Annotated in this window: 40 protein-coding genes, 3 tRNA genes and 1 other RNA gene; 23 read left to right on the plus strand and 21 right to left on the minus strand. The window is 50.1% G+C overall.

Annotated elements, in window-relative coordinates; genetic code table 11:
- Positions 1-19: 19 nt before the first annotated feature.
- The 3 genes from L4C36_RS17335 to L4C36_RS17345 all read right to left on the minus strand — a co-directional run bounded on the left by L4C36_RS17335 (position 20) and on the right by L4C36_RS17345 (position 457).
- Positions 20-104 (minus strand) — tRNA-Tyr (locus L4C36_RS17335).
- 53 nt (positions 105-157) lie between these two features.
- Positions 158-242, minus strand: a tRNA-Tyr gene (locus tag L4C36_RS17340).
- A gap of 130 nt (positions 243-372) precedes the next feature.
- Positions 373-457 (minus strand) — tRNA-Tyr (locus L4C36_RS17345).
- A gap of 236 nt (positions 458-693) precedes the next feature.
- Between L4C36_RS17345 and L4C36_RS17350 the strand changes: the two genes are divergently transcribed.
- The 4 genes from L4C36_RS17350 to aroC all read left to right on the plus strand — a co-directional run bounded on the left by L4C36_RS17350 (position 694) and on the right by aroC (position 7,814).
- On the plus strand, positions 694-1,788 hold the full coding sequence (locus L4C36_RS17350; RefSeq protein WP_428479060.1) for an efflux RND transporter periplasmic adaptor subunit: 1,095 nt from the start codon (positions 694-696) through the stop codon (positions 1,786-1,788).
- Complete coding sequence (locus L4C36_RS17355) at positions 1,788-4,916, plus strand: multidrug efflux RND transporter permease subunit (RefSeq protein ID WP_428479061.1); 3,129 nt, start codon at positions 1,788-1,790, stop codon at positions 4,914-4,916. Before L4C36_RS17350 ends, L4C36_RS17355 begins: the two co-directional genes overlap by 1 nt.
- Before the next feature lie 317 nt (positions 4,917-5,233).
- On the plus strand, positions 5,234-6,463 hold the full coding sequence (gene rluF / locus L4C36_RS17360; RefSeq protein ID WP_428479062.1) for a 23S rRNA pseudouridine(2604) synthase RluF: 1,230 nt from the start codon (positions 5,234-5,236) through the stop codon (positions 6,461-6,463).
- Between the two features lie 265 nt (positions 6,464-6,728).
- The gene (aroC, locus tag L4C36_RS17365) at positions 6,729-7,814 is read left to right on the plus strand and encodes a chorismate synthase (RefSeq protein ID WP_428479063.1); all 1,086 of its coding nucleotides are present in this window, start codon (positions 6,729-6,731) and stop codon (positions 7,812-7,814) included.
- 191 nt (positions 7,815-8,005) lie between these two features.
- Here the strand turns inward: aroC and L4C36_RS17370 are convergent, their stop codons facing one another.
- From L4C36_RS17370 to L4C36_RS17390, 5 genes are all read right to left on the minus strand, one after another.
- Positions 8,006-8,650: a trimeric intracellular cation channel family protein gene (locus tag L4C36_RS17370; protein WP_428479064.1), complete on the minus strand. Its 645-nt coding sequence runs from the start codon at positions 8,648-8,650 to the stop codon at positions 8,006-8,008.
- 314 nt (positions 8,651-8,964) lie between these two features.
- The gene (locus L4C36_RS17375) at positions 8,965-10,266 is read right to left on the minus strand and encodes an outer membrane protein transport protein (RefSeq protein ID WP_428479065.1); all 1,302 of its coding nucleotides are present in this window, start codon (positions 10,264-10,266) and stop codon (positions 8,965-8,967) included.
- A gap of 388 nt (positions 10,267-10,654) precedes the next feature.
- Complete coding sequence (locus L4C36_RS17380; RefSeq protein ID WP_428479066.1) at positions 10,655-11,911, minus strand: outer membrane protein transport protein; 1,257 nt, start codon at positions 11,909-11,911, stop codon at positions 10,655-10,657.
- A 282-nt stretch (positions 11,912-12,193) separates the two neighbouring features.
- Positions 12,194-12,910: a DUF3379 domain-containing protein gene (locus L4C36_RS17385; protein ID WP_428479067.1), complete on the minus strand. Its 717-nt coding sequence runs from the start codon at positions 12,908-12,910 to the stop codon at positions 12,194-12,196.
- A complete protein-coding gene (locus L4C36_RS17390) occupies positions 12,903-13,469 on the minus strand; it encodes a sigma-70 family RNA polymerase sigma factor (protein ID WP_428479068.1) in 567 nt (188 codons plus the stop codon). The genes L4C36_RS17385 and L4C36_RS17390 overlap by 8 nt, the downstream gene beginning before the upstream one ends.
- Positions 13,470-13,984: 515 nt before the next feature.
- On the opposite strand from L4C36_RS17390, the gene fadI reads away from it, so the two are divergent.
- Entirely contained in the window at positions 13,985-15,295 is a 1,311-nt protein-coding gene (gene fadI / locus L4C36_RS17395; protein WP_428479069.1) for an acetyl-CoA C-acyltransferase FadI, read from the plus strand.
- Positions 15,296-15,354: 59 nt separating this feature from the next.
- Complete coding sequence (gene fadJ / locus L4C36_RS17400; RefSeq protein WP_428479098.1) at positions 15,355-17,490, plus strand: fatty acid oxidation complex subunit alpha FadJ; 2,136 nt, start codon at positions 15,355-15,357, stop codon at positions 17,488-17,490.
- Positions 17,491-17,539: 49 nt separating this feature from the next.
- Here the strand turns inward: fadJ and L4C36_RS17405 are convergent, their stop codons facing one another.
- Together L4C36_RS17405 and L4C36_RS17410 are read right to left on the minus strand one after the other, a co-directional pair.
- Complete coding sequence (locus L4C36_RS17405) at positions 17,540-17,836, minus strand: hypothetical protein (protein ID WP_428479070.1); 297 nt, start codon at positions 17,834-17,836, stop codon at positions 17,540-17,542.
- A gap of 396 nt (positions 17,837-18,232) precedes the next feature.
- Positions 18,233-20,998: an insulinase family protein gene (locus L4C36_RS17410; RefSeq protein ID WP_428479071.1), complete on the minus strand. Its 2,766-nt coding sequence runs from the start codon at positions 20,996-20,998 to the stop codon at positions 18,233-18,235.
- 361 nt (positions 20,999-21,359) lie between these two features.
- Here L4C36_RS17410 and sixA point away from each other — a divergent pair, with 361 nt between their 5' ends.
- Together sixA and L4C36_RS17420 are read left to right on the plus strand one after the other, a co-directional pair.
- Positions 21,360-21,833 (plus strand): phosphohistidine phosphatase SixA, encoded by a 474-nt coding sequence (sixA, locus tag L4C36_RS17415; protein ID WP_428479072.1) that lies wholly within the window; start codon positions 21,360-21,362, stop codon positions 21,831-21,833.
- A 118-nt stretch (positions 21,834-21,951) separates the two neighbouring features.
- Positions 21,952-22,311, plus strand: coding sequence for a hypothetical protein (locus L4C36_RS17420; RefSeq protein ID WP_428479073.1), 360 nt, complete (start codon positions 21,952-21,954; stop codon positions 22,309-22,311).
- A 125-nt stretch (positions 22,312-22,436) separates the two neighbouring features.
- Here L4C36_RS17420 and smrB read toward each other — a convergent pair whose 3' ends face one another.
- Positions 22,437-22,967 (minus strand): endonuclease SmrB, encoded by a 531-nt coding sequence (gene smrB / locus L4C36_RS17425; protein WP_428479074.1) that lies wholly within the window; start codon positions 22,965-22,967, stop codon positions 22,437-22,439.
- A gap of 55 nt (positions 22,968-23,022) precedes the next feature.
- Between smrB and prmB the strand changes: the two genes are divergently transcribed.
- Complete coding sequence (gene prmB, locus L4C36_RS17430) at positions 23,023-23,955, plus strand: 50S ribosomal protein L3 N(5)-glutamine methyltransferase (protein ID WP_428479075.1); 933 nt, start codon at positions 23,023-23,025, stop codon at positions 23,953-23,955.
- A 122-nt stretch (positions 23,956-24,077) separates the two neighbouring features.
- Here prmB and dcuC read toward each other — a convergent pair whose 3' ends face one another.
- The 4 genes from dcuC to L4C36_RS17450 all read right to left on the minus strand — a co-directional run bounded on the left by dcuC (position 24,078) and on the right by L4C36_RS17450 (position 28,932).
- Positions 24,078-25,436, minus strand: a complete 1,359-nt coding sequence (gene dcuC / locus L4C36_RS17435; RefSeq protein WP_428479076.1) for a C4-dicarboxylate transporter DcuC — start codon at positions 25,434-25,436, stop codon at positions 24,078-24,080.
- Positions 25,433-26,686, minus strand: a complete 1,254-nt coding sequence (gene pepT, locus L4C36_RS17440; RefSeq protein ID WP_428479077.1) for a peptidase T — start codon at positions 26,684-26,686, stop codon at positions 25,433-25,435. Before pepT ends, dcuC begins: the two co-directional genes overlap by 4 nt.
- A 262-nt stretch (positions 26,687-26,948) precedes the next feature.
- Positions 26,949-27,647 carry a 7-cyano-7-deazaguanine synthase QueC gene (gene queC, locus L4C36_RS17445; RefSeq protein WP_428479078.1) on the minus strand — a complete coding sequence of 233 codons (699 nt, stop codon included), beginning with the start codon at positions 27,645-27,647 and terminating at the stop codon, positions 26,949-26,951.
- 214 nt (positions 27,648-27,861) lie between these two features.
- Positions 27,862-28,932 carry a PLP-dependent cysteine synthase family protein gene (locus L4C36_RS17450; protein WP_428479079.1) on the minus strand — a complete coding sequence of 357 codons (1,071 nt, stop codon included), beginning with the start codon at positions 28,930-28,932 and terminating at the stop codon, positions 27,862-27,864.
- 196 nt (positions 28,933-29,128) lie between these two features.
- Between L4C36_RS17450 and L4C36_RS17455 the strand changes: the two genes are divergently transcribed.
- The 4 genes from L4C36_RS17455 (at position 29,129) to L4C36_RS17470 (ending at position 33,800) form a co-directional block, all read left to right on the plus strand.
- On the plus strand, positions 29,129-29,590 hold the full coding sequence (locus L4C36_RS17455; RefSeq protein ID WP_428479080.1) for an Lrp/AsnC family transcriptional regulator: 462 nt from the start codon (positions 29,129-29,131) through the stop codon (positions 29,588-29,590).
- Positions 29,591-29,762: 172 nt separating this feature from the next.
- Entirely contained in the window at positions 29,763-29,990 is a 228-nt protein-coding gene (locus L4C36_RS17460) for a hypothetical protein (RefSeq protein WP_428479081.1), read from the plus strand.
- A 193-nt stretch (positions 29,991-30,183) separates the two neighbouring features.
- The gene (locus L4C36_RS17465; protein WP_428479082.1) at positions 30,184-31,923 is read left to right on the plus strand and encodes an ABC transporter transmembrane domain-containing protein; all 1,740 of its coding nucleotides are present in this window, start codon (positions 30,184-30,186) and stop codon (positions 31,921-31,923) included.
- On the plus strand, positions 31,923-33,800 hold the full coding sequence (locus tag L4C36_RS17470) for a SmdB family multidrug efflux ABC transporter permease/ATP-binding protein (protein WP_428479083.1): 1,878 nt from the start codon (positions 31,923-31,925) through the stop codon (positions 33,798-33,800). The genes L4C36_RS17465 and L4C36_RS17470 overlap by 1 nt, the downstream gene beginning before the upstream one ends.
- Positions 33,801-33,922: 122 nt before the next feature.
- Here L4C36_RS17470 and tesB read toward each other — a convergent pair whose 3' ends face one another.
- Positions 33,923-34,807: an acyl-CoA thioesterase II gene (gene tesB / locus L4C36_RS17475; RefSeq protein ID WP_428479084.1), complete on the minus strand. Its 885-nt coding sequence runs from the start codon at positions 34,805-34,807 to the stop codon at positions 33,923-33,925.
- A gap of 213 nt (positions 34,808-35,020) precedes the next feature.
- On the opposite strand from tesB, the gene L4C36_RS17480 reads away from it, so the two are divergent.
- Complete coding sequence (locus tag L4C36_RS17480) at positions 35,021-35,440, plus strand: YbaY family lipoprotein (protein ID WP_428479085.1); 420 nt, start codon at positions 35,021-35,023, stop codon at positions 35,438-35,440.
- A 24-nt stretch (positions 35,441-35,464) separates the two neighbouring features.
- On the opposite strand, the gene L4C36_RS17485 is transcribed toward L4C36_RS17480, so the two are convergent.
- The gene (locus tag L4C36_RS17485; protein WP_428479086.1) at positions 35,465-35,770 is read right to left on the minus strand and encodes an MGMT family protein; all 306 of its coding nucleotides are present in this window, start codon (positions 35,768-35,770) and stop codon (positions 35,465-35,467) included.
- Between the two features lie 104 nt (positions 35,771-35,874).
- On the opposite strand from L4C36_RS17485, the gene L4C36_RS17490 reads away from it, so the two are divergent.
- Both L4C36_RS17490 and ffs read left to right on the plus strand, forming a co-directional pair.
- Entirely contained in the window at positions 35,875-36,609 is a 735-nt protein-coding gene (locus L4C36_RS17490) for a VP0952 family biofilm-associated protein (protein WP_428479087.1), read from the plus strand.
- Between the two features lie 206 nt (positions 36,610-36,815).
- Positions 36,816-36,912, plus strand: an RNA gene (gene ffs, locus L4C36_RS17495) — signal recognition particle sRNA small type.
- 509 nt (positions 36,913-37,421) lie between these two features.
- On the opposite strand, the gene L4C36_RS17500 is transcribed toward ffs, so the two are convergent.
- The 3 genes from L4C36_RS17500 to L4C36_RS17510 all read right to left on the minus strand — a co-directional run bounded on the left by L4C36_RS17500 (position 37,422) and on the right by L4C36_RS17510 (position 39,326).
- The gene (locus tag L4C36_RS17500; protein ID WP_428479088.1) at positions 37,422-37,889 is read right to left on the minus strand and encodes a hypothetical protein; all 468 of its coding nucleotides are present in this window, start codon (positions 37,887-37,889) and stop codon (positions 37,422-37,424) included.
- Entirely contained in the window at positions 37,889-38,656 is a 768-nt protein-coding gene (locus L4C36_RS17505; RefSeq protein WP_428479089.1) for a M15 family metallopeptidase, read from the minus strand. Before L4C36_RS17505 ends, L4C36_RS17500 begins: the two co-directional genes overlap by 1 nt.
- Positions 38,657-39,065: 409 nt before the next feature.
- Positions 39,066-39,326 carry a hypothetical protein gene (locus L4C36_RS17510; RefSeq protein ID WP_428479090.1) on the minus strand — a complete coding sequence of 87 codons (261 nt, stop codon included), beginning with the start codon at positions 39,324-39,326 and terminating at the stop codon, positions 39,066-39,068.
- Positions 39,327-39,555: 229 nt separating this feature from the next.
- Between L4C36_RS17510 and L4C36_RS17515 the strand changes: the two genes are divergently transcribed.
- The 7 genes from L4C36_RS17515 (at position 39,556) to L4C36_RS17545 (ending at position 47,779) form a co-directional block, all read left to right on the plus strand.
- Positions 39,556-40,179, plus strand: a complete 624-nt coding sequence (locus tag L4C36_RS17515; protein ID WP_428479091.1) for a hypothetical protein — start codon at positions 39,556-39,558, stop codon at positions 40,177-40,179.
- Positions 40,154-40,897, plus strand: coding sequence for a hypothetical protein (locus L4C36_RS17520; protein WP_428479092.1), 744 nt, complete (start codon positions 40,154-40,156; stop codon positions 40,895-40,897). Before L4C36_RS17515 ends, L4C36_RS17520 begins: the two co-directional genes overlap by 26 nt.
- Positions 40,898-41,278: 381 nt before the next feature.
- Positions 41,279-42,343: an HlyD family secretion protein gene (locus tag L4C36_RS17525; RefSeq protein ID WP_428479093.1), complete on the plus strand. Its 1,065-nt coding sequence runs from the start codon at positions 41,279-41,281 to the stop codon at positions 42,341-42,343.
- A gap of 1 nt (position 42,344) precedes the next feature.
- The gene (locus L4C36_RS17530; RefSeq protein WP_428479094.1) at positions 42,345-43,886 is read left to right on the plus strand and encodes a DHA2 family efflux MFS transporter permease subunit; all 1,542 of its coding nucleotides are present in this window, start codon (positions 42,345-42,347) and stop codon (positions 43,884-43,886) included.
- A 537-nt stretch (positions 43,887-44,423) separates the two neighbouring features.
- Positions 44,424-45,359, plus strand: a complete 936-nt coding sequence (locus L4C36_RS17535; RefSeq protein WP_428479095.1) for a patatin-like phospholipase family protein — start codon at positions 44,424-44,426, stop codon at positions 45,357-45,359.
- Positions 45,353-46,708 (plus strand): hypothetical protein, encoded by a 1,356-nt coding sequence (locus L4C36_RS17540; protein WP_428479096.1) that lies wholly within the window; start codon positions 45,353-45,355, stop codon positions 46,706-46,708. Before L4C36_RS17535 ends, L4C36_RS17540 begins: the two co-directional genes overlap by 7 nt.
- A gap of 81 nt (positions 46,709-46,789) precedes the next feature.
- Positions 46,790-47,779 (plus strand): alpha-amylase family glycosyl hydrolase, encoded by a 990-nt coding sequence (locus L4C36_RS17545; RefSeq protein WP_428479097.1) that lies wholly within the window; start codon positions 46,790-46,792, stop codon positions 47,777-47,779.
- A 204-nt stretch (positions 47,780-47,983) separates the two neighbouring features.
- Here the strand turns inward: L4C36_RS17545 and L4C36_RS17550 are convergent.
- The coding region (locus tag L4C36_RS17550) for a transposase domain-containing protein (protein WP_428479099.1) at positions 47,984-48,128 on the minus strand (145 nt) is incomplete at its 5' end.

A 48,128-nucleotide genomic window follows, 5' to 3' on the forward strand; every position in this document is an offset into this window, starting at 1 on the left:
GCGCATTTCTTTAAAATGATGGTGGAGGGAGAAGGATTCGAACCTTCGAAGGCAGAGCCGTCAGATTTACAGTCTGATCCCTTTGGCCACTCGGGAACCCCTCCACGGGGTGTTACATTGTTACAGCCAGAAACGCCGGAGCATTTCTTTAAAATAATGGTGGAGGGAGAAGGATTCGAACCTTCGAAGGCAGAGCCGTCAGATTTACAGTCTGATCCCTTTGGCCACTCGGGAACCCCTCCACGGGGTAATGCGTTTTTGGGCAATTCATTATTGGATAAAACCAATAAGAGATAAATCAATCGGGCTAGTGACTGATTGTTGCCGGAAAGGCGTACCATACACTAAGTAAGGAACAGCTTTCAAGAATAATGGTGGAGGGAGAAGGATTCGAACCTTCGAAGGCAGAGCCGTCAGATTTACAGTCTGATCCCTTTGGCCACTCGGGAACCCCTCCACGGAGTGCGGGGCGAATATTAGCAAACCATTGGCAACTGTAAACCTTTTTCATCATAATTTTGTGTTGTTTGCTGCTATTTTCATCATGTTGTCGATTGCGGGGGCGTTATGGCGGAGTGAACCGTCGTTTAGCGCAAGGTGTAAACGTATTATTGCTTTTCTTTACACTTCTTTACCGCGCGAAAGCCGCGCTTCCGTTATTATTCGCGCAGAATATTTTTGATGGGTTTGAGCATGAAAAAAGTCCTTGTTGCGGCATTAGTGACAGCGGCATTGTCCGGTGGCAGTTATTTCTACTTTCACGGTACCTCGATTGCGGCAGAGCAACCTGCCGGTCCGGGCGCAGGACGTGCGATCCCGGTGACCACGGGGCAGGTTGCTTCTCATCCGGTGGCACAGTCATTATCGTTGGTCGGCAAACTGGCCGCGCAGCGTTCAGTCAATGTGGCGACACAGGTTGCTGCCCGCATCGATGATATCGTGGTGGGCGTGAATACCACCGTGAAAAAGGGCGAACTGCTCATCCAACTGGATGATGCGCGCGTGCAAGCGGCATACGCCGAAGCGCAAGCGTATTTAGCGGATGAAAAGCGCAAATTGGGTGAGTTCAAGCGTCTGTCGAATCGTGGCGCGATCACCCAAACAGAAATTGATGCACAACAAGCCAGTGTCAGCATTGCTCAAGCCCGTTTAAAAGCGGCTAAAGCTGATTTGGATGATCATGCCATTTTGGCGCCGTTTGATGGCACCGTTGGCTTGATTGATTTCAGTGAAGGTCACATGCTCAGTGCCGGTAGCGAGCTGTTCTCTCTCGATGATCTCTCTTTAATGCGCTTGGATATTCAGGTGCCAGAGCAATACCTCTCTTTCTTAGCCAAAGGCATGCGTGTTGACGCGACCAGTCAGGCTTGGCCAGATCACGCGTTTAGCGGCACGATTCAAGCGGTGGACTCTCGTGTTCAGGCGGATTCGTTGAATATTCGCATCCGCGTGGTGTTCGACAATGCCAATGGCAAACTCAAACCTGGCATGCTGATGGCGGCCAATATTGCCTTTACCCCGCAAGATGAGGCGGTGATCCCCGTGCAAGCGCTGGAATATTCCGGCACCAAACGTTTTGTGTATCTGGTGGATGAAGCCGGTAAAGCCCATCGCACGGAAGTAACGCTGGGTGCCCGCGTGGAAGATGAAGTTGTGATTGAGTCGGGTATTAAGATTGGCGATCGCATTGTGGTGCAAGGGTTAGTGAATATGCGCGACGGTGTGAAAGTGAACGACTTGATGGCGACAACGCCGGGAAAGCAGAAAAAGCAGGGAGATAAAGCCTGATGTGGTTGTCAGATGTCTCGGTAAAGCGTCCGGTTGTCGCCATTGTGTTGAGCTTGCTGCTGTGTGTGTTCGGTGCGGTGTCGTTCTCGAAGCTGTCTGTGCGAGAAATGCCCGATGTCGAAAACCCAGTGGTCAGCGTCTCGACCAGTTATAAAGGGGCATCCGCCTCGATCATGGAAAGCCGGATCACCACGGTGCTGGAAGATCAGTTGTCGGGGATCAGCGGAATCGAAAATATCACCTCAACCACCCGTAATGGTTCATCGCGAATCCAAATTGAATTTGAGATGGGCTGGGATCTGACCGAAGGGGTCAGTGATGTGCGTGATGCAGTGTCCCGTGCGCAGCGTCGTCTGCCGGACGAAGCCGATGATCCGGTGGTGTCGAAAGACAACGGTTCGGGGGAGCCGGCGGTGTACGTTAACCTGACCTCAAGTACCATGGATCGCTCTCAGCTGACCGATTATGCCGAACGTGTGCTGATGGATCGCTTTAACCTGATCAATGGCGTTAGTTCCGTGGATCTCAGCGGTGCTTTGTACCGCGTGATGTACGTGAAATTGCAGCCTGCGCAAATGGCCGGCCGTGGTGTCACCAGCAACGACATTGTCAATGCGTTGAATGACGAAAACGTTGAACTGCCTGGCGGTGAAGTGCGTAACGACACCACGACCATGTCTGTGCGTACCGCGCGTCTTTACCGTACCGCGCAAGATTTTGAATACTTGGTGGTACGTACCGCTGAAGATGGCTCGCCTATCTATTTAAAAGATGTGGCCAAAGTGGCCATCGGCGCGCAGAACGAAAATGCTACCTTCAAAAATAACGGTGTTGCGAACTTAAGCTTGGGTATCGTCACCATGACCGATGCCAATCCGCTGAACGTGGCGGATGATGTGTACGCAGAAGTGGATCGTATGCAGCGCTTTTTGCCTGCGGGGACCGAGTTGTACGTAGACTATGACTCCACCGTGTTTATCGACCGTTCGATTCAGGAAGTCTACAGCACCTTATTTGTCACCGGCTTGCTGGTGGTTCTGGTGTTATACATCTTCATCGGTCAGGCACGCGCGACCTTGATCCCGGCCGTGACGGTGCCGGTATCTCTGATCTCTGCCTTTATGGTGGCGTACTTTTTAGGTTTTTCCATCAACTTACTGACCTTGATGGCCTTGATTCTGGCGATCGGTTTGGTGGTGGATGATGCTATCGTGGTGGTGGAAAACATCTATCACCATATCGAGAAAGGCGAACCGCCTCTACTTGCAGCGTATAAAGGTACCCGTGAGGTGGGCTTTGCCGTGGTGGCGACCACCGTCGTGTTGGTGATGGTGTTCCTGCCTATCTCCTTTATGGATGGCATGGTCGGGCCGCTGTTTACCGAGTTCTCGGTACTGTTAGCCGTTGCGGTGATTTTCTCTTCTATTGTGGCGTTGACGTTAAGTCCGGTACTGGGCAGTAAACTGCTCAAAGCGAACGTGAAACCGAGTGCGTTCAATGTGTTCATTGATCGTATGTTCGGCAAGTTAGAGTGTGGCTACCGTAAAGTGGTAACGGCTTCTGTACGCTACCGTTACGTGGCCCCGGTGATCATTCTCGGCTTTATCGGCTTGAGCGTGGTGATGATGAAAATGGTGCCCGCGCAGTTAGCCCCGCAAGAAGACCGTGGCGTGATCTTCGCGTTTGTAAAAGGCGCAGAAGGCACCAGTTACAACCGCATGGTGGGCAATATTGAAGAGGTAGAAAGCCGCTTATTGCCGATGGTCGGTCAAGGTGTACTGAAATCTGTGTCTATTCAGACGCCAGCGTTTGGTGGTCGAGCAGGGGATCAGACGGGCTTTGTGATCATGCAGTTGGAAAACTGGGAAGATCGCGACATGAGTGCGACCGATGCCCTCGGCATGGTGCGCAAAGCCCTGCAAGGGATCCCGGATATTCGCGTATGGCCCTTCATGCCGGGCTTCCGTGGCGGTTCGTCTGAACCTGTGCAGTTCCTGCTAAACGGTGCGGATTATGAAGAACTGTTCAAGTGGGCGACGGAACTGAAAGTGCTGGCAGAAGACAGCGGCATGATGGAAGGGGTTGACTTGGACTATGCCGAAACCACGCCAGAATTGGTGGTATCAGTGAATCGCCCGCGTGCGGCAGAGCTGGGGATTCCGGTGTCTGATATTGCAGAAACGCTGGAAATCATGTTGGGTGGCCGCAGTGAAACCACGTTTGTCGATCGCGGAGAAGAGTACGATGTGTATCTACGTGGTGATGAAAACAGCTTCAACAATGCCACCGATCTGAGCCAGATTTATGTGCGTACCAAAACCGGTCAGTTGATCACCTTAGAGTCGGTCGCGACGGTCGAAGAAGTGGCGTCAGCGCAGCGTCTGAGTCACAACCAAAAGCAGAAATCGATCACACTGAAAGCGAACCTGACAGCCGGTTACACTTTGGGTGAAGCTCTGGATTTCTTGGATAATGAAGCCATTGAACGCCTGCCAAGTGATATCGTGATTGATTACGGCGGTGAATCGAAGGATTTCCGTGAAAACCAGAGCAGTATTCTGATGGTGTTCGGGTTGGCATTATTGGTGGCGTACTTGGTACTGGCCGCGCAGTTTGAAAGCTTCATTAACCCGATGGTGGTGATGCTGACGGTGCCTATGGGGATCTTCGGCGGCTTGGCGGGCTTGTTAGTGATGGGACAAAGCCTCAACATCTTCAGTCAAATCGGCATGATCATGTTGATCGGTATGGTGACCAAAAACGGCATCCTGATTGTCGAGTTTGCCAACCAGCTGCGTGACAAAGGGGTTGCGTTTGAACAAGCGATCATTGATGCCTCTGAGCGTCGTCTGCGCCCGATTTTGATGACCGCGTTCACCACCTTGTTTGGGGCGGTGCCGTTGATTTTCTCAACGGGTGCGGGTTCAGAAAGCCGCATTGCCGTGGGCACCGTGGTGTTCTTCGGCATGGCCTTCGCGACGTTAGTGACACTGATTGTGATCCCTGCGATGTACCGTTTGATGTCAGGTAACACGCAATCGCCAGGCTATGTGGCCGAGCAGTTGGAGCAAGCGTTGTTGGAGCATAACCCCGCTCACGAGGAGCAGGGTCAAGCGACACCGCGCTAATGCGGTGCGGGTAAGCGTGATAGATACGGTGAGTTCCCTTCACTCTTGATAATCGCCCGTTTTTGATAACAGCCTGCTTTGCCTTATGGGTGAAGCAGGTTTTTTTATGGTAAGCACCGAGAGCTTAGAATCTCGTAGCGAGTTTTCGAGTTTTCGAGTTTTCGAGTTTTCGAGTGTCTAGGGAAGGGGGAAGTGCAAGAAAAGCGGTTTTCTTTCCTTATGGGATCAGCTCTTGTTAGAATGGCGGCCACATAGCCAAGCTATAATACTTATCTAACCTTGATCGCGTTGCGAAACGCTTAGTGTAGAAGAACATCATGTCTCAGAATCAGCCTCAAGATACAGTCGGCCAAGCCGTGCGTTTGAACAAATTTATCAGTGATACAGGCTATTGCTCACGCCGTGAGGCGGACAAGCTTATTGATCAAGGAAGGGTGACCATCAATGGCGAAGTGCCAGAGATGGGGTTGAAAGTCATGCCGGGTGATGACGTACTGGTTGACGATAAGCCGCTGCGTACAAAGGAAGCGCCGATTTATATCGCGTTGAATAAGCCAACCGGGATCACCTGTACCACGGAACGCCATATTCAAGACAATATCATTGACTTTATTGGCCACCGTAAGCGTATTTTCCCGATCGGTCGTTTGGATAAACCGTCTGACGGTTTGATCTTCCTGACCAACGACGGCGACATCGTGAATAAGATCCTGCGCGCGGGTAACTCACACGAGAAAGAATACGTGGTGCGTGTGGATAAGCCGATCACGGACGAGTTCATCGCAAAGATGGCCTCTGGTGTAGAAATTCTTGATACCGTTACACTGCCGTGCCAAGTTACGAAAGAAACGAATTACTCGTTCCGCATCACCCTGACGCAAGGTCTGAACCGTCAGATCCGCCGTATGTGTGAAGCGTTGGGTTACGACGTTTTCAAACTGCGCCGCGTGCGTATCATGAACATCAGTATTGATGGTTTGCCAAACGGCAAATGGCGTTACCTGACGGATGCCGAAATTGCTGAAATTCACAGCATGATTTCTGATTCCAGTAAGACAGAAGAAGCGTCACGTACGGATGCCCACGGGCAGGATATCCAAAAAGCGACGGATGCGAAGCTGTACGATAGCCGTCAGCAAGCCTGTCGTGATGAAGACAAAATCAAATACAAAACGTACGGTGGGAAAAGCGAGTTTAACCGTAAGCCTCAGCACAATGACCGTGACGGTAACCGCTTTGATAACCGCCGTTCAGAGCCGCGTCGTAGCGACAATCGTTACTCAGACAATCGCACGTCTGACAGCCGTTCTTCAGACTACCGTTCTGCGGATAATCGCAGTTCAGAGAGCCGTTCAGCGTCGCGTAATGAAGGGCGTCAAGATCAGCGATCAAACACACGCCAAGACAATGGTCGTGGCCAGGCAGTGCGTCCGGGCCGTGGTGTGCAGCCTGGTCATCAGCGCTCATCTCGTGATGACGAAGCGGGCAGCCAGCGCAATGGCGGCTCAAGCAGCATCAAGAAATGGAAATCAAAGAAAGACGCTTAATATCGGCCTTTCATCCAGTTAAAACAGCGGGTACCTTCGGGTGCCCGTTTTTTTATCCGGTGTTTGGGGGATCACGAAGCAGGATGCCATTTTGCGAATAGAGGGCATAGAACGTTGAAGTTGCCGCGAGAGTGAATCCCGGCTTGCAATCGGTGCGTTGAATTAGCACTATGTACTCATTGATGAAAACAACAGCACACCGAAGGGTGATTGGTCGTTAACACGATGCGTCAAACGCGGTGAGCGATAAAAGACAGAGGAAGTAATGGCAGGCAATACAATAGGACAACTGTTTCGCGTGACCACGTTTGGCGAAAGCCACGGGCTCGCTCTGGGCTGTATCATTGATGGGTGCCCGCCAGGCCTTGCCTTGACGGAAGCCGACATGCAGCACGATCTCGATCGTCGCCGTCCGGGTACCTCAAAATACACGACACAACGCCGCGAACCGGATGAAGTGAAAATTCTGTCGGGGGTGTTTGAAGGACAAACCACCGGTACTTCCATCGGTCTGTTGATTGAAAATACCGACCAACGCTCAAAAGATTACTCCAACATCAAAGACGTGTTCCGTCCGGGGCATGCCGATTACACCTACCACCAAAAGTACGGCGTACGTGATTACCGTGGCGGTGGCCGTTCTTCAGCCCGTGAAACCGCCATGCGTGTAGCCGCTGGCGCAGTGGCCAAGAAGTACCTGAAACAAGTACATGGCATTGAAGTGCGTGCCTACTTGTCGCAGATGGGCGATGTGACGATCGATACGGTAGATTGGGATCAAATTGAGCAAAACGCCTTTTTCTGTCCCGATGCCGACAAGGTTGAGGCACTGGATGCCTTGATCCGCCAGCTAAAGAAAGACGGTGATTCTATTGGCGCGAAGTTGACGGTGGTGGCGCAAAATGTCCCTGTCGGCTTAGGTGAGCCGGTGTTTGATCGCTTAGATGCGGATATCGCCCATTCTTTGATGAGCATTAATGCCGTGAAAGGGGTCGAAATTGGTGATGGCTTTGATGTGATTGCGCAGCGTGGCAGTGAGCACCGTGATGCCATGACGCCAGACGGTTTCAAAACCAACCATGCGGGTGGCATCTTAGGGGGGATTTCCTCTGGCCAAGACATTGTGGCACACATTGCCTTGAAACCGACCTCTAGCATTACCGTACCGGGTGAAACGATTACTCGCCAAGGTGACACCACGGAAGTGATCACCAAAGGGCGTCATGATCCGTGTGTTGGGATCCGTGCCGTGCCGATTGCCGAAGCGATGTTGGCGATCACCTTGATGGATCATCTGCTGCGTCACCGTGGGCAAAATGCGGATGTGGTGACGGAAACGCCGAAGATCTAGAGTCTCGAAGATAAAGAGCGTCGAGATGCCAGAAAAATAGGCTGAGAGACAAAAAGAGCAGGCAATGTGCCTGCTCTTTTTTTTGCGCGCAATGTGCTGCGAAATAAAGACGGTCAACACAAGGGGGAGGTGTGTTGACCGTCGTTTATGGCTTTACCCGTAGACTTTGCCTGAAGATTTAGCTCTGAAACTTAACCCTGAGATTTCGCACTGTCTTGCTTGGCTTCCACGTCATCAAAGTGGAACACCGGCAGACTCCAACTAAATTGTACTGCGGCGACACGGAGACTGAAGCCGACAACCAATGTTGCAATAGTCACGATAGTTTCATCAATGCCCAAGTAAAGCAGGCCGTAATACATCCCGCCGGCAATGAACGCCACAGAAGCGTAGAGCTCTTTATGCAGCACCATCGGTGGACGACGGGTGATTAAATCACGCAGCAAACCACCAAACACGCCCGTCACCACAGCGGCAACAATACAGATCAACGGTGACAGCCCCATGTCCATTGCGACACGGCAACCGATAATGCTAAAGACAATCAAGCCGAGCGAGTCGAGCAAGACAAAGAGTTTGTGAAAACGCACAACCCAAGGGGCGACAAGGGTGGTAAACAGACCTGCAACGCAGGTGATCACCAAGTATTGTGGGTTAGCGACCCAACCTAATGGGTAGTGGCCGAGCAGGATATCTCGCACCGTCCCGCCGCCAATGGCCGTGGCGCTGGCGACCAGCATGACACCAAACCAGTCCATGTGACGCTTACCGGCGGCAAGTGCACCTGTCATGGCTTCCGCCGTGATACCTATGATGTAAAGTGTGGTTAATAGCATGAATAAAATCGATGTTTAAAAGCGTATGCAAAGGATAAACGTATTCTAAGTCTCAGTTTTATCAGCGTCTAATGAATAGATTATGTGTATAGATGAAATAGATTCATGCATTTAAAGGCGGGAAAAACGGCCCTGAGGCCCTATGGAACGTTGACGCTGTCGTGATGTGTGATGTTGTAGAAAGTGAGAGGGTGCGGGAATGGGAGTAAGCGATAAAGAAAAGGGGCAACCAACGTTGCCCCTTTGCAGGATATTATACAGTTTGATGGTATATCGCCCTTAGGGCCACCGTACCATAGAGCCGCTTTTCACATTTAGAAACGGTAGTTCGCCTGAACACCCACTAGCCATACGCTACCGGTGGTTTCACCGGTGATGTTAGCCATGGTGTTGCCGCCCACTTCCAGATCTTCTGTCATTGGTGCATCTTTGGCGATGATGTAGGTAAAGCCTGCATCGAAGTTCAAGTTTTCAGAGTACTGGTAACCAGCACCCACACTTAGCCAGATGCGATCGGTTTCAGGGATCGTCTGGGTACGGTGCTCATCACTGACTGCTGACATGTCGTATGCTACACCAGTACGCAAGGCTAGCTTGTTGGTGTACTGGTACGTCGTACCCACTGCGAAGCGGTAGTTATCTTCCCAGTTTTCTTCTTTGATAAGATCAGTACCTGTACCGTAGCCAGGGATCTTCGCTTCCAGTTTGTCGAAGGTGCTCCAGTCGGTCCAGTTAACGCTTGCGTGCATTGCTAACTTGTCAGTTAGCTGGTGGAAAGAGGCCAATTCAGCGGTGGCAGGTAGGGTCAATGCCATGCTGCCTGGGCGAGTTTGACCGTAGATCACGCCAGACGCTTCGCCTTCTAAGTTCAGATCAACCGCTGAACGGTAGTTGAAGCCGATGCGGTTAGCGTCGTTGATCTGCCATGCGGCACCTAACTGCCAGCCCCATGCGGTGTCTTCACCTTCCATGTATTTCAGGTCTTTGCCTTCCATGGAATTGATCACGCCATCAAGGAACGTGTTGCCAGTGATTGTAGATGGCAGGTTACCCGGTACAGACGCACCAATGTGGCCTTCACCCATCACAAAACGAACACCGGCACCGATGCTGAATTGATCGTTGATCTTGTAAGCGACGTTCGGGTTGATTTCGACAGAGAAAACGTTGGCTTGGTTGCCGAACATGGTACCGATGAAATCACCACCCAGTTCTGTTTCCATGCCGTAGTTAGTGGCAAACGCCAGGCCTAGCGCCCACTGTTCATTCAGACGGTGTGAAAGATAGAAATTAGGAATGACAGCAGCATGCGCGATATCGCCGGCTTTTGTTGATGCTAGCGGTTTACCCATCACGCTCACATCACCTTCTACATCGATATTAGGATCAACATAGATAGCACCCACCGAAATCTGCGTACCTTCAAGGTACGTCAGCATGGCAGGGTTGCGGAATTGTGCGCTGGCGTTATCAGCCATGGCCGCTTCACCGGCAAATGCACGGCCAAGGCCGGTTGCAGAGTATTCTGCCAGCTGGAAACCCGCTGCCATTGTGTTGGCGCTAAAGCCTAGTGCTAAGGCTGCTGCTACAGAAAGCGTAATTTTATTCTTATTCATCAGTCTACAGTGTTCGCTGAAATTCAATAGCGCGGATCATACGCCTTAGAGTAATTGCTTTAAGTTGTTCTTTATAAAATCACTAAATTAAGTATTAAATGCTGGGTTATTTTGTTTTTGTGGTTTTATTAGTGGTAAAAAATAAACAATGAAATCTGGTCGGATGAGATTTCAGCGTACACGTGTGCAAGAGTTCATGCATTTCAGCGACGCCATGTTCACTGAATGGTGTAAAAACTGAATGCGATAGCTGACACAATGGAGAGAGGTTGGGGGGAAATGGGGTGAAAAAGGGCGGAGATGCGGTGAAATCAGCGCTTTTTAAGCAGAAAGTAAAAAGGGAGCTGAGGGCTCCCTTTTATAACACGAAACGATAGTGTTCGCTGAATTAGAATGAACGGCTGTACTGAATACCGTATAGCCATGCATTGGCGCGGGTAGTGGCAGACACATTAGACAGTGGAATCTGAGTACCTGGAACCATTGTAGTCTCAGTTACATCCACATCTTTACCCACAAGGTACGTCACACCAAAGTCGATGTTAGACTTGCTGTCTAGGTGGTACGTGAAGCCGCCTGAGAACCACTGACGATCAGAGTCAGGTACTGAAATAGAGGTTTTCTGGTCTTGGGCGCTGGTGTCGTACATGTAACCGGCACGTAGGGTCCAGTCGTTGTTTAGGTAGTAGGTACCGCCCAGTGCGTAGTGCCAACCGTCTTTCCAGTTGTAGGAGTTTAGCTCAGTGCCACCACTTGTTTCTAGCTTGTCAAAGGCACTCCAACCGATCCACTGTACGCTATAGTGTACGGCGAACTGTTGGTTCAGACGGTGGTAGCCAGAGAACTCGGCCATGTCAGGCAATGGCATTAGGAGTTTTTCGTTGCCCAGATCTTGGCCTTTATAAGACATGTCGCCTTCCGCTTCCAACTCAGGGCTGTAGCGGTAAGACAAACCAAAGCGGTTATCTTCATTCAGTTCAAATACAGTGCCCACGTTCCAACCCAATGCAACGCCATCAGCATCCACATTCAGTAGGTCTTGATTTAATTTAAGAAGGCCTTCAATTTTTTTGTTTGAACGCTGCAATTTACCGGCGCCGTAGATCACGTCTAGACCACCACCCACGCTCCATTGTTCATTAATGCGGTAGGCGGTGCTTAGTGCAATGTTCACACTTTTCACGTCAGTGAGGCCACCGTATTCGTTGGCTGCGTAATTGCTGTCAAATTCAGTCTTGGTACCGAAGTTGGAGTATACGCCTGCACCGACAGTCCATTTTTCATTGATTGGGTGGATGTAGTAAATGTTTGGAACGAGAGAGGTACCACCAATCGATGCATCATCCAGTGACGCAGGGCTAAAGCCGTTAATTAAGCCGCCATGCTCAACATTTTTTACGCTGATATCGGTGCTAACCGCATTCAGACCCAGAGACAGGGCTGGCTTGTCAAACAAGGCCATTGCGGCGGCGTTACGTGACATCACTGATGCGTTATCTGCGATAACTGCATCACCGGCAAACGCACGGCCAAGGCCGGTTGCAGATTGTGCATTCAATTGGAAACCGGCTGCCAGTGCTTGCTGTGACGCCAGGGTGATGGCTGCTGCTACCATCGATTGTGTAAACAGACGCTTCTTGTTCATTTTATAGTTATTCCTAATATTTTTTTTGTTTTGTTCTACGATCGAGCGCAGATTGGGGCAGATTGTATGGGGGCGTAACAACGCATCAAATCTGACCAGTTAGTCAGTTTGTTCAATTTTAACGGTAATCTATTGAATTAAAGGGTTATTTTAAATTTGAGAGACTTGTCAGTGGATTAATAAATCAGCAGGTTCGGCGTTTTTGAGGTCAAAAAGCAGAATTAAGCGGTGTTTTATGAATAAGAGAGTTAAAAGGATACCTTAAAGGTATCCTTTTGAGGGTTAGATCTCCCAATTGAGATCTGACTTCAAGCGTTCTGCGACCGGGGTAACATCTTGCCCTTTTTCCCCGACAACAATGAGATCCGCTTGCTGAATAGGCAGGACAATACCTTGCATGCGATCATCGTTGAATGTGGTGGGCGTGGATCCTGTCGGATTCGGTACAACAAAGACGGTCACCTTTCCTTGCGCAGTGCCTAACACCATGTGCAGTGCATTTTGTTTGCCGAAACCACAATGGTTTACATAATAAATATGGCCGGGCAATTGGTCGAACTGCGAACCAAACGGACTCATTTTGGCATTCACTTGACGCAATGAGACGGCTTCATCAATGTGATCGACAAACGGTGATTCTTGATAGACGTGATCCAGTGCGATTTGCGCCAGTGCGGGTGTCGCGTGCAGTGATGGAGCTGTGGTATTGAATTGGCCCAAGAAGAGTCCAGCAAGGAAAGCGACCGAGGCGGCAAGTCCGATAAACGCAGGTATACGATAGCGTTTCGTGGAAGGCTGACCGGTTTGGTGGAACAAAATGCGATCGGCAAGATCATCGGGCACATCCACTTTCATGGCCTGTTCGAGCTTATTGTCGAGTGCCAGTAACTCGTCAGAGAGTTTACGATTCGCCAATGAGGCGTTACGTGTATCAATCATCTCTGCGCTGTTATCGTTAGGATCTGCCAATAGACGTCGGCGAAATTCTAAATCATCCATTTTGTTGGCCCCTCCGCTCGGATTGTTGTTCTAATTGCTCTTTTAATTGGTTTCTGGCACGAAATAGTCGCGTCATGACGGTGTTACGGTTTAAGCCCAGAATATCGGCAATTTCCTCGCCACTGAACCCCGCCATAATTTGCAGGACTAACGGCTCCCGGTATTCCGGTGCTAACTTCATGATTTGTTGACGAAGCATCTGTTGTTCCAGTTCCGCTTCATTGCCTTGATGCTGGGTATCGGCAATGGCGTAATCATCAATATCCACCAAATCGAGCTGCTTACGCTCGAAACGACGGGCATTTTCACGGCGAAGTATGGTGATCAGCCACGATTTCGCGGCATTATCATCCTGAAGGCTATCTAATGACCGCCATGCGCGTAAACAGGTTTCCTGCACCAAATCTTCAGCAATGTGCTGATCATGGCACAGCCAGTAGGCATAACGGTATAAATCCCGATGCCAAGCCCTCACAAGGGCTTCATATCGTCTTTGTTTATTCATGTCTACAGAGACCGAGGCATCTGGTTTTTTCTTACGAAAAAATTGCTTAATCATAAATTTGCCCATCAACAGGTCGAATCACATCGGTATTTTGTTTGTTTTCGACGTGATCCAGACGATTCATCCAATAATCCGCATTAAAATTGATCTGGTTCAAATTGTGTTTGGCTGAGAAAGCTATAGTAGTCCCTGTCATCTGGTCGTCAGTTGAGGCGTTTGTACCGAGGATTAGGTATACACATCGCGGCTGAGGATCTGTTGAGCAAGATGACAACTTCCTTTTGAAGGCTGACTTTACTTTCTCCTATCAGGCTTGCCTGATTTACAATTGGCTTTAGGTTAATTGACTTATTCTATACATGGATTGCTTTCCGTGTAGATTCTGACCATACCCTTTCGGTATGGTTTTTTTTTATCTTAGCATTGTGTTGTTCACTTTTTATCCTTCTTTTTCTTTACCCCTTTCTCATTTCTTACACTCTTTTTTTGATTGCATTAACAATAGCGTTACACTTATTTGTGGTCTGACCTCTATCGGGAATGCATCATACAATCAATAAGGAGTTGCGATGACACGTCTCCAGAATCTTACTACCTCACACGGTGAACGCATTGCCATTGTCAGTGGATTGCGTACCCCTTTTGCCCGTCAAGCGACCGCGTTTGCAGAGGTGTCGGCATTAGACATGGGGAAAATGGTGGTTAATGGCTTACTGCAACAAACGGATATCGATCCCAAGCTGATTGATCAAGTGGTGTTTGGTCAGGTGATCCAAATGCCGGAAGCGCCGAATATCGCCCGTGAAATCGTACTCGGCACCGGTATGGATGTGGGCACGGATGCGTACAGTGTCACCCGTGCTTGCGCCACCAGCTTTCAGGCCACAGTGAACGTGGCAGAAAGCATTTTGGCCGGCACCATTGATATCGGCATCGCGGGCGGGGCCGATTCCTCTTCGGTGTTGCCGATTGGCGTGTCAAAACGCATGGCCGCCACGCTACTGGCCTTGAGCAAAACCAAAACCTTACGCCAGAGATTGGCGCTACTGCGTACCCTCAGTATGAAAGATCTGATGCCCGTTCCTCCCGCGGTGGCCGAATATTCAACCGGACTCAGTATGGGGCAAACTGCTGAGCAGATGGCCAAAACCCACGGCATCACCCGAGAAGCACAAGATGCTTTCGCTCATCGGTCACACACGCTCGCTGCTCAAGCTTGGCAATCTGGCGTGCTGCAAGACGAAGTCATGACAGCCTTTCCCGCGCCTTATCGGCAGTGGATAGATAAAGACAATAATATTCGTGAAGACAGCACGTTGGCGGCCTATTCCGCGCTGCGTCCGGCATTTGATCGCCAACACGGCAGTGTCACGGCTGCCAATGCGACGCCGCTCACCGACGGTGCCGCCGCCATTTTATTGATGCGGGAAGGACGCGCCAAAGATCTTGGGCTCACGCCGTTAGGTTATCTTCGCTCTTATGCGTTTTCTGCCATTGGCGTCGAGCAGGACATGCTGATGGGGCCCTCCTATGCGACGCCGTTGGCGCTGGATCGGGCGGGGGTGACCTTGTCGGATCTTACCTTGATTGATATGCATGAAGCGTTCGCCGCACAAACTTTGGCGAATGTGAAGATGTTTGCCTCTCGCCAGTTTGCGCAAGCAAACCTTGGCCGTAGTGAGGCCATCGGCGAGATAGACATGGATAAGTTCAATGTACTGGGCGGCTCGATTGCTTACGGCCATCCGTTTGCGGCAACGGGCGCGCGGATGATCACTCAAACGTTACGTGAACTGCAACGACGGGGCGGAGGGTTAGCGCTCAATACCGCGTGTGCGGCAGGGGGCTTAGGGGCGGCAATGATTTTGGAGGCAGAATAATGGCAGAGTTAACTTCTTCAGACGCTTCAAGCTCTTCACGTGCATCAGACGTTTCGCACATGTCACCGCACATCTCAAATAGTGCCTTTTCATTGTCTTACACCGACGACGGCCTGGCGTGGCTGTGCATGGATGTGCCCAATGAGACTATGAATACCCTGCAGTCGGCCTTTGCCGAGCAGGTGAGCGCGGTATTGGCTGAACTGGAAGCACGCAGTGATATTCAGGGCATGGTGGTTTACTCCGGTAAGCCGGATAACTTCATTGCCGGGGCGGATATCCACATGTTAGCGGCCTGCGAAACCGCCGAGGAGGCGCAGGCATTGGCGCAAAAAGGCCAGCAGTTGTTCGCCGCGCTCGAACAGTTACCGTTTCATACGGTGGCGGCGATCCATGGGCCTTGTTTGGGCGGCGGATTAGAGCTGGCGTTGGCGTGCCATAGCCGAGTGTGTACGGATGACCCGATCACCCGCTTAGGTTTACCCGAAGTGCAATTGGGTTTATTACCTGGCTCGGGCGGTACCCAGCGGTTACCGCGCCTGATTGGCGTGGCGGCGGCACTGGATATGATCCTGACAGGTAAAGCATTGCGCGGCAAGAAAGCCAAAAAGTTGGGCGTGGTGGATGATGTTGTGCCACACAGTATTTTGTTAGCGGTAGCGGCTCAGCGGGCGCTGACCCCCAAACCTAAGCGTCATCTGTCGCTCACGGCGCGTGCCATGGGCGGTAATGCGTTAGGGCGCTCACTGGTGTTTGAACAAGCGGCGAAAAAAACGCAGGAAAAAACACGCGGCAATTACCCTGCCACGGTGGCCATTCTGGACGTGGTGAAATTTGGCTTAGAACACGGTGTTGAAAAAGGGCTAGTACGCGAAGCAACATGTTTTGGTGAGTTGGTGATGAGTCCTGAATCTGCCGCCTTACGCAGCATATTTTTTGCCACTACGGCGATGAAAAAAGAGAGCGGCGCAGAGGCTGACCCTCTGCCGATGACACGCATTGGTGTACTGGGCGGGGGCTTAATGGGCGGCGGGATCAGCCATGTCACGGCGGCCAAAGCCGGTTATCCGGTACAGATTAAAGATATTAGCAATGACGGCATTCTCAATGCCATGGCGTATCACTATGGCTTGTTAGACAAGCAACGCAAACGCAAGCTAATACGCAAAACCCACGTGCAGCAGCAGATGCTCAGTGTGTCAGGTGGGATCACCTACCGGGGCTTTGAGCGACTGGATGTGGTGATTGAAGCGGTGTTTGAAGACTTAGCCCTGAAACGCCAAATGGTGCAAGACGTGGAAGCGCAGGCCAAGCCAGAGACCATTTTTGCTACCAACACGTCTTCGTTGCCGATTAATCAGATTGCAGCGGGTGCCGCTCGGCCGGAAAATGTCATCGGTTTGCACTATTTCAGTCCGGTAGAAAAAATGCCGCTGGTGGAAGTGATCCCGCATTCAGGCACCTCAGTACAAACCATTGCGACAATGGTGAAATTGGCCAAGCAACAGGGCAAAACGCCGATCGTTGTCGGAGACAGTGCGGGGTTTTATGTGAACCGTATTCTGGCGCCGTATATGAATGAGGCGGCGCAGATCCTGCTGGCCGGTGAACCTATTGAGCATCTGGATAATGCGCTATTGGATTTTGGTTTTCCGGTAGGGCCGATCACCTTGCTTGATGAAGTGGGGATTGATATCGGTGCCAAGATCACGCCGATTTTAGTGCGTGAATTGGGGGATCGTTTTCAGGGGCCGGATGTGTTTGAAGCCTTGCTCAATGACGGGCGTAAAGGGCGCAAGAGCGGCAAAGGGTTTTATCGCTATAGCAAGCGTGATCAGAGCAAGAAGAAAACGGTCGATAGCAGTGTGTATCAACTGTTAGGGATCCGTCCTGAGCGCAAGACAGAAGGCGCGGTGTTGGCCCTGCGTTGTACTTTGATGATGCTCAATGAAGCGGCCCGCTGTCTTGATGAAGGGGTGATCCGCTCGGTGCGTGATGGGGATATCGGGGCGATTTTTGGTATCGGTTTTCCGCCGTTCTTAGGCGGACCGTTCCGCTATATGGATCAGTTGGGGATCGCCACCGTTGTCGAGCTACTTCATCAACATGCGGATCACTACGGCGAACGCTTCCTGCCTTGTGCACGATTGATCGCCATGGCTCAAGCCGGACAGACGTTTTATTCTGAACAGTGAATAGATTATTGCCTAGGGCGTGACGGTTTAGGAGTATGACTGCCTAGGATCATGACTGCCTCGAATAGAGATCAACCAGCTTTAAGCGAAAGCGAGGCTCAAACACACGGGGGCGGAGCAGGTGATACGCCAGCATCGTCCCTAGCAGCGCGATGAAGATATTGATGCCCGTCAGCAGTACCAACGGTGCCGTGATCAGAGTAATGAACACGACCGCATAGAGCAGGATATCCAGTTCATGATGGGCGATGGCGCTGTGGCAGTGTGTGCACACAAAGAACTCATCATAGGCATTGAGTGCAGGCACGGTGATCGTTTGTTGGCAATGTGGACATACAGCTGGCATGGCTGACAACGCTCCTCTAACAGGTAAACAAAACAAACGTGGCCGGATATCGGCGTTGTAGGTGTCCATACCTCAGAGGCGCCAGATCTGCTGTCAGAAATGGGTGCCATGCGCAACCAAGTGATATCACACGCAGTGCAATATCTTATTGTGTTGCACAAAATAGTGATAAGCATCATCCGGTATTTATGTGTAAATTACTAGGGCAAACTGTGAATACACGATGTGACATTGTGTCTGCTTAGCGATAGGTTATGCTATTTTATGTGATGTAAGTCACTGTTTTACGGTGGGATGGCGGATCACAGCTTGTTGAAGGCGAAGCGTCAATAGATTGTTTTTTGCCGCTAATAAAAACCCAGCGCGAGCTGGGTTTTATGTTTTACGTTCGAATCATTAACGGGCGTTACGCTGAAAATCATCAATCGAGGTAATGGTTTCACCGATATCCAGCGGGGTAGCTTGGGTGTGCGCTTGGCCTTGGCAATGCATCACAATGCGGTTCGATGTACGCGGTTTTATCACTTCCACCACGAATTTCACCATATCAACGCGGCGCAAGGCGGTCAGCGCTTCAATCACTTTTTGTCGCTGGCTGAAGGTCTCATCTTTGTTACCGATGCTGACCCAGAAACGCTGCGCACGTGCGCGCAAATTGGTATCAGGCTCGGCAATCTGGGCAATTAACCCTTCTTTACTGGCTTGCCATTGTGCTTCATTTAGCTCCAGTAACACCAAAGCAAAGGCATTGGTGAAGTCATCCATCGCATCCAAGAGTTGTGTCGGCGCAGCGACGGGCGACTGAATATAAAGGATCAAGCCCGGATGGCGATTGAGTGGTAAGTTCGCTGTGCCGACCATGTATCCCAACTGCTGACGCGTGCGCAGCTCGTGGAAAAAGGTGGTCGACATCAGGTGATTGGCCAGCGTGTAAATCGCAATCTTACGCGGGGTGATCTCCCGTGATTGGTAATACATCAGCAGGGCCGAGTCGGCATGATCACAATGGATTTCATGGCTCAAGGTGCCGGATTGCTCCAAATGCACCAAGGGGCGTTGCGCTTCCCCATAGGTTTGATTGGTGGCGCGGAAGGCATCTTTGAGCATTTCCGCTAACGCAATGGCATCGGCTTCCAGCCAGTTACCGTACACAAAGGTGTCAATGTGCAGCTCAGCAAACATCGCTTCCACGAACGCCGGCAGTTCATCCACCTCAATGGATTCTAACGCTTCAATCAATACCGGATAAGGCGGGTTATTCGGTTGCAATAACCCCGTTAGCTCATTAAACAGCTGTGAAATCGGTTTATCTTGCGCGGCATTACGCCAGCTGCGCAGCATTTGCGCCTTGATGTTATTAAAGCGATCAAGGTTAAATTCACGGTTGGCGAAGCGTTCCAACAGCAGCTTTAATAGCAGTGGTTGCTTTTCACTGAAGCCGGACAGTTGTAGCGTTACGCCCCCCTGATGGGCATACAGGTTGTAAGACATGCCCGCAATTTCAGCCGGGTAGGCCGACTCATTGGTGGCTTCCAACAACATCTCGACGCACAGGCGGGTCTTCACGATATTGCGTGGTGAGCTGACCGCATGCGGGCTGTCGATGGCGACATACACAATGCCTTTCGGGACGCGAAATTCATGTTCTTGTTTGTGCCATAAGCGGAAGCCCGGCAAGTCTTGAATCAATCTTGGCGGCTGATCGGCATCGGCAGCCAGCGGAAGGGGATCCGGGTTGTCGCACAGATACGGGTTATGTTCCGGCAGGGTAAATGCCGCTTCGGTGCCGGGGTGTTGCCATTGTGCCAACTGCTCGGCGGTAAAGGGCGTGACGCCATACGGGGTGTGATACCACTGCGCGACACGATCACACGGTTGATCGTGAGCGACCAGCACCAAGCGCATGTTATCCGGACGAAGACGATTGAGCAGATCCGTGATCAGCGGCTCGTCGTAGTCGGTCATCATGTAGTCACCGTAGATAATGTCTTCCGGTGCGTAGTGCAATAAGTTCATCACCAAGTAGCTGACCGTATCGAGCGGGCGGCTTTTTTCTTGATAGCGAAACGCCATATCGAGTACCGTGCGTTTTTCGTCAAAACGCCATTGTTCCAGCCCGTGTTCACGGATCAGTTCAATGTACTGGAACACATGGGTCACGATGTCGTCGATATGCTCAACCCCTTTGGGTGTCAAGCTCAGGCTCACGGTAAACTCGCGGAAGTTGCTGCCGCTGACACCGCCGCCTGCCGCCAACGAGTTAATGAACCCACGGTGTTTCAGGTGCGACATTAAGCTGCCTTGCCCTTCGTTACCCAACAAATGGGCAATGTAAGACAGCGGTTTTTGGCGGTAATACGGGTCCATGGCTGGCAAGGTGAACGATAAGGTCAGCTTGCGCACTTCTTTGATCGGATCAATGGTAATGAACTGGCCGTTTTCTTTTTCAGTGACCAAGGGCACCGCGATCGGGGCGGGCGCTTTTTCGCTGTTAGGAATGTCACGGAAAAAAGTGAAGGCATACGCTTCCAGCTCATCGAGCGATTGCGGACCCAGTAACACCAGACCCATTAAATTGGCCGAGTAATGCTGCTGATAAAAGGCGATCAACTCATCACGCACCGAGTGATCGTCACGATCTTCCAAGGTGGTGAGATCCCCCACCGAGAACTTGGCAAACGGGTGGGCTTGATTGATGGTTTCTTTGTGCACCTGATATAGACGGCGGACGTCATCTTTCAGTTTCAGCTTGTATTCTGAATCGACCGCATTGCGTTCTTTGTCTACCGCTTCTTCATTAAACAATGGCGCGGTAAAAAATTGGCCGAAGCGATCCAACCCTTCGCTGAACGCGTGGGGACTCACCTCAAAAAAATAGGTGGTGTTCTCTGTGCCTGTCCATGCATTGTTGCTGCCCCCGCTTTGGTTGATGAAGGTTTGAAATTCACCGACTTTCGGGTACTTCTCTGTGCCGAGGAACAGCATGTGTTCCAGAAAGTGTGCCATGCCTTGGCGATCTTGGGGATCGTGGAAATGGCCGACATTAACGGAAAGCGCCGCGGCTGAGCGCGGGGCGTCAGCATCGTGGACCAAGAGCACTTTTAGCGCATTGGCGAGCGTCACATAGCGGTACTGCTTGAGGTCGTTAGGGCTTGTCTGCACAGGAAGGGCCTATTTTCAGCGGGAGAGTAACGTAATTATGACGTTCATTAACATAGCTGGCAAATGAAAGCGGGGGGAATATTCCATGAAACAAGCGGTTAGCGTGCAGCTTTCTACACAGATCCCACTGCGGTCACGGAAAAGTAACAGAGTGCGACGAAGCACTGTTTTCAGACAGGGGAACTTGCTAGCATAGCTTGTCCCCCCTCACTGCGTGATGTGCTGTTGTCACATCATTACAGCGCGATTGTGCTGCTGTTGTTGAGGGGTGTTTAGTTTAAGTTTGATCGAACCGGTCGTGCCGCGAGTATGCATTAATAAGGCGGACTATCAGAGTCGCAAACGTGATATTGGAAGAATTATGCGAATCTATATTATGCGCCATGGCGAAGCCCAGAACTTTGCAGCGAGTGATGCCGAGCGGCCGCTGACAGAACGGGGACAAGCTGAGTCACAGCGCATGGCCATCCAGTTGGCGCATCAGCTACCCGATGGTCTCGACAGTGTTTGGGTTAGCCCGTATTTACGCGCCCAGCAAACGTGGGATGCCATGGCGGAACACCTACCGACACCCCAGCAGCACAAAACGGTGGATGAGATCACCCCATACGGTGATGCCGATGATGTGGCCACGTACCTTAAAGCCGTGATCGCGATAGATCGCCCAGACAGCGTGCTGCTGGTGTCCCACTTGCCGTTGGTCGGATATTTAACCGCAGAGCTTGTGCCGGGCTTGCAACCTCCGATGTTTATCACCTCGTCGATTGCCGCGATTGACTACCAGCCTGATACCGGCGAGTCAGCCCTGTTGTGGCATGCCAATCCGGAAGGTTAATCCCCCGGCTTCCCCATGCTTCGCGTTTCAGCGAGGCATGAGAAATCGCTAAGGTTTTACCGCAAGAGGTCGATAAGGCAATTATCGACCTCTTGTTTTAAGATGCAAAGACACTGCGATGAAAGCCAAGTTATCCCTTATTGTGGGCGCCGCGTTACTCGCGGGTTGTGCCCAACTGCCCCCAGCGCCGAGCATTAATGGCAACGGTGCCATCAAATGGGCCAATGGTATCAGCGAAGAAATGCACATTTCTGCCTCAGGCAGTACGCTGACCTTTGCCGCCCCACAGAGTTTATTCAATCCCGGTGGGATCACGATTTTCTCACGCATCGACAGCGCCCGAAACGGCAATTGCGAACACTACTACAGTGAGCAAGCGGTCAAAACGCGCATGCAGATCTGCGATAACGGGGAAGTGACCTTGATCGTAGAAGGGCAGGTGATCAACGTCGGCGCATTGGCGCGGTATATTTACTAAGAGCGGTTTTGGGAAAGTGCGGTGCTGAGGCCCTATGGGGGAGGAGCAAAAGCGAAGTCATTTGCTTTTGCCGCCGTCCTGCTATTTCGTTTTTAGGACCATAGGACCATAGGACCATAGGACCATTATCGCTCTGGGATCTCGATCAGTACCAGCAACGCACCGGCGCCGCCAAATTCGAGCGGGGCTTGGTGAAAGGCCATCACATCCGGGTGCTGGGCCAGCCACAATGGCGCTTTCTGTTTCAGAATGTGCTTACCAATGCCGTGCATCACACAGCAACAGGCCACACTTTCCTTGATGCACGCCGCGATCATCGCCGCCAGTTCACGCTTGGCTTCTTGTTGTGTCATGCCGTGCATGTCCAAATACATGTCAGGCACATACACCCCACGGCGCAGCTTTTTCACCTCGTATTTCGACACACCCGTACGCGCGTATTGTGTCGGGCCGTTTTCGTTCAGGTGTGGCTCAAACTCATCCGAGAAGTAAAACTCATGATTATCGGCTACTTTTGCCGAGAGTTTCGCCTTATCCTGCTTTGGCCCCTGTCGGCGAGGCGTGATTATGGTATCATGCGAGATCTTTTTTACGCCCTTAACCGCGTCCTGGAACATTGACCATTCGTCATCCAGGGTAAAATCTTTTTTGCTCATAGTGAAAAATTCCAACAACTTTATAGCGGTATTGTAGCGCCATCCGGAGGCTATTTTGGATAAGATTTTTGTCGACGAAGCTGTCAACGAACTTCATACATTGCAGGACATGCTACGTTGGACGGTTAGCCGTTTCAATGCTGCAGGTCTATTTTACGGTCACGGCACGGATAATGCATGGGACGAAGCGGTGCAATTGGTATTGCCAACCCTTTATCTTCCGTTAGATGTCCCGTCTGATGTACGTGGCTCTCGCCTGACAAGCAGCGAGCGTCTGCGCATTGTTGAGCGCGTGATCCGTCGTATCAATGAACGCACGCCAGTGGCTTACCTGACCAACAAAGCGTGGTTCTGCGGTATGGAATTCTTCGTGGATGAGCGTGTACTTGTACCACGTTCACCGATCGGCGAATTGATTGATAACGACTTTGAACCGTTCCTGAAAGAGCGTCCAACGCGTATTATGGATCTGTGTACCGGTTCTGGCTGTATCGGTATTGCCTGTGCGCACGCGTTCCCAGAAGCGGAAGTGGATCTGGTTGATATTTCTGTTGATGCATTGGCTGTTGCCGAGCAGAACATTCAAGATCACGGTCTTGAGCAGCAAGTGATCCCACTGCGTTCTGATTTGCTACGTGATGTACCAAAAGACAAATACGACCTGATCGTGACAAACCCACCGTACGTTGACCAAGAAGACATGGACAGCCTGCCTGACGAATTCCGTCACGAGCCAGAGCTGGGCCTTGCTGCAGGCTTTGATGGCCTGGACTTGGTACGCCGTATTTTGGCGAACGCACCGGACTACTTGAAAGAAGACGGTGTGTTGATCTGTGAAGTGGGTAACTCGATGATCCACATGGAAGATCAGTACCCGCACATTCCATTCACGTGGATTGAGTTTGAAAACGGTGGCCACGGTGTGTTCATGATGACGCGTGAGCAACTGGTTGAGTGCCAAGACGAATTCGCGGCATTCCGCGATTAAGTCGACGCCGTTCCTTTTCGCCCGCGCGATACCGTAATCACGGCGCGATGACGGAAAGAGAGTGAATAAAAACCGAAGCCTAGGCTTCGGTTTTTTTATGCTTGTTGATAGTGATTCAGGCCTTACAGGAAGATGCCTATCACGATGGTGTGGAACACAAAGCCCACCAATAGCGGTACGGCGGTGCGTTTCACCACCGCAAACGGCGACAGTTTGGCCCCACTGGATACGGCAATGACCACCCCAGAGACCGGCGACATGGCACGACCCATGTGAGAAGCTTGCTGCATTGGCAAGATCATCGCTGTGGCATTGGCCCCCATGCTGGCCGCGATTTGCGGGATCAGTTCCACGAAGGCCAAGAACGGCGCGTTACCGGAGCCCATAATGATCGCGGCGGCCAACGTGACAATGGCAAACACAACCGCCATGGCAAACGGCGGTAAACCCACATGTTCAGCAAACATGATCAACTGATCAATGGCCCCAATGGTTTTGATGCCGTGGGCAAACACGCCCGCCGCTACCAACAGACCGACGACCGTGGTAAAGGCGACACCCATCCCTTGTAAGAAATGGTTAAAGCCTTCACAGACCTGTTTGAAGTCTTTTTTACGCATGAACTCCACGATCAAACACAGTGCGATACTGAACAGCACAATGGTCACGATGTTCAGTTTAACGCCAGAGACAAACAGGTTCGAGCTGGCTACCGCCAAGATAATTGGCAGCATGGGTAGCAGTGCATAGTATGCTGGAACAGCGGTGCCATTCTTTTCTTGCGTCATCGTGTTTGCCGTCGGTAAGGTGCCGTCTTGCTTGTCACAATGGCGCTGCCAAATGATATGGGCAAAGCCGATCACAATCACCGTGGCAATCGCGGCTGGGCCTTGGTAATACAGCACGTATTCGACCACATCCATATTCACCGCTTGTGAGCCACGAATGGCATCAATCGCGGTCGGGGTATAGGCCACCCCGAGCGAGGTGGCAATCACACCCGCCGCCGACGCCGCCGACAGTCCCAGACCCAGCATGATAGGGAACATGGTGCCCATCAATAAGACGGCCAAGCCCGTGGCCGATGGGATGGCGAGCTGAATGGCGCTGGCGAGCAAATAAGAGAAAAACAGCAGTATGTAGGGTGAACGTAAGCGGCGCAGAGGTTTTGTCACTACCTGCACCACGGCACCGCTCGCGCCAATGTGATCCATGTATTGCGCAAAGCCCATCAGCGCCATGATCATCAACCCCAGGCTTGCCGCACGGCTGCTGAGCAAATCACGCATCACCTCGAAGCTGTCGAGCGCCGCAATGCCTGTGCCTGACAGGTTCTTCGGCAGAATGCTGCCGCCCATCAGTTGCGTGGCGGCCATCAGCACAAAACCGGCCACCAATAACACTAACTCGGCACGGTAGCCTTTCAGGATCAGTCTGGCCACCATGATGATAACCAGTAATGACAGTAAAATAGGGATCATGCGTTGTTCTCCGGCATAAACTGGGTACGTGTTTGTTCAATCACAGCCAGCACCACATCGCTGGCGGCTTGCAGGGATTTCACCGGCAGGTATTCATAGATAGAGTGGAAGTTATGCGCGCCGGTAAACAGGTTCGGACAAGGCAGGCCGTTTTGTGACAATACGGCACCGTCATAGCCCCCACGCATCGGCAGGATATGGGGTTCAATCCCACATTGACGATACGCATTGATCGCAATCTCTACCGGGAAACGGGCGTCACCCAACAGGCTGTTTTCGACGTTGGCGTAGCTATCGGTCAGGGTGATAGACACACTGCCCGCACCCCACAGCACATCGCAGTGATCGCTGAGTGTTTGCAGGAACTGCTTGCGGTGTGCATAGCCTGACTGGGTAAAGTCGCGGATATCCATATTCAGTACCGTTTGGGCACTGTTTCCCTGCAATTGTTTGACCCAGTAATACCCTTCGCGGTTTTCGGTGTATTCCGGGGCTTCACCCGCTGGCAACATGGCAATGAATTTGTGCGCCATTAAGAGTGAATTTTTCAATTTCCCTTTGGCTGACATCGGGTGAGCCGATTGGCCATGGAAGGTAATGACGGCATCACCGGCATTCCAGTTTTCACACACCATGTCCCCGATGGCACAGCAGTCAAGGGTATAGCCAAAATCGGCGCCAAAGCTGGCGACATCCAGCAGTCCGGCGCCGACCAGTCCGACTTCTTCATCCGGCAGGAAGCCGACTTTGATCGTACCGTGCGGGATCTCTGGATGGGCTTGCAGGTGCGCCAGCGCGTGCATAATGGCGGCGATAGCCGCCTTATCATCCGCGCCAAGTAAACTGGTGCCATCCGTTACGATCAGATCGTCACCGATATAGTGGGCTAATTCCGGAAACTCCGACTCGCGCAAGAAAATGGCGTGTTCTGCGTTCAGACACAGATCGCCCCCGTGGTACGGCAGGATTTGTGCGTGCGTATCGGTGTCGCGTTCTGGGCTGGTATCCAAATGGCCAAAGAACGCTACCGTTGGCAGCGGTACGTCGGTATTGCTTGGCAGGGTCGCGGTGACAATCGCGTGTTCATTCACCGTCACCTCACAGAGTCCGAGGGCGATCAGCTCTTGCTCAAGGAAACGCGCGAGGGTCCATTGTCCTTGTGACGACGGTACCTGACCGGCGGCGGCCTGTTTGCGATCCGCGGTAGTATTGATTTGGGTATAACGTATAAAGCGCTCAATGATATCCATATAACTGCGACCATAGAAAAAATTGCCGCGAGTATAGGGGGAAGCGCTGAAATAATGTGTGATTTGAGTGGGTTATTTAAACAATATTATCAATAGATGGGCGGATTTGGCACGAATTATATCTTTCGGTGATATAAAAACCCAATAAGAGAAAGGAAAAGTGAAATAAGAGAAAAGCGCCCTGTACTCGGAGTACAAGACGCGTTCATATTGGCAAAATAGATGGTGAGACAGGTCGCGACAGAAGCGAGAGTGCTCGCGGTTACGCTTGACCCGCGTGCTGCTTGCGTACCAACTCCGCCATGATCACATCGCGGTTGGCGAGGTATTCATCCAAGCCGGCTTTGCGCAAATCACACGATGGGCAATCGCCACAGCCATCGCCAATCACACCGTTGTAGCAGGTCAGGGTTTGCTCGCGCACCACATCTAACTTGCCGCACTGATCCGCCAAGGCCCATGTTTCGGCTTTGTTCAGCCACATCAGTGGTGTATCAATGCGCATCTCGCGATCCATGCCTAATACCAGTGATTCATTCAGCGACTTCACGAAGGCATCGCGGCAATCCGGGTAACCCGAGAAGTCAGTTTCACACACGCCCGTGATCACCGATTCCGCCCCAATTTGGTACGCGTAAATACCGGCAAGCGTCAGGAACAGAATGTTACGGCCCGGCACGAACGAGTTTGGCAGGCCATTTTCTTGTAATTCGTGAGAGACAGGAATGTTGTCGCGGGTCAGCGAACTGATCGCCAATTCATTAAGCAGGCCGACATCCATCACTTTATGGGCCGTGACGCCCAATTGTTTGCACAGTGCTTCTGCCACTTCAATTTCCAGCTTATGGCGCTGGCCGTAATCGAAGGTTATGCAGTGCACTTCATCATACTGAGCAAGGGCTTGAATTAAACAGGTGGTGGAGTCTTGGCCGCCACTAAAAACAACAACAGCTTTGCGCATGGATAGTATTCCTTGAGAGTTATCGTACCGAAAAACAGTCGGTAGGGGATATCTTGATGTTGAGGTTGGTACTCATGTTCAAGATAGACCAACAGCAGGTTCTCTATTGGCGCCGCCATGCTACCGCAGCTCCCGAGAAGAGAAAAGCCCTGTTGGCCTTACTCACACAAAACGCGGTGACCTCTTTTCTTTTTACCACAACGGTGTACGGGTTTTAGGCTGGCCACTGTCCGGTTTGCTCAACCTGCTGTAATTGGGTGAGGTAGCCGCTGATATCGCCGATGTGCTCAGCCACCCATTGCGCGTCAAAATAGGTATCAAGGTAGCGTTCACCGCTGTCGCACAGCAGCGTGACAATCGAACCGGTTTCACCGCGGGCTTTCATTTCACACGCCAGTTGCAGTGCGCCATATAAGTTGGTGCCCGTGGACGCGCCCGCTTTACGGCCTAATACGGTTTCTAGCCAGTGCACGGTCGCCACGCTGGCTGCATCCGGAATGGTGCGCATGGCATCGACCACGCCCGGAATAAAGCTCGGCTCGACACGTGGGCGGCCAATACCTTCAATGCGGCTGCCGACATGGCGGGTCAAGGTAGCGTCGCCGGTATTGAAATAGTCATGGAACACTGAGTGTTCGGGGTCAACCACACACAGTTGTGTTGGGTGCATTTGATAGCGCAGGTAGCGCCCGATCGTGGCCGAGGTGCCGCCTGTGCCCGGACTCATCACAATCCAGCGGGGAATGGGATGCGGCTCCATTTTCATCTGCTCAAAAATGCTGTTGGCGATATTGTTGTTGCCGCGCCAGTCGGTCGCACGTTCGGCATAGGTGAACTGATCCATGTAATGGCCGTTCAGTTCACGGGCTAAGCGGCGAGATTCCGCATAGATCTCGCTGGGGCTATCGACGAAGTGGGCTTGGCCACCGTAAAAAGCGATTTGCTCCAGTTTCTTGCGGGCGGTTTTACGCGGCATAACGGCAATAAACGGCAAGCCGAGTAAGCGGGCAAAATACGCTTCAGACACCGCCGTGCTGCCGGATGACGATTCAATAATGGGGGTGCTTTCCCCAATCCAGCCGTTACACAGGGCATATAAAAACAGTGAACGTGCCAAGCGGTGTTTCAGGCTGCCGGTTGGGTGGGTGCTTTCATCTTTGAGGTAGATGTCGACACCGGCTAACGCAGGCAGATCCAGTTTGATCAGGTGCGTATCGGCAGAGCGTTGGTAATCCGCATCAATTTTGCGGATGGCGGCATGGATCCAGTCAGCGTTGTGGCGCATAGGGCCTCCTTGGGGGCGCGGCGTATACCGCCGTGTTGATGGCGACGTTGAGGGCAGCGTGCGTGATGCACGTCACCGTTCTCATCTGTTACGGGTTACTGTAAGTGTGAACGCGTAAAAAAACTTTATCTTCATTCCTGTCATTAGCGTAAAATGGAGAAAATATTTCTACCAAATATACCTTAAGAGCAACGCAATGGCCGATTTAGATAAAACCGACAGAACATTATTACGGATGCTGCAGCAAGATGGCACTTTGGCGCTGGCAGAATTGGCTGATGCCGTCAACTTGACCACCACACCGTGCTGGAAGCGCCTTAAGCGTTTGGAAGAAAACGGCATTTTGCGCCAGCGCGTAGCCTTGCTGGATCCGGTTAAGTTGGGGCTATCGTTCACGGCGTTTGTGCAGATCAAAACCAGTAACCATTCTAAAGAGTGGTATCACGCCTTTGTTGAAACCGTTGCCGAGTTTCCGGAAGTGATGGAGTTCTACCGCATGGCGGGGGAATACGACTACATGATGAAGGTACAGGTGGCGGATATGTCAGCGTTTGATCTGTTCTATAAGAAGCTGGTTAACAGCATTGAAGGACTGACTAACGTGACCTCGACCTTCGCGATGGAACCGCTGAAATACACCACCGCCTTGCCGGTGTAGTCGACGTGATAGGTATTTGAGTGCTTTTTGACCAGTGCTGACGTTTTTCTCAATGGAAATGGCGAGCTTTTCCCGAAAAAAAGGGCTGCCGCATTACAACGCAGGCAGAATTTGTGAAGGTTTGCGGACCTTGAGCAAACCTCAACGCACGTAGACCAAACGGGAGAAGATCATGGAATTCCAGTTTTTGCGAAAAGACAAGGCCTACACCTACCTCGATATGCACGCTGATTCGTTTGAAGAAGAAAAAGCCCAGCTGCAAGCGCAGGGCTGGGAACTGGCCGAGGAGATTGAAGCGAAAGATAAAAAAGACGCGATTGAGCAGTATAAATCCCGTCACACCAACTTTGCCGCGAAAGCCGCTGCTATCGGTGCCGCCATCGGTTTTTTCGGTAGCTAATGGCTCGTTAAGCGCGTGAAATGGGCAGGCGGTAATACGCTTGCCCGTAAAAATTAGCAGTATCCTCTGAATATGCTTTTCTGCATTTAACTGATTGATTTGTATCCAACCCTGTCCGCATAATGCTGATGGGCTGAATGTCGATTGATGCACGATCGATACAAGATCAGTGATAAACGCAGGGAGGAAGCATATGCAGGTTTTTTGGCAACTTCGGTGGTATTTCCGCCAGCAATGGCGTCGCTACGGCGGGGCGATTGGTATTCTTATTATTGTGGCCTTGTTTGAGTTGCTGCCTCCGCGTGCGATCGGTTGGATTGTCGATGGGGTGGTCAGTGGCGAGATGGCGACCTCTGAATTGCTGGGTTGGCTCGGTGGCTTGGCCGTGTTGTGGCTGGCTATTTATTTTCTTCGTATTGTCTGGCGTTGCTGGCTGTTCGGCGCAGCCTTTGAGCTGGGCACCGTGCTGCGTAACCGCCTGTATAAACACTTTTCCTCACAGCCCCCTGTTTTCTTTGAACGCTATAAAACCGGCGATTTGATGGCGCGATCCACCAATGATGTGAACGCCGTGGTCATGACCGCCGGAGAAGGCGTATTAACCGCCGCCGATTCCCTGATCACCGGCCTCGCGGTGCTGTTCATTATGACCAGTACGATCAGCTGGGAACTCACATTATTGGCGTTACTGCCCATGCCGATCATGGCGGTTGTGGTGTTCTTCTTAGGCCGACAATTACATGGCCGTTTTTCCGCCTCGCAAGCTGCGTTTTCCGATTTAACCGACAGTGCACAAGAGAGTTTGAACGGGGTACGGATGATCCGCGCCTTTGGCCTTGAGCAGCGCCAGCAGCAGGCTTTTTCTGACGTGGTGGATCAGGTCGGTGAGAAAAACATGGCCGTGGCGCAGGTGGATGCCAAGTTTGATCCGGTGATCCAAATCGCGATTGGGATGTCCTTTTTCCTCAGTATTGCCGGTGGCGGTTACATGGTGTCGGAAGGGCGATTGACCTTGGGCGATCTGACTGCGTTTACCCTCTATCAAGGCTTGATGATTTGGCCGATGCTGGCGTTGGCGTGGCTGTTCAATATTTTGGAACGCGGCTCAGCGGCGTGGAATCGTCTGCAACACATCTTCGATCAACAGCCGGATATCGTCAGCGGTGCACAGCCCCTTTCGTTGCATCAGCAACCGCTGCAGGTCGATATTGATCAATTCTGCTGGCCAAGCCAGTCACAGCCCGCGTTAAGCCATCTGCACTTTACCTTGGCCAGCGGCCAAATGCTGGGTATTGCCGGCCCGATCGGCAGCGGCAAATCAACCTTGTTAGCGCTACTACTGCGTCAGCAAGAACTGTTGGAAGGGCAGATCCGCTACGGGGAGGTGCCTTTACGAGAAGCCAATTTGGATCACTGGCGTAGCCGTTTTGCCGTGGTCAGCCAAACCCCGTTTCTGTTCTCTCGCACTATTGCCGACAACATCGCCCTTGGCCGTCCTTCTGCGAGCTTGGCAGCGATCCGCGAAGCGGCCAAAGCAGCATGTATCGATAGCGATATTATGCAATTTCCGGACGGTTACGCCACCTTGGTCGGCGAGAAAGGGATCACCCTTTCTGGCGGGCAGAAACAACGGATCGCCATTGCGCGCGCCTTGTTATTAGAGGCGGAAATTCTGGTGTTGGATGATGCCCTGTCAGCGGTAGACGGCAAAACGGAACACCTGATTTTGCAGAACTTACGGTCGCAAGCCGGGCGCACCGTGATCGTGATCGCCCACCGCCTGACGGCACTGGAAGCGGCCGATAACATTCTGGTCTTGCACCAAGGGCAGATCAGTGAGCAAGGCACGCACGTGCAGATGCTGCAACACGACAGATGGTATGCCGAAATGTACCGTTATCAGAAACTTGAACAAGCGATTGAGGGGGCATAATGGCTGTGAAACAAGAACGTGTGAACACCGCCGTACTGAAACGCCTGTTGCGTTATGCCTTGGCCGATAAGCGCCAGTTGGCCATTGCGGTGGGCCTCCTGTTACTGGCTTCTCTGGCGGATGTGTCGGGGCCGTGGTTGATCCAACATTTCATTGATCACCATATCGCGACTGATCATTACCCGATGTACGCGGTGGGGGTGTTAGCCGCAGCGTATGTCACCCTGATGATCCTCGCGGCGTGGTTGCGTTACCTGCAAGCCTTGCGGTTTTATGACTTGGCCATTGGCGTGGTGCAAACCGTGCGTAAACAGCTGTTTGGTAAAGTGATCAATCAGCCGTTATCGGCCTTTGACTACGTGCCCTCGGGGCAACTCATTTCCCGCATCACCAACGACACTGAATCGCTGAAAGATTTCTATGTGCAGGTGATTGGCACCGTGCTGAAAAATGTCACCCTGATTGTGGTGATGCTGGTGGTCATGAGCTTGTTGAGCTGGCGACTCACGCTGGTGGTGTTGTGCTTACTGCCAGTGGTGCTGGGGGTGATGGTGCTGTATCAGCGCAAGAGTGCCCCCGCGTACCGCAAAATGCGCGATTTATTAGCCGACATTAATGCCTCGATGAGTGAGTCGATTCAGGGCATGAGCTTGGTGCAGCTAATGCGGCAGGAAAAGGCGTTCTATCAGCAATTCTCCGCGCTGAATAACGAACACCTTCAGGCGCAGCGCAGCATGGTCACGCTTAACGGGTTTTTGCTGCGTCCCCTGATTGATTTATTGTCGGGCGTGGCCTTGCTGTCGCTGGTGGCCTTGTTTGGTGTCAGTGGCACCGAGTTGATCGGGGTCGGGGTGCTGTATGCCTTCATCAGCTATTTGGGTCGCGTGACCGAGCCGTTGATTGAACTGACTCAGCAGTTGTCGCTGTTGCAACAAGCCTTGGTCGCCAGTGAGCGCATTTTCGGCTTCATTGATGCCCGTCAGCAAACCTATGGCGACGACACACAGCCGTTGGCGTCTGGGCAGTTGGCGTGCGAGCAGCTCAATTTTAGCTACGATGGCAAGCAAGCGGTGTTGCGTGATATTAGCGTGACCGTGCCACACCGGGGCTTTTTGGCCTTGGTCGGCCATACTGGCAGCGGCAAAAGTACCTTAGCGTCATTGATGATGGGCTTTTATCCGCCGAGTGATGGGCAGATCACCGTGGATCAACGGCCGCTCTCCAGCTTGTCGCATGATGTGTTGCGGGAAGGCATCGCCATGGTGCAGCAAGATCCGCACATACTCAGTGCATCCGTGCGCGATAACATCACGTTGGGTCGGGCGTTAATCCACGATGCCCGTATCGAGCAAGCAGAAGCCGAACAAGCGGATGCGCTGATTTGGGAAGCCTTGGAAAAAGTCGGGCTGGCCTCGCAGATACGGGCGTACACGCAAGGGCTCGACACCTTGCTCGGCAGCGGCGGGGCAAACCTGTCGGCCGGACAGAAACAGTTGTTAGCCTTGGCGCGGGTACTGGTGTGTAAACCGAAAATGCTGATTTTGGATGAAGCCACCGCCAACATTGATTCCGGTACCGAACAGCACATTCAGCGCGCGTTGCATGCGTTGCGTGAAGACATGAGCATTGTGGTGATTGCCCACCGCTTATCGACCATTACCGATGCCGATGAGATTTTGGTGCTGAGTCACGGGGAAGTGTTAGAGCGTGGTGCCCATCGTGCGTTGTTGGCGCAGCAAGGGCATTACTGGCAGATGTACCAGTTACAACAAGCCGGCGAGCATTTACAGCAGCTTGAAGCCGAAGGGCTGACAGAAACGGTGTCGGAAGCGTCTGTATCGACAATGCACGTATCGAAAATGCACGTTTCGGAATAGAGCGTTATTACGTCGAGTAAACAGCGTTATCGCGCTTGGATACACTTACCTTTCACCATAAAAAACGGCGCAAAAGCTTCAGGCTTTTGCGCCGTTTGTTTGATTGCGGATCAGAAAGTGGGTTAGTCGGCTTTCGGCTCGCTCTGCACTGCCGTGTTACGGATCAGGCCTTCCTGTGTGCTGGACGCGACCAACTCACCGTTCTGGTTATAGATCTCACCACGGACAAAGCCGCGTGCGCCACTGGCTGACGGGCTATCAATCGCATACAACAACCACTCATCCATGCGGAACGGACGGTGATACCACATGGCGTGGTCAATGGTCGCCACTTTCATTTTTGGTGTCAGCAAACTCACGCCATGCGGCTGCATCGCGGTGGTCAAAAAGCCCCAGTCAGAGGCATACGCCAACAGGTATTGGTGAATACGCGGATCATCGGGCATCGCACCATTGGCTTTGATCCACAAATACTGCTTGGCTTCCATCGGTTGTGGTGCAAGCGGGTTGATCGGATTCACCGGACGCACTTCAAACGGACGATCGCGGCTGAACGTGTCCGCCACCACTTTTGGCAGGTAATGGGCAATTTTTTTGACCAGATCCTGCTCAGAGGGCAGATGCTCGAACGACGGCACCTGTGGCATGGTTGATTGGTGATTGAAGCCTTCTTCCGCCACTTGGTAAGACGCCGTGAGGTAGAAGATCGGACGGCCAAACTGAATCGCTTTCACCCGACGGGTACTGAAACTCACGCCATCACGCAGGTTTTCCACATCATAGATAATCGGTTTAAGCGGATCGCCACCGCGGAGAAAATAACTGTGGAAAGAATGGAGTTGGCGTTCAGCGTCAACGGTTTCTTTTGCCGCCGATAACGACTGGCCCAATACCTGGCCCCCATAGACTTGTGGCAGGCCTAAATGCTCACTTTGGCCGCGGAACAATCCTTGTTCAAGCTGTTCAAGATGTAGCAGAGTGAGAAGTTCATTCAGTTCTTTGCTCATCGGGACTCCATAATTAATGTTATCATTGCGCCAAGGAAGGTATCGCTGATGCTTCTGTCGCGCAAGCACCGTTTTCGGTCAAGTGGCAGGCACCCAGCCATTGGCCATCAATACCTCAGAAGGCAATCGCCGTATCATTATCCAGTTTTATTTTTAGTTCAAGTGCTTACCATTCATGCTTATCACGCAGCGTAGGCCCCAACAGGAGACATCATGAAGAAGCTTTTCACTTTGATTTCGGCATTGGCCGCGGCATTGGCGATCTCGGCGTGTACAAACCTCACCCCGCAAGACGCGGGTGCAGAGCACGTTACAGGCACCGTGAGCTACCGTGAGCGCATCGCCTTGCCAGATAATGCCCGTGTGACCGTAACATTGGCCGATGTGTCGAAGATGGATGTCGCCGCCGAAGTGATCAGCAGCCATGCGTTCCTGACCGAAGGCAAGCAAGTACCGTTTGACTACCAGTTGCCGTTCATGCGTGATGAAATCAAACCGAACCACACCTATGCCGTGAGCGCACGCATTGAAGTGGACGGCAAACTGATTTTCACCACCGACACCGCGAACCGCGTGATCACCGACGAAGCGAAAACGCTGAAAAAAGATCTGCGTTTGGTGAAAGTACAATAAGGCGATAAGCCCTGTTGTATTCGGCTATAAGCCGTTCCAGCGATACTGAGCGAGCCGAATTTTTCCGGCCTCGCTCACCACAACGCCTTCGGCCAGCAGTTGCTGCCGTTGGCGTTGTAAGTCCTTTCCCTGCATGGAAATCTCCCCTTTGGCATTGATCACCCGATGCCACGGCAATGTTGAGCCTTCCGGCAACGTCGCCATTAAGCGGCCCACTTGGCGCGCATAGCCCGGAAACCCTGCAAACCTTGCAATATCCCCATACGTTGACACCTGACCAAATGGAATTTGGTGAACTTGGGTGTAGATTTGACTCGCGAAATCATCCATATTTATAACCTGAACAAAAATAGAGCGATAGTTGCATAATAAGATAGCTGCATAATAATGCCTTGATTTTATTGCGCTATCAGATAACGCAAGGAGGTGCAGCTATGATGTATGCCGCGTTACTTTTTATGGCCAGTATTGGGTTGACCATTGTTGGGATCAGTGCGCTCGGACAAAGCCAGGGTAATCTGCCGGCGCTGGCGCTGGCGATCCCTGCATTATGGCTGCTGCCGCAGGGTGGGGTGTCCGCTTGGTTGTTGCTGATCGGCTTAGGCGCGTTCGGCATCGTGTTGCCGGAGCAGTCGCTGGCCCTGTCTATTAGCCTGTTTATGATGATCCCCATCTTCTCTGTCAGCTTTGGCCCCAAAAGCCCGTGGCAACTGGGGGCGTTGTTGCTGTCTGTGGTGTTGGCGATGGATGTCGGCCTCATGGCGCTGCAAAGCGAAGGCAAGCTCGCCGGTACCCCAACCGCCACCATTGTACAGATTATTGCGGTGGGGGTGATATGGGTGGCGCTGCGCAGCTGGCGCAAGGTGGATGGCAATACGTGGTGGCCGGTGGGATTGGTCGTGCCGCTGTGGGTCGGCGGCATGGAACACGCCGCGTTGGTCGCCTTGTGTATCACCGGTTTATTGGCCACGCTGCAAGAAATGCGCAATACCCAACTGAAAGAGTGGGTGCCACGCATGGGCTGGATTTTACCGGCCATCGGCTTTGCCACCATTGTGTTGATCCCGTGGTTTGAGGTACCGAACCCTGTGCTGGTGGCGTGGCTGCTGGTGTTAGGCGGCGCTTTGCTGGGGGAATACCTGCTTGAAGATCAGGAAGAAGAAGTCTAACCGCTGGGCTGGTTAATGCACGAGAGATGACAAATAGTGCGTTGAATTGACAGTGAAAGTGGCGCATTTCGCGGTGCGGCAGGGCAGAGTGCACAATAAATCAGCACTTGATTGCAACAAGGCATTACAGCCCTTGCAATCATCGCAGGTATAGCAGATAATCCTCCCCGTTCTCGCAAGAGACACAAAGAATCTATGGAGGCCCCCATTGGTCCTCCCGCAACACTAACCTGTGAACTCGGCCAGGCCCGGAAGGGAGCAACCGCAGCAGGTGACGTGTGTGCCGGGATGTGGCTGGTGGGGGCTTCCACCCATCTGAAATAAAGTTATTTTTCAATAACTTATCTTCCAAGAAAATATCTCCATACACATTATAGATCGCACTAGCTTTACCCCAATCACCTTCTTCATTGTCATTTTAATTCAAATATACCCATTCCTCTATTTTCACATCGTTTTGTATGGCTGTTTTTATCCTTTGCTGGGCATCCTCGTGTCAATGTGCCATTTGTGAGGGTAATAAAGAGCATATATCTGCAATAGCGAAGAATATTGGCGTATGTTTTGGACTTACGGATGATTAATGGTTGGACTGAACCAGTCAGTGAGAGCGGAACTTTCAAGCTTATTGGTCAGGAATACGTGTTACTTGAGTCACACTATCATATTGGTCAGCAGGATATTTACGGAGTCAGTACAAAGCCAAGAATATTTATCGGGTCATCTTCGATATGGGAAATAGCATCTATAGATGTTTACTCGAGAAATTAAGCTGAGATGATTTCTCCCCCCTATAATATGAGGGGGGAAGGTTATTTTATTGATTTTATCGTGTGTGTTGCTTGATTATATTTAGTCTCTATTTCTGAACTATTTGGGTAATTTGGTGTTTTTCCATCGCAAATTATGAAATTGAATTCACTCATTGAAGCGATGTCAGATGAGTTGTCATAAATTGGTAAAGTATAATATATTTCTTTTAATTTAACAAAATAATTACCATCTTTTGGGTAATAAGATATTTCTGATTCACCAGTTTCTCCAAAGTAATTGACTTTAATTTTCTTTAATTTTTCATTTCCCCAATACTCAGTGATTTGACCACCTTCAGTCGACTCTTCTAAGGTGGGTTTTTCTATTGAAGTTAATTTTTTTATGTCAATATTAGCTAATTTACTCAAGGTTTTGTAATTACATGTGGATGAATCTAAAGCGATAGCTTGGTTTATAGGAATTATTGCAAATAGGATTATAAAAGTCATTTTGTTAAAGTAGCTCATTATGGTCTCTCCCCGTTGAGTAGCTCTTGGATTGATAAACCAAATGTTATTTGAAAGTGAGGTTTGTCAATAAAAGTTTTCCAACTACCACCCCACTCAAAGCCATGGCGAATACCTATTTTAGCAATAGCATTCCAATCTGGATTCCAGTTTACATCTTTATTTTTTATTTCAACGACATCTATGGCTAAGCCATAATTATGGTAGCTATATCCACCCTTGACTTTTGTAACTATACGACCTTCAGTTGTTCGTCCTTTTGCATATAGCGCATTTTGCTCTTCTATAGTTCTTCGTGCTTGCGTTACTCGTAATGTAATACCAAGTTCATCTTCAACTGAATTAATAAATGCTGCTGCTGGTGCTTTAACATAGGGATGCAAAGTTAAAATACGTCTATTCGTATGGACATCCCATGTTAGCGCTGATGTTTTTTCCACTTTAACGGGATTGATTGTTGTTGGTTGAGCTGCTGATTTAGATTTCTTATTTAAAATGCAATCAGTTAATTTTCTGATTGTCTTTCCATTAGGATCAATACGCCCATCAGGGCGGACCATGTTGAGCACTTTCTTTTGAAAGGTTTTTATTGCAGCAACGGTTTTTGATTTTTCCGGAAAACGGCCAAGTTTACCGTCTTCATCTAATCGCTTTGTTGGGGGGATTAGATTGAGGACTTTATTTAGGTTAATTTGAATTGTTTTTATGTCGTTATAATTGTTGACACCACCAATGCCCACTGATTTGACGATTTTTACATTACTCACAGTATGTGTCCTAGATAAAAAAGTTGATTCAATTTAAGATCATATAGGGACGTTTCCCATAGGATCTAAGAATGATTGGAAGCTAATTCACTAAAATATATGTGATCTTTGCAAATGCCAGTGACGGAGATGTTATTTAAATGTTTTGTTTTTAATGTGGTAATCTATTCTGCCCCCACTTTTTTATCCCCTTGTTCTCTATACTTCATATTCCGCCTTTACTACCCCTTATCTTAGGCCTGATTTCACCTAAACACGCTTTTGCCTCACAACCAAGACACCCATGATTTAGTGCTTTCTTACCTGTACTTCGGGCAACAAGGCTGGGCGGTTTGTGGTTGTTGAAAAAGTGCATGATTAGATCATCATGCACTGATAGGTCACGCTTCGCGGTTGAGAGGCGATGTCATTATCGTTGAGGCACTAACGATGAATAAGGGGTACCGGCTGGGTTGCCGTATAGCGTGGCAAGCACATCCATCGCTGTTGTACTCCATGACCCAAAGTAACCGTCGAGGTGATTAAACATGCCCATCGCATGCGCAGCCTCGTGGGTCACAATGTCACTGTCCCAGTTACACTGCCCATTCCCCATGTTCACCCAAAGCAGCGCCATGCTGCCTGGATTGTCACCAAACTCTTTACTGTAAAATCCCGCGCCTTGAGCCACGACTAAACCACCGATAATGCCATGAAGTGTTAATCATGGGGGCATGATTAGGCGCGAAACGATTAAGCGGCTAATCGGGTGATTGCGTAAATTATCGTTGCATCTCGTTAACTGTCTCGCAGTGTTACTTCTTCGTTGAGGCTTGGTTTTCAGTAATATATTGAGCGCCAACCACGTGTATGCGCGTTGGCTGAGCGGGTAGGGAAATCAAATAAAAGGGATGTTAGGTATGAGCAGTGTGAACAGGGTGCAGCACATTAATATTAATCGGTTTGAACTCAAGTCAGCCGATACGGATGATCCCGTCTCAAAACGCATTAGCTGGAATCCATTGGCGCCAGGCGGAAGTAGCTTTAAGTCGCAAACGATGACCGTGTTGGGCGATACAATAGAAATTAAAGAAAGTGCGTCCTCAAAGTTAATGTTATCGTTTTTTTGGATCACGGGTTTGGTGCTTTGTTACGTTGCGAGTCAGACCGATTCTGAGGGATGGTGGATAACGATGTTTATCGGTGTTGTCTTTACTGTCGTGGGCTTAGCAGCAACATTTTTATTTTTTGAAACGCTGACGTTTGACAAAGCACAAGGCGTGTATTTTCGAGGGCAGTACGAGCCGGGAATGACATCCGTGAACCGGCAAAAACAAGGGCAATTAGCGGATATTTATTCGTTACAGATCCTTAGCGAGCATCTTCATTCTGGTATCTCACCTTTTATTAGTTATGAGCTTAATCTGGTTTTTGAAAATGGCGAACGCGTTAATGTGATGGATCACGGCGACTTAAGTGCGTTGGAAGATTCAGCCATGCGTTTAGCCGAACTTACCCATGTCCCTATCTGGAAAGCGTATTGATCGACATTCGATACGCGAAGATAAGGCACATATTGATTATCAAACACGTTATAGACACGTTGGTTCAGGGTTAGCACATCAAATAAAAGGGATGTTAGAGATGAGTAGTACGCAGCACATTACGATTAATCACTTTAAACTCAAGCTCGCAGATACGGATGATCCCGTCGCCAATAGCATTAGCTGGAATCCGGTGAAAAAAGGTGGGGGTAATGGCGACACTCAAAATATGACCGTATCGGGGGATAAGATAAGCCTTAAAGGAAGTCTGCGTGTGAAGTTTTTCTTTGCAGTTTTCTGGATCACGGGTTTTATGCTCCTTTATGGCGGTACTCAGGTTGATGAGATAAGTGGCCCACTTTTTTTCATGGGGACTTGCTTTAGTGCGATGGGCTTAGGGGGCGCCTATTTCTTTTCTAGAACGCTGACGTTTGACAAGACGCAAGGCGTGTACTTTCGTGGACTGCAAGAGCACGGAGGGGCATCCGGAGATCGGCAAAAACAAGGGCCATTGGCGGATATTTATGCATTACAGACCATCAGCAAGCGGGTTCAGAGCGAAGGGGATTCCTCATCGGTTACCCGTTATGAGCTTAACCTGGTCTTTGAAAATGGCGAGCGTATTCATGTCATGGATCACGGCAACCAAAGTACGTTTGAATTTTCAGCCCTGCGTTTGGCCGAATTTCTTGATGTGTCTATCTGGAAAGCGTATTGATCGGCACTGAATCATCAAGGCTGCCATATAACCAAGGCCTCTACAACTAAGATCCCCGTACATGGCGCCAGTGCTGAGGCTTCCTTTTACAGTCCTGTATCAGGAAGCCTTCTGTGCCACCGCTATCTGTAAAATCATGCGCAATCTCTCCTTGAGATCACTCTTACCTCCCTCCCGCTGACCGCTGTTTTTCGGCAAGACATGCTTTTTACATTACAGGTGTAAAGTAAACGCACCAGTTGCGCCGTTGGGCATTTACGCTAAGTCGTTGTTCGTAGTGTGAGCTAGATCTACTATTTGTCCGATAAATTGTAACGATATGTTTCTGCGTCAATCTCAAACGCCCGCGATAGAGGCGATTCATCAAGTTGGTTTTCTATAATGAGTGAAAAAGCCGCACCGTCCCATTTTGTTCGTAATCTTTTCATGACTGTCATTGCCGCCGCGGTTCTTGCCACTGCGGGCTACGTCTATGTTGAGCATCAAAAAAACTACCCAAGCACCGATGATGCGTATGTCCACGCGAACATCATCTACATTGCGCCCCAAGTCAGCGGCAAAGTGCTCAGTGTGAATGTGTCCAATTATCAGGACGTGAACCAAGGGGACTTGCTGTACCAAATCGATCCCGCGCCTTTTCAGGCACAGTTAGATGAAGCGCGTGCCGCGTACGAAATGGCGATTCAAAGTAATGCCGCCAGCGATGATGCGATTCTTGCGGCCAGTGCGAATGTGAACAGCGCCGTTGCCTTACTGGCGGATGCGCAATCGACCTATCACCGCATTAATGCGCTGGTGAATAAGCAGTTATTGCCTGCCCAGCAACGCGATGATGCCAAAGCCAAATTGTCGAGCGCGGAAGAAAATGTCATCGCCGCGCGTGCCAATATGTCACAGCTGATCAAAGCGCAGGGCGCACAAGGCACCGCGGCACCGGAAGTGAAAAAAGCTGCGGCTGCGTTAAGTCAAGCGACCTTATCGCTGTCTTATACCAACATCTTTGCGCCAGTGAGTGGTCACTTAGGTCGCCTGAGTGCGCATGCCGGCAGCATCGTTTCCCCTGGCCAAGCCTTGGTTCCGCTCATTGCAGACCATACCTTCTGGGTGCAAGCGAACTACAAAGAAACCCAACTTGAACGCATTACCACAGGCATGCCTGCGACCATTGCGTTGGATCTGTATCCTGATGTGCAATACCACGGCATGGTGAAATCTATATCACCGGCGAGTGGGTCGTCTTTCTCACTCTTGCCACCTGAGAACGCGACGGGTAACTGGGTGAAAGTGCCACAACGTTTCCCGCTATTGATTCAACTGACCGATGAAACGGCGCATCCTGATTTTCCTCTGCGTGTTGGCGCGAGTGCGACGGTGACCATCGACACCGAGAGTGAGGCAGGTACGGTAACGAGCCAAAGTCCACAATCTAGCCAACAAGAGCTGTAATATGGCGGAGTTAGCGAAAGTGGACGCGTCCGACGAGGATGACGCCAACGTATTGAGTGAGGGCGCGCGCAAGTTAATCACGCTTGCGGTGATGCTGTCTGCCATCATGGTACTGCTCGATATGACCATCGCCAACGTTGCGCTACCGCACATGATGGGGGCGCTCGGGGTGACGTCAGATCAAGTCACGTGGGTGTTAACGTCGTATTCCATGGCCGAGGCGATATGCATTCCGCTGGCGAGTTTTTTGGCGCTGAAATTTGGCATTCGTCGCCTGTTGTTGATCTCTGTTAGCGGCTTTGTCATTACGTCTGCGTTGTGTGGCCAAGCCGATGGCATTGCGGAAATGGTGACGTTTCGGATCATGCAAGGGGCGTTTGGTGCGTCGGTGATCCCGCTGTCGCAGTCGATCATGGTGCAGATCTATCCGGCCAGTCAGCGCGGTAAGGCGATGGCACTGTTTAGTGTCGGCGTGTTGCTGGGCCCGATCTTGGGGCCAACGCTCGGTGGTATCATCACGGAAAATATGGATTGGCGTTGGATCTTCTACGTCAATATGCCAATAGGTGCGATCTGTCTGGCGCTGCTGTATTACTTCGTCAAATTGGATGGACGCGGAAAGAGCAAGCTCGATTGGCCGTTGGTGATCGCCATGAGTATCGGGATTGGCTTGCTGCAAATGGTGCTGGACAGGGGTAACGAGGAATCGTGGTTTCAATCCAATGAGATCTTGTTAGCGGCCATCATCAGTGGCATTGCGATCCTGTTCTTTGTGGGGCGGTCGATCAAAACCAAAGGCGATATCGCGCCGGTCTGGCTGCTGCGCGATCGCAACTTAGCGATGTCGAGTATCGTGATGGCGGGGTTCTCGATGGGGATGTTTGGCATCACTCAGCTACAACCCATGATGCTGGAACAGTTGCTCAATTATCCGGTTGAACTTACGGGGTTCATGATGGCACCGCGCGGGTTTACCTCGGCCATTGTGCTACTCGCGTTAGCCCGTTACATGGACCGAATCGATGCACGTTTGTTGATCGTGATTGGTTTGTCGTTGAACGCCATCGGCACCTATTTGATGATGCAATACTCGCTCGACATCAATACCTATTGGGTGTTGATGCCAAGTATCATTCAAGGGGCGGGGATGGGGTTGGTGTTTGCACCGTTAAGCCAGTTGGCTTACGCCACATTAGCGCCGAAAGATACCATCGGCGGGGCGGTGATCTTCAATTTGTGCCGCACCATTGGGGGCTCGTTCGGTATTTCGATTGTGAATACCTACTTCTCTCGCACGCAACAACGCGAGTGGCATGAACTGGGCGGGGCAATTTCACCGACCAATCCGGTGTTGCAGCAAGCGGCGCATGCTCAAGGTACAAACATCACGGATCCGTCATTTTTAGCGCCGATCCAAAACTTACTGCATCAGCAATCGACCTTGACGGCCTTTGTGTATACCTTCGGCTTCTTGTTCTTCTCGTATTTGTGTTTAATACCGCTCCTGGCGTTGTTTAAACCCAAGCCAAAATTGAGTGCTTAAATCGAGTACGTAAGTCGAACGTCTAAACCTAGCATCAAAACTTAGCACAAAAAAACAAGCACCAAAACCGGCATTGAATCAAACCGTGGGGGCATCATGCCCCTGCGTTGTCTTTCTTATTCTTAATCGAGACACCCATGTTTCTTTAGCCCTCCTTTTTATCAAGACACCCACACTTTTGTACTTTCTTGCCCTGTGTTCTAGGCTTCATTTTACATCGGCGTTACTCATGAGTGTCACAATAATGAGCTATCGCCAACGAAAGATGAAAAATAGACTAATTTCATGTCCGGAAATGGTTGACCACAAAAGATACAATATAAATTCGGCTCGTATTTAAGCGCGACTATTATCTTATTGCCATCTAATATGGATCTTAATGGGTTATTGTTATTGATATTGCTATCATAAAGTTTTGGTATAAATTACGTGCTACAGGTTTCTTTGGAATAATTTGTTTATTTTCTTTTTTTGCGACTGCTTAGTAAGTATTATTCTCATAGTATATTAGTGATTGGTTTTATATTTTGAGGTAGTATGCATAAAATAGGGTTAGTACTTTCTGGTGGTGGTGGCAAAGGCGCTTATGAAGTTGGTGTTTGGCGTGCTATGGAGCAACTAGGATTAGCTAAAGATGTAATGGCTGTATCGGGTACATCAGTTGGAGCCTTGAATGCAGCATTGTTTGCGCAAGGTGATTTGGTTAAGGCCGAAGAAGCGTGGTTAAGCATGCGCTCTTCAGATGTATTAAGTATCGACTTAAAGCATATATTAGCGGCGTTAGTTAAAGGTGGCGTTGTAATATCACCTACCATTATGACAGTGATCAAGTCGCTTGCTATGAATGGTTTCTTCTCTCGAAAGGGTTTATTGCGAATTATCCAAGATTATCTTGATGAAACTACGGTTAAACAACGTGGTATGCCTTGTTATGTGTGTGCCACACAACTTCCAACTTTCAAAGCGACCTACTTTTCCCTTCAAGATCATACTCAAAAAACGATAGAAGACATTCTACTTGCATCCTCAGCAATTCCTTTTGTTTTCCCTAAGCAAGTTGTCGAAGGCAAACATTATTGGGATGGTTTCCTTCGAGATAATACGCCCATAAAACCTTTAGTTGATGACGGCTGCAACATCATAATAGCTGTGATGTTGAGTCGCTCAGACTTGCTGCCTATAGATAAATATCCGAATTGTAAAATCATTCCTATTTATCCACAGGATCATCCGGGTGCAGCTCTAAGTTTTACTCAAAGCGCTGAAAAGATGCAACGAGGTTATGATGATGCTATGGCGGTGCTTTCGCCAGTATTTGAGTTGCTTGAAACCAATTATCAGTACAGTGTCGAATTATTAAAATATAAACAACAGCATATAGATTTTGAGTCAAGAATTCGTGAGATTGAATTTGAAAAACAAAGACTTCAAGATTCTAAGAATAATTTATTAAAGGAAATGTCAAAATGGTAATGCCCGCAGTTATCGCACCGAAAAAACATGGTGTCGTTAATGAGAAACAAGAAATAGATACCTTTATAGATGATTTGATTGCAAAACACAGCGCTAATGCTGAAATGATGAACTTAATGGCATTGGAAGCAACCTCTTTAGCTACCTCAGTATCATCTCGCAGTAAAGAGTTGGAGAACCAAGGTGTATTATCGCGATTATGGGGCAGTGTAACAGGAAAAAATCAAAAGATATCAGCTAGAAACACTCATGATTTGGCTCAAAGTCAATATCTGGGGCAACAAATGCTGAATAAATTATCTGAGAACAATCTCATGACTTACCAGATGGTTGTGGCATTAGGAGATAAAGTTAATCGAGTTGTGAAGGATGTCGGTAATGTTCATCGTGAAATAGCGGAGTTGAATCGAAATTTGGTCGATTTCTTTTCTAAGATACGTTTTTCTTTAGAAGAAAAGTTTTCTAATTTTGAGCGTAATGATAATTTGTTGTTTTGGAAAGAAACAATAGAGTTTGAAATAGTATATAAAGGAAAAACTTACGAACAATTAGAACGTCATGAAAAAGTTATTTGTCTGGCGAATGAATTCTATCGACATTCAAAACAAGGATGGAGTAGTCGGGATGTCTCTTTTCTAAAATCGATTATAAAATCAATAGGTCATAACCCAGATGAAACTATGTCTCTTAAAGAAGTTTATAGTTATTGTTTGAGTGAGAATAAATTAATATCACAGCTTTTTAAAGGTATTGATGATGCACCAGAGATTGAAAATAATCCCATGATGCCTACCTTGATGGCTTTTAATAAGATTGAAAATCTAAAAGGTGATGATAGATATATTGTTGAAACAATTGTTAGATATTCATCGGAATCTAAAAGAAATGAGATAATGCTAGATTTAACCTGCGAGTATGTTAAGCAAAATGCGGGGCGGAATCTAGAAGCAAAAATGTCTGTCTTTGACGTCACGATGAATATTATTGAAGATTTATATATGTATGARTCCAATAAAGTCATTAAAGATAAATCTACGGTAAATGATCATGGTTTATCAATGGTGGGTATGGATACGAAGGGTGATAAATTAGGAACAGTTAAAGGACGCGATATTTTAAGAATGGTAGTTCTAGTGCCTGACCAAGAAAAAGGATTCTTCCATTTAGACCAAGATATAATTGAAGAATTAAAATCTAGAGGGGGGATTATAAAGGATAGAAATCGTACTAAACAAGGTCTAACTATCACTGTTGAAATCTCAGCATCAGGTGCATCCGACTTTGATGTTGTATTAAGGAACTTAACGGGTGGAAGAGGAAAGATCTTAACTCAAAGTTTCATAATATAATCAAGACACCCACACTTTTGTACTTTCTTGCCCTGTGTTCTAGGCTTCATTTTACATGGATGAATCAGGGAGATGGCAGCCATGCCAAGGGCAAGGAAAACACAAGTCAGCTTAACTGACACGCCGTACTATCACTGCGTATCGCGATGTGTCAGACGCACCTTTCTGTGCGGCAAAGATCCGCTTACGGGGCAATGTTATGAACACCGCCGAGGCTGGATTGAACGCCGATTATTGTTTCTTGCTAAGGTGTTTGCGATTGATGTTTGTGCCTATGCGGTGATGAGTAATCACACCCATGTGGTGTTGCATGTGGATGAAGACAAAACGAAAGGTTGGTCGCAGGAAGCGGTGATCACCCGCTGGCATCAGGTGTGCAAAGGCAATTATTTATCAAACACGTGGCTTGATGAAAACCAACGCAGTCATATGGATAAGGCACAATTAAAGGCGGTAGCGCGTATTGCCGAAGAGTGGCGAAAAAGGCTGCATGATATCAGTTGGTTCATGCGTTTGCTCAATGAGCCGATTGCCCGTAAGGCCAATGAGGAAGACGGTTGCACTGGTCGCTTTTGGGAAGGGCGATTTAAATCTCAAGCCTTACTTGATGAAGCGGCATTAGCGGCTTGCATGGCGTATGTGGATCTCAATCCTGTGCGGGCGGGTATCGCGACAACGCCGGAAACCTCGGCCTATACCAGTATCAAAAAGCGGGCAAAAGCCGCGAAGTCCAGCTATCAGCCAACCTCGTTATTGCCATTTGTCGGGAATCCGCGCGCGAATATGCCCAAGGGCTTACCTTTTGTGTTTACAGACTATTTATTGTTGGTCGATGAAACGGGTCGTGCAATGCGTCACGGTAAGTGGGGACGCATCTCAGACAATGCGCGAAACATTGTTGCCCGCCTGGGATTATCGGAAGAAAACTGGCTGGAATTAACGAGTCAGTTAGAGCGAAACTTTTCCGGGGCGATTGGTAAAGAGCATTTGCTACGCGAGTACCATCAGCATATTGGTCAGCAGCGCACACATGGCGTCAGTGTTAGCCGGCGGCTGTTACACGCTGCCTGAGTAAGCTCATTATTCTTTGCTATTTTGACTGGCCAATCGGCTAGGTTTTGTTGTGTCTGCAATTCACAGAATTAGGGAAATAACGGCATTTAGCTGAACAATAATGGCGAAATTTAGCATTTTGCTGAGGAGTTGGTGTCGTTGTGGGGCAGATTTTTCAATTTGAGCGGTTTATTTGTAAGCGCGCAGTTAAGCAGTGAGGCCTTATTCGGCCTCACCTAACTCAACATTCCATGGCAGTAAATTGGTGAGATCAGTGCCCGATGCCCTCTGCGGTAACTCACGGAACAGGTGTAAGAAGTAATAATATGGGTTGATGTCATTGGCTCGGCACGTCATTACAATACTG

Source organism: Photobacterium japonica (assembly GCF_050337005.1).
In the GTDB taxonomy this organism is placed as follows: domain Bacteria; phylum Pseudomonadota; class Gammaproteobacteria; order Enterobacterales; family Vibrionaceae; genus Photobacterium; species Photobacterium japonica.

Excerpts from the sequence above, each read along its gene's own strand:
- L4C36_RS17350 (WP_428479060.1), top strand. The coding sequence starts at position 694 with ATGAAAAAAGTCCTTGTTGCGGCATTAGTGACAGCGGCATTGTCCGGT.
- L4C36_RS17355 (WP_428479061.1), top strand. The coding sequence starts at position 1,788 with ATGTGGTTGTCAGATGTCTCGGTAAAGCGTCCGGTTGTCGCCATTGTG.
- rluF (WP_428479062.1), top strand. The coding sequence starts at position 5,234 with ATGTCTCAGAATCAGCCTCAAGATACAGTCGGCCAAGCCGTGCGTTTG.
- aroC (WP_428479063.1), top strand. The coding sequence starts at position 6,729 with ATGGCAGGCAATACAATAGGACAACTGTTTCGCGTGACCACGTTTGGC.
- L4C36_RS17370 (WP_428479064.1), bottom strand. The coding sequence starts at position 8,650 with ATGCTATTAACCACACTTTACATCATAGGTATCACGGCGGAAGCCATG.
- L4C36_RS17375 (WP_428479065.1), bottom strand. The coding sequence starts at position 10,266 with ATGAATAAGAATAAAATTACGCTTTCTGTAGCAGCAGCCTTAGCACTA.
- L4C36_RS17380 (WP_428479066.1), bottom strand. The coding sequence starts at position 11,911 with ATGAACAAGAAGCGTCTGTTTACACAATCGATGGTAGCAGCAGCCATC.
- L4C36_RS17385 (WP_428479067.1), bottom strand. The coding sequence starts at position 12,910 with ATGGATGATTTAGAATTTCGCCGACGTCTATTGGCAGATCCTAACGAT.
- L4C36_RS17390 (WP_428479068.1), bottom strand. The coding sequence starts at position 13,469 with ATGATTAAGCAATTTTTTCGTAAGAAAAAACCAGATGCCTCGGTCTCT.
- fadI (WP_428479069.1), top strand. The coding sequence starts at position 13,985 with ATGACACGTCTCCAGAATCTTACTACCTCACACGGTGAACGCATTGCC.
- fadJ (WP_428479098.1), top strand. The coding sequence starts at position 15,355 with ATGTCACCGCACATCTCAAATAGTGCCTTTTCATTGTCTTACACCGAC.
- L4C36_RS17405 (WP_428479070.1), bottom strand. The coding sequence starts at position 17,836 with ATGCCAGCTGTATGTCCACATTGCCAACAAACGATCACCGTGCCTGCA.
- sixA (WP_428479072.1), top strand. The coding sequence starts at position 21,360 with ATGCGAATCTATATTATGCGCCATGGCGAAGCCCAGAACTTTGCAGCG.
- L4C36_RS17420 (WP_428479073.1), top strand. The coding sequence starts at position 21,952 with ATGAAAGCCAAGTTATCCCTTATTGTGGGCGCCGCGTTACTCGCGGGT.
- smrB (WP_428479074.1), bottom strand. The coding sequence starts at position 22,967 with ATGAGCAAAAAAGATTTTACCCTGGATGACGAATGGTCAATGTTCCAG.
- dcuC (WP_428479076.1), bottom strand. The coding sequence starts at position 25,436 with ATGATCCCTATTTTACTGTCATTACTGGTTATCATCATGGTGGCCAGA.
- pepT (WP_428479077.1), bottom strand. The coding sequence starts at position 26,686 with ATGGATATCATTGAGCGCTTTATACGTTATACCCAAATCAATACTACC.
- queC (WP_428479078.1), bottom strand. The coding sequence starts at position 27,647 with ATGCGCAAAGCTGTTGTTGTTTTTAGTGGCGGCCAAGACTCCACCACC.
- L4C36_RS17450 (WP_428479079.1), bottom strand. The coding sequence starts at position 28,932 with ATGCGCCACAACGCTGACTGGATCCATGCCGCCATCCGCAAAATTGAT.
- L4C36_RS17455 (WP_428479080.1), top strand. The coding sequence starts at position 29,129 with ATGGCCGATTTAGATAAAACCGACAGAACATTATTACGGATGCTGCAG.
- L4C36_RS17460 (WP_428479081.1), top strand. The coding sequence starts at position 29,763 with ATGGAATTCCAGTTTTTGCGAAAAGACAAGGCCTACACCTACCTCGAT.
- L4C36_RS17465 (WP_428479082.1), top strand. The coding sequence starts at position 30,184 with ATGCAGGTTTTTTGGCAACTTCGGTGGTATTTCCGCCAGCAATGGCGT.
- L4C36_RS17470 (WP_428479083.1), top strand. The coding sequence starts at position 31,923 with ATGGCTGTGAAACAAGAACGTGTGAACACCGCCGTACTGAAACGCCTG.
- tesB (WP_428479084.1), bottom strand. The coding sequence starts at position 34,807 with ATGAGCAAAGAACTGAATGAACTTCTCACTCTGCTACATCTTGAACAG.
- L4C36_RS17480 (WP_428479085.1), top strand. The coding sequence starts at position 35,021 with ATGAAGAAGCTTTTCACTTTGATTTCGGCATTGGCCGCGGCATTGGCG.
- L4C36_RS17485 (WP_428479086.1), bottom strand. The coding sequence starts at position 35,770 with ATGGATGATTTCGCGAGTCAAATCTACACCCAAGTTCACCAAATTCCA.
- L4C36_RS17490 (WP_428479087.1), top strand. The coding sequence starts at position 35,875 with ATGATGTATGCCGCGTTACTTTTTATGGCCAGTATTGGGTTGACCATT.
- L4C36_RS17500 (WP_428479088.1), bottom strand. The coding sequence starts at position 37,889 with ATGAGCTACTTTAACAAAATGACTTTTATAATCCTATTTGCAATAATT.
- L4C36_RS17515 (WP_428479091.1), top strand. The coding sequence starts at position 39,556 with ATGAGCAGTGTGAACAGGGTGCAGCACATTAATATTAATCGGTTTGAA.
- L4C36_RS17520 (WP_428479092.1), top strand. The coding sequence starts at position 40,154 with ATGTCCCTATCTGGAAAGCGTATTGATCGACATTCGATACGCGAAGAT.
- L4C36_RS17525 (WP_428479093.1), top strand. The coding sequence starts at position 41,279 with ATGAGTGAAAAAGCCGCACCGTCCCATTTTGTTCGTAATCTTTTCATG.
- L4C36_RS17530 (WP_428479094.1), top strand. The coding sequence starts at position 42,345 with ATGGCGGAGTTAGCGAAAGTGGACGCGTCCGACGAGGATGACGCCAAC.
- L4C36_RS17535 (WP_428479095.1), top strand. The coding sequence starts at position 44,424 with ATGCATAAAATAGGGTTAGTACTTTCTGGTGGTGGTGGCAAAGGCGCT.
- L4C36_RS17545 (WP_428479097.1), top strand. The coding sequence starts at position 46,790 with ATGCCAAGGGCAAGGAAAACACAAGTCAGCTTAACTGACACGCCGTAC.